General features: G+C 63.0%; 56 protein-coding genes (2 of these 56 only partly in view). 22 read left to right on the top strand and 34 right to left on the bottom strand.

Features of this window, described 5'->3' with window-relative positions:
* The 10 genes from ABLE86_RS19250 to ABLE86_RS19205 all read right to left on the bottom strand — a co-directional run.
* A protein-coding gene (locus ABLE86_RS19250; protein ID WP_348780594.1) for an ABC transporter ATP-binding protein crosses the window boundary here: on the bottom strand, positions 1–968 show its 5' portion. It extends 181 nt beyond the left edge of the window; only the first 968 of its 1,149 coding nucleotides appear in the window; its start codon is at positions 966–968; its stop codon lies beyond the left edge, outside the window.
* Between the two features lie 112 nt (positions 969–1,080).
* A complete protein-coding gene (locus tag ABLE86_RS19245; protein ID WP_348780593.1) occupies positions 1,081–2,124 on the bottom strand; it encodes an ABC transporter substrate-binding protein in 1,044 nt (347 codons plus the stop codon).
* Positions 2,125–2,463: 339 nt separating this feature from the next.
* Complete coding sequence (locus ABLE86_RS19240) at positions 2,464–3,225, bottom strand: hypothetical protein (protein ID WP_348780592.1); 762 nt, start codon at positions 3,223–3,225, stop codon at positions 2,464–2,466.
* 101 nt (positions 3,226–3,326) lie between these two features.
* Positions 3,327–4,409, bottom strand: coding sequence for an ABC transporter ATP-binding protein (locus ABLE86_RS19235; protein WP_348780591.1), 1,083 nt, complete (start codon positions 4,407–4,409; stop codon positions 3,327–3,329).
* 4 nt (positions 4,410–4,413) lie between these two features.
* Positions 4,414–4,953 carry an ureidoglycolate lyase gene (locus ABLE86_RS19230; RefSeq protein WP_348780590.1) on the bottom strand — a complete coding sequence of 180 codons (540 nt, stop codon included), beginning with the start codon at positions 4,951–4,953 and terminating at the stop codon, positions 4,414–4,416.
* Positions 4,953–5,396, bottom strand: coding sequence for a D-ribose pyranase (rbsD, locus tag ABLE86_RS19225; protein WP_348780589.1), 444 nt, complete (start codon positions 5,394–5,396; stop codon positions 4,953–4,955). Before rbsD ends, ABLE86_RS19230 begins: the two co-directional genes overlap by 1 nt.
* 33 nt (positions 5,397–5,429) lie before the next feature.
* Positions 5,430–6,239 (bottom strand): ABC transporter permease, encoded by an 810-nt coding sequence (locus ABLE86_RS19220; protein ID WP_348780588.1) that lies wholly within the window; start codon positions 6,237–6,239, stop codon positions 5,430–5,432.
* Between the two features lie 18 nt (positions 6,240–6,257).
* Positions 6,258–7,493, bottom strand: coding sequence for an ABC transporter permease (locus ABLE86_RS19215; protein WP_348780587.1), 1,236 nt, complete (start codon positions 7,491–7,493; stop codon positions 6,258–6,260).
* A gap of 76 nt (positions 7,494–7,569) precedes the next feature.
* Complete coding sequence (locus ABLE86_RS19210) at positions 7,570–8,685, bottom strand: extracellular solute-binding protein (RefSeq protein WP_348780586.1); 1,116 nt, start codon at positions 8,683–8,685, stop codon at positions 7,570–7,572.
* A gap of 44 nt (positions 8,686–8,729) precedes the next feature.
* Positions 8,730–9,704, bottom strand: coding sequence for a carbohydrate kinase family protein (locus ABLE86_RS19205; protein ID WP_348780585.1), 975 nt, complete (start codon positions 9,702–9,704; stop codon positions 8,730–8,732).
* A 368-nt stretch (positions 9,705–10,072) separates the two neighbouring features.
* On the opposite strand from ABLE86_RS19205, the gene ABLE86_RS19200 reads away from it, so the two are divergent.
* On the top strand, positions 10,073–10,981 hold the full coding sequence (locus ABLE86_RS19200) for a LysR substrate-binding domain-containing protein (RefSeq protein ID WP_348780584.1): 909 nt from the start codon (positions 10,073–10,075) through the stop codon (positions 10,979–10,981).
* Positions 10,982–11,385: 404 nt separating this feature from the next.
* Here ABLE86_RS19200 and ABLE86_RS19195 read toward each other — a convergent pair whose 3' ends face one another.
* From ABLE86_RS19195 to ABLE86_RS19175, 5 genes are all read right to left on the bottom strand, one after another.
* Entirely contained in the window at positions 11,386–11,712 is a 327-nt protein-coding gene (locus ABLE86_RS19195) for a hypothetical protein (protein WP_348780623.1), read from the bottom strand.
* Positions 11,713–12,406: 694 nt separating this feature from the next.
* On the bottom strand, positions 12,407–12,679 hold the full coding sequence (locus ABLE86_RS19190) for a hypothetical protein (RefSeq protein ID WP_348780583.1): 273 nt from the start codon (positions 12,677–12,679) through the stop codon (positions 12,407–12,409).
* Between the two features lie 155 nt (positions 12,680–12,834).
* A complete protein-coding gene (locus tag ABLE86_RS19185) occupies positions 12,835–13,158 on the bottom strand; it encodes a cupredoxin family copper-binding protein (RefSeq protein ID WP_348780582.1) in 324 nt (107 codons plus the stop codon).
* 8 nt (positions 13,159–13,166) lie between these two features.
* Complete coding sequence (locus ABLE86_RS19180) at positions 13,167–13,691, bottom strand: DUF4142 domain-containing protein (protein ID WP_348780581.1); 525 nt, start codon at positions 13,689–13,691, stop codon at positions 13,167–13,169.
* Positions 13,692–13,782: 91 nt separating this feature from the next.
* Complete coding sequence (locus tag ABLE86_RS19175) at positions 13,783–14,475, bottom strand: RNA polymerase sigma factor (protein WP_348780580.1); 693 nt, start codon at positions 14,473–14,475, stop codon at positions 13,783–13,785.
* 490 nt (positions 14,476–14,965) lie between these two features.
* Here ABLE86_RS19175 and ABLE86_RS19170 point away from each other — a divergent pair, with 490 nt between their 5' ends.
* The 7 genes from ABLE86_RS19170 to ABLE86_RS19140 all read left to right on the top strand — a co-directional run bounded on the left by ABLE86_RS19170 (position 14,966) and on the right by ABLE86_RS19140 (position 20,515).
* The gene (locus ABLE86_RS19170) at positions 14,966–15,814 is read left to right on the top strand and encodes a transporter (RefSeq protein WP_348780579.1); all 849 of its coding nucleotides are present in this window, start codon (positions 14,966–14,968) and stop codon (positions 15,812–15,814) included.
* Between the two features lie 683 nt (positions 15,815–16,497).
* A complete protein-coding gene (locus ABLE86_RS19165; protein WP_348780578.1) occupies positions 16,498–17,079 on the top strand; it encodes a L,D-transpeptidase in 582 nt (193 codons plus the stop codon).
* Between the two features lie 163 nt (positions 17,080–17,242).
* The gene (locus ABLE86_RS19160) at positions 17,243–17,377 is read left to right on the top strand and encodes an ABC transporter (RefSeq protein ID WP_348780577.1); all 135 of its coding nucleotides are present in this window, start codon (positions 17,243–17,245) and stop codon (positions 17,375–17,377) included.
* A 141-nt stretch (positions 17,378–17,518) separates the two neighbouring features.
* Positions 17,519–18,142: a hypothetical protein gene (locus ABLE86_RS19155; protein ID WP_348780576.1), complete on the top strand. Its 624-nt coding sequence runs from the start codon at positions 17,519–17,521 to the stop codon at positions 18,140–18,142.
* 88 nt (positions 18,143–18,230) lie between these two features.
* Entirely contained in the window at positions 18,231–18,818 is a 588-nt protein-coding gene (locus ABLE86_RS19150; RefSeq protein ID WP_348780621.1) for a protein-S-isoprenylcysteine O-methyltransferase, read from the top strand.
* A gap of 24 nt (positions 18,819–18,842) precedes the next feature.
* Positions 18,843–19,628, top strand: a complete 786-nt coding sequence (locus tag ABLE86_RS19145) for a hypothetical protein (protein WP_348780575.1) — start codon at positions 18,843–18,845, stop codon at positions 19,626–19,628.
* Positions 19,625–20,515 carry an SDR family NAD(P)-dependent oxidoreductase gene (locus ABLE86_RS19140; protein ID WP_348780574.1) on the top strand — a complete coding sequence of 297 codons (891 nt, stop codon included), beginning with the start codon at positions 19,625–19,627 and terminating at the stop codon, positions 20,513–20,515. The genes ABLE86_RS19145 and ABLE86_RS19140 overlap by 4 nt, the downstream gene beginning before the upstream one ends.
* 202 nt (positions 20,516–20,717) lie before the next feature.
* On the opposite strand, the gene glnA is transcribed toward ABLE86_RS19140, so the two are convergent.
* Positions 20,718–22,139, bottom strand: a complete 1,422-nt coding sequence (gene glnA, locus ABLE86_RS19135) for a type I glutamate--ammonia ligase (RefSeq protein WP_348780573.1) — start codon at positions 22,137–22,139, stop codon at positions 20,718–20,720.
* A 112-nt stretch (positions 22,140–22,251) separates the two neighbouring features.
* A complete protein-coding gene (locus ABLE86_RS19130; RefSeq protein ID WP_348780572.1) occupies positions 22,252–22,746 on the bottom strand; it encodes a YbaK/EbsC family protein in 495 nt (164 codons plus the stop codon).
* A 277-nt stretch (positions 22,747–23,023) separates the two neighbouring features.
* On the opposite strand from ABLE86_RS19130, the gene ABLE86_RS19125 reads away from it, so the two are divergent.
* Positions 23,024–24,385, top strand: a complete 1,362-nt coding sequence (locus ABLE86_RS19125; RefSeq protein WP_348780571.1) for a tlde1 domain-containing protein — start codon at positions 23,024–23,026, stop codon at positions 24,383–24,385.
* A gap of 34 nt (positions 24,386–24,419) precedes the next feature.
* Here the strand turns inward: ABLE86_RS19125 and ABLE86_RS19120 are convergent, their stop codons facing one another.
* The gene (locus tag ABLE86_RS19120) at positions 24,420–25,331 is read right to left on the bottom strand and encodes a LysR family transcriptional regulator (RefSeq protein ID WP_348780570.1); all 912 of its coding nucleotides are present in this window, start codon (positions 25,329–25,331) and stop codon (positions 24,420–24,422) included.
* 149 nt (positions 25,332–25,480) lie between these two features.
* On the opposite strand from ABLE86_RS19120, the gene ABLE86_RS19115 reads away from it, so the two are divergent.
* From ABLE86_RS19115 to ABLE86_RS19090, 6 genes are read left to right on the top strand one after another with little or no spacing between them, the layout of a single operon-like run.
* The gene (locus tag ABLE86_RS19115; protein ID WP_348780569.1) at positions 25,481–26,326 is read left to right on the top strand and encodes a D-amino-acid transaminase; all 846 of its coding nucleotides are present in this window, start codon (positions 25,481–25,483) and stop codon (positions 26,324–26,326) included.
* A gap of 53 nt (positions 26,327–26,379) precedes the next feature.
* On the top strand, positions 26,380–27,243 hold the full coding sequence (locus ABLE86_RS19110) for an ABC transporter substrate-binding protein (protein ID WP_348780568.1): 864 nt from the start codon (positions 26,380–26,382) through the stop codon (positions 27,241–27,243).
* 20 nt (positions 27,244–27,263) lie between these two features.
* On the top strand, positions 27,264–28,367 hold the full coding sequence (locus ABLE86_RS19105) for an amino acid ABC transporter permease (protein WP_348780567.1): 1,104 nt from the start codon (positions 27,264–27,266) through the stop codon (positions 28,365–28,367).
* A gap of 25 nt (positions 28,368–28,392) precedes the next feature.
* Positions 28,393–29,136 (top strand): amino acid ABC transporter ATP-binding protein, encoded by a 744-nt coding sequence (locus tag ABLE86_RS19100; protein ID WP_348780566.1) that lies wholly within the window; start codon positions 28,393–28,395, stop codon positions 29,134–29,136.
* Positions 29,137–29,171: 35 nt separating this feature from the next.
* Entirely contained in the window at positions 29,172–30,188 is a 1,017-nt protein-coding gene (locus tag ABLE86_RS19095) for a P1 family peptidase (protein ID WP_348780565.1), read from the top strand.
* Between the two features lie 4 nt (positions 30,189–30,192).
* Complete coding sequence (locus ABLE86_RS19090) at positions 30,193–30,474, top strand: arginase family protein (RefSeq protein WP_348780620.1); 282 nt, start codon at positions 30,193–30,195, stop codon at positions 30,472–30,474.
* Positions 30,475–30,541: 67 nt separating this feature from the next.
* On the opposite strand, the gene ugpC is transcribed toward ABLE86_RS19090, so the two are convergent.
* From ugpC to ABLE86_RS19070, 4 genes are all read right to left on the bottom strand, one after another.
* A complete protein-coding gene (ugpC, locus tag ABLE86_RS19085; protein ID WP_348780564.1) occupies positions 30,542–31,693 on the bottom strand; it encodes a sn-glycerol-3-phosphate ABC transporter ATP-binding protein UgpC in 1,152 nt (383 codons plus the stop codon).
* 9 nt (positions 31,694–31,702) lie between these two features.
* Positions 31,703–32,599, bottom strand: a complete 897-nt coding sequence (gene ugpE, locus ABLE86_RS19080) for a sn-glycerol-3-phosphate ABC transporter permease UgpE (protein ID WP_348780563.1) — start codon at positions 32,597–32,599, stop codon at positions 31,703–31,705.
* A 12-nt stretch (positions 32,600–32,611) separates the two neighbouring features.
* Positions 32,612–33,496: a sugar ABC transporter permease gene (locus tag ABLE86_RS19075; RefSeq protein WP_348780562.1), complete on the bottom strand. Its 885-nt coding sequence runs from the start codon at positions 33,494–33,496 to the stop codon at positions 32,612–32,614.
* 79 nt (positions 33,497–33,575) lie between these two features.
* On the bottom strand, positions 33,576–34,916 hold the full coding sequence (locus tag ABLE86_RS19070) for an extracellular solute-binding protein (protein ID WP_348780561.1): 1,341 nt from the start codon (positions 34,914–34,916) through the stop codon (positions 33,576–33,578).
* Between the two features lie 199 nt (positions 34,917–35,115).
* On the opposite strand from ABLE86_RS19070, the gene ABLE86_RS19065 reads away from it, so the two are divergent.
* Entirely contained in the window at positions 35,116–36,093 is a 978-nt protein-coding gene (locus ABLE86_RS19065; protein ID WP_348780560.1) for a sugar phosphate isomerase/epimerase, read from the top strand.
* Positions 36,094–36,169: 76 nt separating this feature from the next.
* Here the strand turns inward: ABLE86_RS19065 and ABLE86_RS19060 are convergent, their stop codons facing one another.
* The 10 genes from ABLE86_RS19060 to ABLE86_RS19015 form a co-directional block, all read right to left on the bottom strand.
* Positions 36,170–36,580, bottom strand: coding sequence for a RidA family protein (locus tag ABLE86_RS19060; RefSeq protein ID WP_348780559.1), 411 nt, complete (start codon positions 36,578–36,580; stop codon positions 36,170–36,172).
* A gap of 44 nt (positions 36,581–36,624) precedes the next feature.
* Positions 36,625–37,311 carry an ABC transporter ATP-binding protein gene (locus tag ABLE86_RS19055; protein ID WP_348780558.1) on the bottom strand — a complete coding sequence of 229 codons (687 nt, stop codon included), beginning with the start codon at positions 37,309–37,311 and terminating at the stop codon, positions 36,625–36,627.
* On the bottom strand, positions 37,308–38,057 hold the full coding sequence (locus ABLE86_RS19050; RefSeq protein WP_348780557.1) for an ABC transporter ATP-binding protein: 750 nt from the start codon (positions 38,055–38,057) through the stop codon (positions 37,308–37,310). The genes ABLE86_RS19055 and ABLE86_RS19050 overlap by 4 nt, the downstream gene beginning before the upstream one ends.
* Positions 38,050–39,030, bottom strand: a complete 981-nt coding sequence (locus ABLE86_RS19045) for a branched-chain amino acid ABC transporter permease (RefSeq protein WP_348780556.1) — start codon at positions 39,028–39,030, stop codon at positions 38,050–38,052. Before ABLE86_RS19045 ends, ABLE86_RS19050 begins: the two co-directional genes overlap by 8 nt.
* A gap of 10 nt (positions 39,031–39,040) precedes the next feature.
* Positions 39,041–39,961 carry a branched-chain amino acid ABC transporter permease gene (locus tag ABLE86_RS19040; protein WP_348780555.1) on the bottom strand — a complete coding sequence of 307 codons (921 nt, stop codon included), beginning with the start codon at positions 39,959–39,961 and terminating at the stop codon, positions 39,041–39,043.
* 242 nt (positions 39,962–40,203) lie between these two features.
* Positions 40,204–41,343 carry an ABC transporter substrate-binding protein gene (locus tag ABLE86_RS19035; RefSeq protein WP_348780554.1) on the bottom strand — a complete coding sequence of 380 codons (1,140 nt, stop codon included), beginning with the start codon at positions 41,341–41,343 and terminating at the stop codon, positions 40,204–40,206.
* A 65-nt stretch (positions 41,344–41,408) separates the two neighbouring features.
* Positions 41,409–42,242 (bottom strand): tryptophan 2,3-dioxygenase, encoded by an 834-nt coding sequence (gene kynA / locus ABLE86_RS19030; protein WP_348780553.1) that lies wholly within the window; start codon positions 42,240–42,242, stop codon positions 41,409–41,411.
* 122 nt (positions 42,243–42,364) lie between these two features.
* The gene (locus ABLE86_RS19025) at positions 42,365–43,120 is read right to left on the bottom strand and encodes an SDR family oxidoreductase (RefSeq protein ID WP_348780552.1); all 756 of its coding nucleotides are present in this window, start codon (positions 43,118–43,120) and stop codon (positions 42,365–42,367) included.
* 198 nt (positions 43,121–43,318) lie between these two features.
* Positions 43,319–44,050, bottom strand: coding sequence for a tellurite resistance TerB family protein (locus tag ABLE86_RS19020; RefSeq protein ID WP_348780551.1), 732 nt, complete (start codon positions 44,048–44,050; stop codon positions 43,319–43,321).
* 138 nt (positions 44,051–44,188) lie between these two features.
* Positions 44,189–45,115: a rhodanese-related sulfurtransferase gene (locus ABLE86_RS19015; RefSeq protein WP_348780550.1), complete on the bottom strand. Its 927-nt coding sequence runs from the start codon at positions 45,113–45,115 to the stop codon at positions 44,189–44,191.
* 196 nt (positions 45,116–45,311) lie between these two features.
* Between ABLE86_RS19015 and ABLE86_RS19010 the strand changes: the two genes are divergently transcribed.
* Positions 45,312–45,953, top strand: a complete 642-nt coding sequence (locus ABLE86_RS19010) for a 2-dehydro-3-deoxy-phosphogluconate aldolase (RefSeq protein WP_348780549.1) — start codon at positions 45,312–45,314, stop codon at positions 45,951–45,953.
* A 117-nt stretch (positions 45,954–46,070) separates the two neighbouring features.
* Here ABLE86_RS19010 and ABLE86_RS19005 read toward each other — a convergent pair whose 3' ends face one another.
* Positions 46,071–47,798 (bottom strand): DUF882 domain-containing protein, encoded by a 1,728-nt coding sequence (locus ABLE86_RS19005; RefSeq protein ID WP_348780548.1) that lies wholly within the window; start codon positions 47,796–47,798, stop codon positions 46,071–46,073.
* Between the two features lie 290 nt (positions 47,799–48,088).
* A complete protein-coding gene (locus tag ABLE86_RS19000) occupies positions 48,089–49,579 on the bottom strand; it encodes a sigma-54 dependent transcriptional regulator (RefSeq protein WP_348780547.1) in 1,491 nt (496 codons plus the stop codon).
* Positions 49,580–49,727: 148 nt separating this feature from the next.
* Between ABLE86_RS19000 and ABLE86_RS18995 the strand changes: the two genes are divergently transcribed.
* From ABLE86_RS18995 to ABLE86_RS18975, 5 genes are all read left to right on the top strand, one after another.
* Positions 49,728–51,563: a M3 family oligoendopeptidase gene (locus ABLE86_RS18995; protein WP_348780546.1), complete on the top strand. Its 1,836-nt coding sequence runs from the start codon at positions 49,728–49,730 to the stop codon at positions 51,561–51,563.
* 33 nt (positions 51,564–51,596) lie between these two features.
* Positions 51,597–52,748, top strand: coding sequence for an aminodeoxychorismate synthase component I (locus ABLE86_RS18990; RefSeq protein ID WP_348780545.1), 1,152 nt, complete (start codon positions 51,597–51,599; stop codon positions 52,746–52,748).
* On the top strand, positions 52,697–53,356 hold the full coding sequence (locus ABLE86_RS18985) for an aminotransferase class IV family protein (RefSeq protein ID WP_348780544.1): 660 nt from the start codon (positions 52,697–52,699) through the stop codon (positions 53,354–53,356). The genes ABLE86_RS18990 and ABLE86_RS18985 overlap by 52 nt, the downstream gene beginning before the upstream one ends.
* 81 nt (positions 53,357–53,437) lie before the next feature.
* Positions 53,438–54,355: a DUF3445 domain-containing protein gene (locus tag ABLE86_RS18980; protein ID WP_348780619.1), complete on the top strand. Its 918-nt coding sequence runs from the start codon at positions 53,438–53,440 to the stop codon at positions 54,353–54,355.
* Positions 54,356–54,461: 106 nt separating this feature from the next.
* On the top strand, positions 54,462–55,903 hold the 5' portion of the coding sequence (locus ABLE86_RS18975; RefSeq protein WP_348780543.1) for a homospermidine synthase. Its footprint extends 4 nt past the window's final position; 1,442 of the gene's 1,446 nt are visible here — the first part of the coding sequence; its start codon is at positions 54,462–54,464; the stop codon falls past the right edge of the window.

Genomic DNA, 55,903 nt, shown 5'->3' with positions numbered 1-55,903 from the left:
CTGTTGACGTCGGGCCCTGGGGTGGGCGTGGCAAGACCGAGGCTTTCGGGGCGGATCGAGAGGGTCAATTCGCCACTTGAGCGGGAAGCCGGCGCATTGCAGGTGCGCAGCATGGTTCCGTCGGCAACCCTGACCTGCGCGCCTTCCCGCTCCCGCCCAGCAAGAATGCAAGGGACGGTGTTGTTTTCGCCGATGAACTCGGCAACGAAGCGGTTCTGCGGCCTGTTGTAAAGCGTCTCCGGATCGGCGAGCTGCTGGATCCTGCCGTCATGGAAGACGGCGATCCGGTCCGACATGGTCAGCGCCTCGCCCTGGTCATGGGTTACATAGACCATGGTGATGCCCAGCGCCGTCTGGAGCTGCTTGATCTCGATCTGCATGCGTTCGCGCAACTGCTTGTCCAGCGCGCCCAGCGGTTCGTCCATCAGCACCAGCGACGGCTCGAACACCAGCGCGCGAGCCAGCGCCACGCGCTGCTGCTGGCCACCCGAAAGCTGCGAAGGACGCCTGTCTTCCAGTGCTTCCAGGCTGACGCGCCCCAGCGCCTGCCGGACCCGTTCGGCCGCCTGCCGGCCTTTGATGCCGCGATAGCGCAAGGGGAACGCAACGTTCTCGGCAACGGTCATGTGCGGGAACAGCGCGTAGTTCTGAAACACGAAGCCGATGTTGCGGCGTTCCGGCGGCAGCCGCTCGACGGGCTTGCCGTCCAGCAGGATGCGGCCGAGCGTTGGCCTCTCGAAGCCGCCCAGCATCATCAGCGTGGTCGTCTTGCCAGAGCCAGAGGGGCCAAGCATGGTCAAGAATTCACCGCGGCGGACGGCGAGGTTGAGATCCTTCACCACGAAGTTGATGCCGTCATAGGACTTCTTCACCTGTTCGAAGCGCACGAGTGCATCGTTCTCGTTCGCCGCCACGTCGGGGTTGGACCGCACCGCCTGCGCGGAAGTCCATGCTTGGCTGCCGTTCATCGCTCTTCTCTCGTCATGGAAGGCTCGGGCCGGAAATCACTCCCGCCCGAAAAGCACTCATGGACCTGGCATGCCCGGCCTGCGGGTGGACAAGCCGGGCGTTCCAGCTTGGCTATTGCGCCAGCCAGGTGGTGAAGCGCTTGCGGATTTCGTCGCCGTGGTCGGCCCAGAACCCGTTGTCGAGCGTGAGCGAGACCGTCATGTTCTGCGGGCTGGTGGGCAGGTTGGCCGCGTCTTCGGGCGCCACGAACTCGGCCGCCGTTTTGCGCACGGGGCCATAGGGAATGTATTTGGTCGTGCCCGCAAGAACCTTCGGCTCAACGGCAAACTTGATGAATTCAAGCGAGGCGTCGACGTGCTTGGCGCCCTTCGGGATCGTCCAGAAGTTGGAGTCGAGGATCTGGTTGTCCCAGACGATCCTGAAGTCCTTGCCTTCCTTGTTTGCGTTGTAGATGCGTCCGTTCCAGGCGGTCGTCAGCGCCACCTCGCCCGAGGCCAGCAGCTGCGGCGCCTGGGCGCCAGCCTCCCACCAGACGATGCTGTCCTTGATGGTGTCGAGCTTTGCAAAGGCGCGGTCGACACCTTCCGGTGTGGCAAGCGTTTCGTAGACGTCGGCCGGGGCGACGCCGTCCGCCAGCAGCGCGAATTCGAGGTTGGTGGCGGGGTTCTTCCACAAGCCGCGCTTGCCCGGGAATTTCTCGGTATCGAAGAGGTCGGCGATCGTCTTGGGGCCGTCCGCGATCTTGGCGCCGTCATAGGCAAGGATGGTGGCATAGACGATGGTCCCCACGCCGCAAGGCGAGGTCGTGCCCTCGATCCACTCGTCCTTCGGGCCGATCTTCGACCAGTCGATTTCCTCGAAGATGCCTTCGTCGCAGCCCTGCAGCAGCGTCGGCGCGTCCACATCGACCACGTCGAGCGTGGTGTTTCCGGATTCGATCATCGCCTTGATCTTGGCGATCTCGCCGCCATACTCCTGCTCGATGACCTTGACGCCCGACTGGGTGGCGTAGGGTTCGAACACCGCCTTGCGCTGGGCTTCCTGATAGGCGCCGCCAAAGCTCATGACCGAGAGCGCATCCTGCGCGAACGCCACCGACGATGACAGATATACGGCCAGCGCGGCGGCTGACGCTAGGGTACGACTGACTGACATTCTCTCCTCCATTGTGTTCCCGTCTCTGCCGCGGGTGGTGTTCTTGTTTCGCGGCTTGTGGAGGGAAGGCTATCCAGCCCCCTCTCGTGCAGCAAATAAGTAGCTGTCATGGCACCATGAGGGGCGCTTATCGGGGTCTGTCGGAGTTGTCCGGGAAAGTCGTAACGCAGGAAAATCAGCAGCGCCGTCGATCGACGCTCAACTATGAGGTGGCCCTTCTCGCTGGCAGGCAATTGGCGATGGGCATGAAGCACCCTCCCATCGCCACGCGGATGTAAAAACCCGGAGGCCGTCGGCGGAGCAAGGGGAACTCCCCCAACGCGCCGACAGCTCGGCCTTTCAGGCGGTCGCCTCGACCTCGCCCTGGCGCCGCGTGAAGGCCAGCAGTTGGGCAAGCCGCGCCGGGTCGAGGTTGTGGAAGTCGCCCTTGTAGTTGATGCCGGTGCCGACGATGAAGCAATCAACGAAGGGTGCGTAGAGGTGGGCGTTCTCGGGCGTGATGCCAGATGCCAGGGCAAGCGCCGCGTCCCCGACCCCGCGCCGGAAGGTTTCCACCTTGCCGAGGTCCGGCGCATGGCCGGTGGCCACGCCGGAAGTGGTCACCACGTCCATCCAAGATACGGCGATGTTGGCCGAAACCTCATAGTATTCCGGCGCGACCTCACGCTGCTTCTTGAAGCAGGTGCCGCCCATGTAGAGCCCGTCCCAGCCGGAGAACTTGCGCGCGGTCTCGATGAGCGCCGCTTCCTTCTGGTTTGCCGCGTCGTTCAACTCGTCCAGGCAGGCGTCATCGGCCCAGTAGGCATCGACCTTGACGCCTTCGTCCTGCAGCTGGCCGAGGATGGGGAACGCCGCCTTGCCGGTCACGGCCAGGAAGTTCACGCCCATCCACAGCGCCGGGAATTTCGCGCGGATGGCGCGGATGATGGGCAGGAACGCCTCGACCGTAATGTCGTGGTTGATCAGGAGCACGCCGGGCGCGCCCTCGTGCACCGCCGTGCGCACGTTGCGCTCCGTCTGCTCCACGTCGATGACATGGATGACCGGCAGCACCACGGTGCCGGGCGTCTTGAAGAGCTTGCGAAAATCGAGCCTGTTCATTGCGAGTTCCATTCCTGCGAAATTGATGTCTTAGGGACGCGCTCAGCCATGCCGCCGGATCGCTCCGGCAGCCCGTTCAGTCCCTCGATGTTGTTGTGCGGCTAGGCCGTGACGATCTGCAGCGCTTGGGCAGACCAGCCGAGCTGGACCTTGTCGCCGGCGGCCGGCGGCCCGGAGTCGGCGAAGAAGTTCTGCTTCACGGTGAAGTTCGGCTGGCCGGGAAGATCGAGCCTCAGCCGCGTGTGGTCGCCCAGGAAAATCGAGTCGACCACCCGCGCCTCGTAGCGGTTGTCGCAGGCAGCGGCAGCCGCTCCGACAAGAGCCCGCTCGGGTCGAATGTAGAGCAGAACCGCATCGCCTGCCCTAAGATCTAGCTGCGAACGGGCCGTGAGCAGCAGGCCTGCATCCGTGCGGATCTTGATCCACTGGGTGTCGGTGCCGACGACAGTGCCAGCCAGTCGATTGTTCTCGCCGACGAATTCGGCCACGAACGCGCTGCGGGGCTCGTCGTAGAGCGTCTTGGGCGCATCGCATTGGAGCAGTTCGCCCTCGTGGAAGACCGCGACCCGGTCGGACATGGTCATCGCCTCACCCTGATCATGGGTGACGTAGACCATGGTCACCGAGGTCTCGCGATGCAGTTGCTTGAGCTCCAGCTGCATGGTCTCGCGCAGCTGCCGGTCTAGCGCACCCAGCGGCTCGTCAAGCAGCACGACGCTGGGCTCGAACACCAGGGCGCGCGCCAGCGCCACTCGCTGCTGCTGGCCGCCGGAGAGTTCGGCAGGCCGGCGCTCGCCCAGCGCTTCAAGCTTCACCATCTCCAGCCCGCGGCGCACGCGGCGCCGGATCTCGTCCTTGGCCATGCGCCTTGCCTTCAGTGGATAGGCCAGGTTCTCGGAAATGGTCATGTGCGGAAACAGGGCATAGTTCTGGAAGACCACGCCGATGTTGCGCCGATGCGGCGGAATGCCCTCGATGGGAGTGCCCTCGAGCAGGATGCGGCCGCTGGTGGGCGATTGCAGGCCGGCGAGCATCATGAGCGTGGTGGTCTTGCCCGAACCCGAAGGGCCGAGCAGGGAAAGAAACTCGCCCCGCTTGATCTCCAGGTTCAGGTTCTTCACCACTGTCAGGCCGCCATAGGCCTTCATGACATTTTCGTAGCGGGTCACGACATCGCCGGCCATCGCATCACTCTCCACGCTTCGTCTGCAGGTTCTCGCCAGGCAGGCGGCACATCAGCCTGAACCGGTCGGCAAACTCGACCCAGCCGCCCCTGCCCTCGCTGTCCTCGGCCTTGCGCCGCTCGGCGACATAGAAATAGGAGGCTGGCCCGTTCAGCCCGAACGCAGCGGCGTGCCAGACGCCAGACGCCATGACCAGCGCCGTGCCCTGCCGCAGCACGAAGGCCCGCGCCTTGAGCGCGTCCGGCCGCTGCGTGCCGGCCTGGTCGCACGTACCCGGGGCCACGACCTGGACGATCTCGCCCGTCACCGGAATGACGATCTCCGTTCCCGGCTCCCGCTCCATCTCGATGATGTCCGGGTTGCCGGCTGCCGCCTGGACGAAGCCGACCCACTGCCTTCCGGCGCTGAGCTCGGCGCAGCCTTCCCAACATTTCCACCACTCGCCTTGGCTGGTCGCCGGCGCGTCGAACACCAGCGCGCGGCCGAACTCGGCGGCCGCTGCGGGCGAAAAGTGCTCGACCTCGATCTCGCGCAGAACGCTCATCACGCAAGGTTCCGGCGCGGCCCGGGCGTGAATGCAAGCCCCGCCACGAGCACCAGGTTGCAGTAGGGAATGCACTCGCCGGTCCGGATGATGCCCTTCACAGACTTGGCATGGTCCCGGAAGGTCACGTGCGGCTCGTCCTCGACAGCGATCTCCTCGCCCTGGGCCTCGGCTGCGGCAGCGATGATCCGCTTGACGTCGCGATAGACCTCGGGACCGTGGTTCTGCATTTCGGAATCGATGATGACCTTCTCAATGTTCAGTTCCTCGGCGATCACCGCGAACACGTCCGTCAGCCTCGGAACCCCATGGGTGAGGCAGATGTCGTAGCGAAGATCCTTCGGGATCGGCCAGCCGGCATCCACGATCATGATCTTGTCGGAATGGCCGAGGTCGCCGATCAGTCCGGTGATGGGGCCGTTCAACAGCGCGCCGTTACGCATGTCTTGTCTTTCTCTTGCTGGACGAGGGAATAATCAGTTGGTCTTCCGAGCATAGGCCTCGCTGCGCCGGCGCAGGAACTCGCTGAGGATCAGCACCAGGATCGCGAAACCGACGAGCATGGTGGCAACCGCGAGGATGGCCGGGCTGAGATGCTCGCGAAGGCCGATGAGCATCTGCCGCGGGATCGTCTTCTGGTCGTAGCCGCCGATGAACTGGATGACGACGACTTCGTCGAGCGAGGTTGCGAAGGCGAAGATCGCGCCGGCAAGAATGGCCGGCCGGATCAGCGGCAGCGTGACATGGCGGAAGGTGTAGAGCGGGCCTGCCCCCAGCGTTGCCGAGGCCGACACCAGCCCCCAGTCGAAGCGCTCGAGGCTTGCGCGGATGGTGATGACCGCCACCGGGGCGGCGAGCACCGTATGGGCGATGATAACCGCCGTGTAGGTGCCGACAAGCTTCAGGTCGGAGAATGCCGAGTAGAGCCCGCCCGCGATCACCACGATCGGCACGATCTGCGGCAGCAGGATAAGCGCGGTCCACACGCTCTTCAGCGGGGTACCGCCGCGCGACAGGCCGAGTGCGGCCAGCGTCCCGAGTACGGTCGAGAAGGCTGCTGCCGAGAGGCCGATGAGCAGACTGTTCTTCAGCGCCAGCATCCACTCCCGGTCGCCGAGAACCTCGCTGTACCAGCGCATCGAATAGGCGTGCGGGTCCAGCGCCAGCATTTCGGGCGTGTAGAACAGATACTGCCCGGCGGTGAACGAGAGCGGGACGAGGACCAGCAACGGCAGGGCCAGGAAGCCGAGGCCGAGGGCCACCCAGAACTTGACGAGGAGCTTCATTGTCTTTTCCCGCACCAGCTATCTTTTCGACGCCTGCTTGGGCGCAACCGCGCGCAGCAGCAGCGCGGCCGCCGCGATCACCAGCAGCAGCATCGTCGCCAAAGCACCCGCCAGCCCCCAGTTGAGCGACTTAGAGAAGTTGTAGGCGATGAGGTTGCCGATCAGGCTCCCGCTCGGACCGCCTACCAGTTCCGGCGTCAGGTAGAAGCCGAAGGACAATACGAAGATCAGGATGCCGCCTGCCAGCACGCCGGGCAGCGTCTGCGGAAGGTACACGGTCAGGAAGGCGCGCAGCGGCGTCGCGCCCAGCGTGAGAGCCGCGCTGAACAGCGTCGGCTGCACGCGGTCCATAACCGCATAGGTGGGCAGCACGGCGTAGGGCAGCAGCACATAAGACATGACCAACACGGTCGCGAACAGGTTGTGCAGAAGTTGCGGGCGGTTCGCGTCGGCGATCAGGCCGCTCGCCACGAGGATGCTGTTGATGACGCCACCGGTCTCCAGCAGGATCACCCAACTTGCAATTCGGGCCAACAGCGGCGTCCAGAAAGGCAACAGCACCATGCCCATCGCAAAGGCGAAGGCGATGCCGCGCGCCTTGGACAGATAGTAGGCGATCGGATAGCCGATGACCGTGCAGACGCAGACCACGAACAACGCGACGAAGATCGTCCGCAACCACAGCCGCAGATAGACCTGCTGCCCCTCCGGCTTGGCCTCGATCGAGAACGCCGTGGTCGGGTCCGCAGTCCTGAGGTCCAATGCGTTGAGATAATATTCGAGAATGATCGGCTTGGTTGCCAGGCCAACCGCGCGCCAGGTCTTCACGTCGGCCCAGCGCTTGTCCAGCGCCACGAAGGCCTCGCGGCCGGGTTCGATGCTGCCGATCTGGGAGGCCGTCTTGCGGACCAGGCTGTTCATGCCGCCCTGGAAGAAATTCAGCCGGGCGCCCAGCTTGGCGATGCCGCCGTTCGCCTCCTCGCGGGCGAGGTCGCGGCCGAAGGCGACGAAAGCCGCATCGTCCGGCAGGTCCGATCCCTGCCAGGTTTCCAGCGCCGCCGCCGTCTCCGACAGGGCCTGCGCCACTTCGCGGTTGTCGACACTGAGCAGCACGAAGCGGAAAAGCGGCACGATCAGGAACAGGATGATCAGCAGCGCAAGCGGGGCCATCAGCAGGAGGCCAACGACCGAGGTCCGCTGCAGCCGCCACGGCGTCGCGCGCAAGCTTGTCGATGGAAGTGCTGTGTCTGTCATGAGATCGTGTTCGCGCTTTCGCAGGGCATGTCGGGAGCCCCCGGAGATGTTCTCCGGGGGCTCGACGCGTAACGGGTCAGAGGCTGGCCTTCCAGGCGATCCAGCGTTCGTTGACCTCGTCCTGGTGGTTCTGCCAGTAGTCGGAGCCCATCTCCAGGTAGTTGGTCATGTTTGCCGGGGTGGTGGACAGGTGCGGACCCACATTGGTCTTGCCGTCCTCAGACCACGGCTCGTTGGCCAGGATCTTCTCGACAGCCGACTTGCGCCACGGCGCGTAGGGGATGTAGCGCGCACTCTCGGCGATCTGGTCGGTGGAGGTCGAGAAGCGCAGGAACTCCTTGGCCGCCTCCGTATGCGGGGCGCCCTTCAGGACCACGAAGTTCTGGAAGTCCATGATCTGGCCGTCCCAGACCTGCTGGATGGGGGCGTTTTCCTTGACGACGGCGTCATAGAAGCGGCCGCTCCAGCCGGTCGACATGACGACTTCGCCCTTGGCCAGCAGCTCCGGCGGCTCGGCACCGCCACTCCAGAACACCAGGCCACCGTTCGCGTCCTGGTGCAGAGCCTTCAGCTTGGCCAGCGCGCGGTCGATCGCTTCCTCGCCGGATTCCTCGAGATAGCTGTAGATGTCCTTGGACGCGACGCCGTCGGCCATCAGCGCAAGCTCGATCGCCTGCGTGGGGCTGCTCCAGATGCCGCGCTTGCCGGGGAACTTCTTTGTATCGAAATAGTCCGCGACGGTGGTCGGCTGGTTGCCCGAGAACGCCTTGTTGTTGTAGGCGAAGGTCCAGGAGTAGATCACCGTGCCGATGGCGCAGTCATTGGGGCGCTTGATCAGATAGTCGTCGACGGTCTCCCCGTTGGGGGCCTTTTCGGTCACATCGGCCAGGTCAATCTTCTCGAAGATGCCCTCGGCACAGCCAATGTTGGAGTCGGCGTTGTTCATGTCGACGACGTCCCAGATGACGTTGCCGGACTCGACCTGCGAACGCACCTCGCCCAGACCGCCCGAATAGACGTTCCAGTTGATCTTGTTGCCGAGCTTTTCATAGGCCTGGCCATAGCCAAGCTCCTGGCTGCGCTGGTAGGCGCCGCCAACCGAGGTGACGTTGACCTCGCTTGCCTGGGCCGCGCCGGCGGCAACCACCACCAGAGCGGCGGCGCTGCCCAGCAGCAATCGCTTCATGTTCATTATATTTCCCCTTTCTTGGTTTCTTCTCGTGAAGCTGCAGATGTTCAAATCGCGAGCGCAGGGGCAGCACCTGCGCCCTCCGCGTCGCGGATGAAGGCCTCGATTTCGGCGACTGACGCCCGGCCGCCACGCGGGCCGATCCGGGTCGTGGAACGGGCGGCTGCGGCATTTGCGAAGCGCGCGGCGCGCTCCACCGACCAGCCGGAGGCGCGACCGAACAGATAGGTCGAGTTGAACGTGTCGCCGGCACCCAGCGGGTCGACCGCGTCGACCTTGTGGCCCGCGAGCCGGACCTTGCCCTCGGGCGTGATCACCTCGCAGCCATCCTTGCCCAGCGTGGTGATGACCTCGCCGGAGGTGGCGGCCAGAAGCTCGGCGATTGCCGCCTCGCTGGAGGCGCTGCCTCGGAATTTGGCCAGACTCTCGTCGTTGAGCGAGACGAAGTGGGCAGCTGAGAAGGCCCACCAGTCCTCCTGCGCCGAGCGGAAGGATTCAGCCTCCACGTCGATGAAGAGCTTGGCGCCGTTGGCGCGAGCCTCGGCAAGAACCTCCTTGATCGAGGCGATCCGCCGAAGATGGGCGATGGTGGAGTAGATGAACCGCGCCCCGGTGAAGACCGCGCGCTCCTCTGCGTTCAGGTCGAAATCGTATCCGGGATCGACGATGACCAGCGTCTTCTCGTTCGGATTGGCGTCGCTCAGGAAATTGTAGGCATAGGAGTTCTTGAAGCCGGCAGAGCGACGGAGCAGCCGCGTGTCGATGCCGGCCTCTGCCATCTCCGTCAGGATGGGGTCAGCATCCTCATTGTCTTCAAGCGGCCCCATCAGTGTCGGCGGGCGGCCGTAGCCGGCGAAGATCGAGGCGGCGTTCGGAATCATGCCGCCGTAGACGCGGCCTTCGGGAATCGCATTGATCTTCTGCCCTTCCGTCGGCCAGCAAGGGCAGCGGAGGTAGTGGTCGACGGCGTGGCTACCGAAGAAGACAACGGTGTCGTCGCTGATGACCTTGTCGGACATCATGCCCTCTCTGTCTGGTTTTTAGCGGAGGCCTTTTCCTGCGGGGCAGGCTGCAAGGAGCGCTAGGTTGGATGAGATGTTTGGCTGCCCCAGCGTGATCGAGCAAGCGCAAAGACCTAACGGGTGGAGTAACCGAGGCTTACGGCAGCGCCGTGCCCCCTGCAATGGAAGGCCTGTGCCTTCCATGGCCGGATGCAAGCCACGTAACCCGGCCTGTCTTCTTTGGAGGGCTGCCGGAATTCTGCCTTGTCGATGCATAGGCTCGTTGTGCTAGACAGGGGTCGGTTTGCCGACCATGGCATCCAACCTTGCCCCCCGCATGCGGCAGCCGTGAGGCACGTCGAAGGGCGAGGAACAGCATAACGGAACACATGGCGCTCACGCATTTTTCCCTCACCGCGCTTCGCTCCTTCGAGGTCGCGTCAAGGCACCTCAGCTTCACGAAGGCTGCGGAAGAACTGTTCCTGACGCGCAGCGCCGTAAGCCAGCAGATCAGCCAGCTCGAGAACCAGATCGGCGTAAAGCTCTTCCACCGCATCAACAGCCGACTGGTGCTGTCACGGGAAGGCAGCCTGCTTGCGGCGACGGTGCGAAAGTCGCTGCTCAACATCGAGAGCGTGCTGGACAGCATCCGCTCCAGCGACATTTCTGGGAAACTGGTGATCGGGTCCCTACCCTCGTTCGGCGCGAAATGGCTGGCCCCGCGACTAAAGCACTTCGTGGACCTTCATCCCAATGTCGAGATCAAGCTCCTGTCCTATGTCAGCCTGGACGACGTGATCTCGAACGGCGTCGACATCGCGATCAGCTTCGCGAAGGAAAAGCAGCCTGGCATCTGTCAGGAAATCCTGCTGCAGGACGAAATCTGGCCGATCTGCTCGCCCTCCATCCTGCGGGACGATGGCGGCATCGCGACCGCCGGCGACCTAGCCTCCTATCCGATGCTGCACACCACGCTCGAGGGGCTGGATTTCGGCGCCAGCTGGGACGAGTGGCTGGCGGCGCTCAACCTGCCGCCATTCTCATCGCAGCGGTCGCTGTCATTTTCCCGCGCCTACATGATGATCGAGGCGTCGTCGCTTGGCCAGGGCGTCGGCATCGCCATGCGCTCTCTCGTCGAGCAGGATGTGCGCAGTGGCCAGTTGATGCGGTTGTTTGATTTTCACGTCGAGGCGAGCAAGCTGATCGCCCTGTTCTACCCGGAGGCGGCCGAGCACCGGCCGGCCGTGCGCGCCTTCAGCGACTGGATTCACGAGCGGATAGCCATAGAGCGCGCCTAATCTCATTCGGCGCCTAATTTCAGCCGATGCGAGAGCGCCTGAAGCTCACGCGGGTTCTTGCCGGTGTTGTCTGCAAAGAGCCTGTTGAAATTCGACGGCTCTTCGAAGCCGAGTAGGCGATCTCGGCGATCCTATTGTGCGAGTACAGAAGCTGCCCTTGCGCTCGAGGACGGTTTCAGCACCGTCAACAGACCGCCGCATGATGGCGATTAAGCAGCCGATCAGCATTGTCTGCACGATCACCCCATGGATCGGAGGGCTACGCCTCGTTACTGGGCGAGCTGAAGGGCGCATCCGAACGCTCGCCTCAGAGCTGTTTCGCGGACTTGCGGACCGTTTGCCTACTAGGCGTTGAACGGAACCAATGGGACACCATGAGCCGTGGACGTCCGCCCTCAAGCGGCTTATGTGTGCTGGAACGACCGCAGGCTGGCGGCATCAGCCGCAGCGCATGGCCAAGCTTCGTCAATTCGCGTGCCCAATGACGAGCAACACCGGTCGAGAAACCCACGGCGGCGAAGACAGGTGACAGCTTCTGCCGTTTCGTTACCGACAATCTTGGCGAGATCGAGCACCAGGCGACCGTTTCCGTCGCCCACTTTCCAGCCCCGCTCGACAGCTATGTGGAGAATCGCATCTGCGACATTCTGCAGGAACCATAGCTTGACCGCTTCGAAGCCCGTGTCACGATCGACCTCTGCACCCACCTCGGGCGCTTCATAAAACGTCACTGCCCTGCCCTCTCAATTGTCCCGCCCGATCTGCGCTCTGCGTCATCCCGCGAGATTGAGTTCTTCCTCGCCCGGCAAGGGGAGGCAAATATCCGCAGCACGGTCGCCTCGATCATTGAGAGGGAGCGCCCAAGAGGACAGGGGAAGTTTCTGTTCGGTCCCCTCGGCCGCTGGCTCCGAAGCAACTCGGAGTAACCAGCGTTCGCCGAGCTCATCGAGCTATTTCAGGACATCGCGGAACACAACCTGCCGTACGGCCCGGGAGAGATGTTCTTCGTCCCCGTGCTATGCAGATATCTGCATAGCGTGAAATCAGCGTGCATCGAATACGGCCTGTTCACTGACAGGATCGTGGCTCTGGTAAAGCGAGCCGGACTAGTCGAAGACGATACCCTGTCGTACGGTCGCATCCACTTCGATGCAGATAAGGCTCATGACGTATCGGTGTGCATCCAATCTACGATAATTGCGGCAACGTCAGATCCGACATCAACCACGCTCCGATCGTGATCCCAAGATTCAAGAAAAGATAATACTGATCCGCCGATCAGAGATGTTCGGCGGGTCATCGAGACCAGCCTGCGCAATAGATGCGAAAGCGACAAAGCAGATAGATGCAACAAGCGCCCTGAATTTCATTCACAAGTCCCCATCTTTTCCTCCGACTGAACTGATCGGCTATATATGCAAACAATCATATATTAATGCGACGAGCAAGCTTGTCCATCGCCAATTCATTAACTTCGGCGAGAACTGACGCGCCTTTGATGGCACCGATAGCGCGGGCTTCTTCAAGAACAATTGAGACGCAGCGTTTGCGTCTAATCTCCCATTCCTCTTCAAAAAGGTCACGGTGCGGGATCGTACGCACGTAAGTCCGTTCTGGATAGCGCTTCGCGAGGTCCTTCACGGGCGGCGGCCACGTGGGGATGAACACCCAGTCTCGTGACGGGTCCAGCGAGGTCATCGGCCAGACCTCCCGAAGGCCTGGCCCGGATATCGTCGCCCACGCCGAAAATGATCGGCACGCGAATATTTGAGAAGCGCAGGACCTCGATTTCCTCCTCGCTCGCTCCGACCGGGTCGGTCGGGTGATGTCGGAGCTGCGTTCCAGCTTGGCGACTACGGCGCCGTCACGATGACGCGGCCTTTCATGTTGGGGTGAAAGCGGCAGTAATAGTCGGTCGACCCCGCCGCCTCCACGACCAGGCTTGCCGACTTCTTGGGCGGGATCATCACGTCCCAGCCGCCGTCCACCGTGGCGGTGTGGGCCAGTATGTCCTTGTTGATCCATTCAATCGTGTCACCAACCTTCGCATCGATCTGCACGGGCGAAAACTCCAAGTTCTCGATCGTGACCTGGAAGGTTTCCGCCCGGAGCGGAGCGGCGCCCAGGCCCAGCGCCAGGGCGGCGCTGGCAGCCCGGACAAGTGGTTTGCGCAACATGGCCTGCCTCACTTGAGCTCGGCGGCGACGTGCTCGGCGTGCTGCTCGTGGCCCTGGAATATCTTCAGCCCGGTTTCGAGCAGGCTCTTCAGCTGGGCGTTGCTTGCCGAAGGAATGAGCACCGTCTGGAGAGCGCCGTTCACCTGCTTGTGGAAAGCCACCTCGTTTTGCACATAGGCCTTGTCGAAGGCTGCTCCGTCGAGCTTGGCGAGCTTGTCGCGTTCGGCGGCGGCGGCCTTGCTCAGCGCCTCGCTGGTGGCATTGTCTTGCGGCGTGACATTGAGCTTCTTGAGCAGGTCGAGCGCCTGCGTGTTCACGGCTTCATGGTCGCGCACCATGTCCTTCGCAAAGGCCACAACGTCCTTGTTCTTGGATTTGGCCAGCGCCTGCTTGGCCGCGTCGATGTCGATCACCCCGGCCGTGTAGGCGATGTGGGCGATCTGGGGGTCGCTGGGTTTGTCGGCAGCCTGGGCCAGAGGTGCTGCCCCGAGCAGGCAGAGCGTGGTCAATATCGCGATCGGACGAATGTGCATGAAAACCTCCTTCACCCGGCACGATGGCGCCGGCGTTGTCTCGAAGTGACGATGCTTGGATGCGGCGGAGCGTAAAAGGTTCCCGGAAAGTTCAACCCTCGAAACCGAGCCGCTTCATCACCGCCGTGGCCAGGCGTTCGCAGCGCCGGCCGGCAAAGGGAAAGGCGTCCAGCAGCACGGGGCCGATCTGCGCATCCAGTTCCTTGCGCACCAGCGCGCGGGCGCGATGCAGCCGCGTCTTGACCGTCTCGGGGCGTATGTTCAGCAAGTCCGCCGTCTCATCGACGCTCAGCCCCTCGATCACCCTGGCCATGAAGACGGCCCGGTAGAGGTCGGGGAGGTTGTCGGTAGCACGTTCGACAAGCTGCAGGATCTGCCGTTGCGCCATCGTCCGCTCCGGATCAACGAGGCCTCCACCAAGCGGGAACTGAATGATTTCGGCTTCCGCCGCGCGATCGCCGGAGACGGGCACTTCCGCGGCGCGCTGTTTCTTGCGCAGGCGTCCGAGCGCCTCGTTGATGACGATCCGGGAAAGCCACGTCGCCAGCGTGGACTCGCCGCGAAAGCTCCCCAGGTTGGCAAAGGCGCGGACATAGGCTTCCTGAACGATATCCTCGGCTTCGCTATTGTTGGGAAACACGCCTCGGGCGATGCGATAGAGCCGCTGGTTGTATTTCCGCATGATGGTGCGGAATGCGTGCCCGTCGCGGGCAAGCGCCCGGCGCGTCAAATCCAAATCATCGGCGGCCACGATCCTGACCGCGTCTCCTGGAACCTGCGGCATGAGCTTTCTCCTGACCGTCAATAGATGCCGGCCGGCCAAAAAGGTTCCCGGAACTCGGACCCGGCAACGTCAGCGAGCCAAAAAGCTGAGCGGGGTTTACCCAGGCCACGGCGGAAGCGGTTGCGGCGGCGTCCCCCCCCCCCCCGCGTTTTCGCGGGCGAAATCCGCTGTGACACAATTTTGCAACAGTTCGAGCAAGAATCTGCCTCATTGCAGTCGGTCAGTAGCGGCATCCGAAAATAAGGTATAGATTCGCCGTGTACTTGGCAGAGGCATCGTCATGCCCCTAGAATCTGCCAGGTGGACATGCGGTATTTATGTGTAAGCGCATATCGCCTTTCTTGGCTACATAGAAGTAACAGCGTTTCTCAGTGCATCTAGATCCGGGCGTGGCTCCGATATTCGTGAGTGGGCGGGATCCATAGAATTTCTGAACTTAACGCGGGTGGCCGACCGCACCCGATACTATGTTCGCAGAGGGGAAGAACAAATGCAAACAAGGCTGTTGGCACGCGTCGCGATCGCAACTCTTGCCGTCTGCGGGACAAGCGACGCCGTCCTCGCCGGATCGGTGACCCAACCGGGTGAAACCGTCGGCATCGCAACGGGCGCACCGCTTCCGGAAGGTTTTTACTTCGTCGATACAGCCGATTGGGGCCAAAGAAATACATCGCCCGAGTCAACGAGCGTGGGCGTCAACATCCCCGTGCTTGCCTGGTCCACGCCTTGGACGCTGCTAGGCGGCAGGCTGCAGTTCCTGGCAGCCGCACCCCAGGTCGCAGTGGGCGTCGCCGATACGGATTTTGCCTCCGGGATGTACAATCCATACTTCGCCGGGCAACTGGCATGGGATCTCGGCAACAACTTCGGGTTCAGCTACGCACTTGGTGCCTATATCCGCGTTGATAACGAGGTTGCCTTCAACACATCGTCGCTCAACCAGCGATTTGCTCTCAGCTATACAGGGAACGACTGGAACCTGACAGCCAATGCAATCTGGGGCATTCAGCAACACAGCGTTACAGACGGCGTAGACAACCCTGATTTTCTTAACATCGACCTGACTGCCACCAAGAAATTCGACAAATGGGAGATCGGGCCTGTCGGGTTCTATTCAACCGACCTCAACCGGCCGACTGCTGGCTACCAAAAGGAGAGCCAGTTCGCCCTCGGCGGACTTGTCGGATATAATTTTGGACCGGTCACGCTGCAGGCCTATCTGACCACCGATGTGTGGGAGAGGAATTACGGCGGACGTGATACGCGTGGCTGGGTCCGTGTCATCATACCGCTGGGGAATCCGTTCGCGGCTCCAGCACCAGAAATGGTCAGCAAGTAACGCTAGGCCCGACCGAGATCGGCCGAAACGGCTGTTTCTTGATCGCGCCAGTTTGACGAATGCTGGTCGGGAGGCATCTCGCCTCCCGACCAGGCTCTGTCCGCGGCCCAACTCGGCTATTTCACCGGGTAGAGCTTGGCCGGCGAGGAAGAGCCACCGCGCTGAGCGGCTATTACCGTGGCCGAGCTGGTGCCGACATCAGGTATGTTCGGCTCCCCTGCAATTTATCCATGCGCCGTCGACAACAGTCCCTCGGCGGTTCGGCTCAACCCAATCCATCAAATCCCAGGCATGAAGACGAAACGGACTGCGTAGGCTCCGTCAATGAGATGATGGGTGCCAAGTTGCCTGCAGACGATTGCAGTGTGACTGAGGGCGGTCACGACGACTGCTTTCCTGATGAACATCGCACATCCAGGACCCTGCGATTGCAATCAACTGCACCCAATCAGAACAGTGACAGGATACACGGAAGGCGGCACGCCCAGACACACCGCCCACAAGTCCTCTCCGCATTCATCCAAGTTCCTGCATAGCGATCCACCTGAAAGTGTATCAAGGCCTACAACGTCTTCGCCTATGATCGGCGTCAACTCACCGAATCATAGTTACGTTGCTGAACTAGACACAGCTTCTCGACAGTATAAAATGGGCGCAATGTCCGGTCTTTAGAGGGCTCGCGCATGAACGACCTGTCACGACGTGGCGTGATGTTGGGCAGTTTGGCATTCCTGGCTGCCGGCTGCACGCCATTGGGAACGCAGACGTCCGTAATGGCGACCAATACGCAGTTCGTCGTTGATCCGCGCTACAAGCGAACGCGCGTGAAGTACGACGGCAATCAGCCCGTCGGAACCATCGTGGTCAATACATCCGAACGTTTTCTTTACGCCATCGAAGATGGCGGGTGGGCGATGCGCTACGGCGTCGGTATCGGCGAAGAGGGGCGCACGGTCAAAGGCAAGGCGATCATCGGCCGAAAGGCGAACTGGCCGGCGTGGACACCCACCGTAAGCATGATGCAACGAAAGCCGCGCCTCCTCAAATATGCAGGTGGAGTACCCGGCGGACCCAATAATCCACTCGGCGCACGCGCCCTTTATCTGTACCGTGACGGAAAAGATACTATGCTTCGCCTGCATGGTACAAATGAGCCATGGACTATCGGCACTGCGGTTTCGAGTGGATGCATCCGACTAACCAATGAAGATATCATTGACCTGTACGAACGTACGAATGTTGGAACAGAGGTCCTGGTGCTTTGATGATGACGCACTGGAATACTCCGATAACACCGCGTAAACTGCTTTACAAAATGTGTCATTGCTGCACTATGCCTTGGCGTATTTGACAGTTATGTTGTAATTGCCCACACTTGTTGTGGGGGCTGCATGGAAATAATTCCACCATAAGCGGGAAGGATAGCTTATGAGCAGATTTCTGATCGCATTAGTCGCAGTACTCGCCGTCGCCAGCCTGAGCGGCTGCACCACCATCGGCAAAGGCAAGGGCAAAGCCCCGCCGCCCGCGCCAGTGGTCGAACCAGAACCCGTCTACAAGTAACAGAAATTGGTGGGAGGGCCGTAGTCGTCCCTCCCACCATAGTCCGCAGTACCGACTGCGGCAGGCTTTCGACCCGGCAGGCCAAAGTCGTCGGAACGAACTGGGCCGATATCGTTCAAACTCAGGAGTGGAGCCACGGGAATGACGCTTCTATCAGGCGTCCGCGTATCTGTTGTGGCTTTTTTGGCGCTTGCGACAGCAGCATGCCAGGACACCAGTCCCGCACCGAGATTCGTCTCGAGTGCCAATGGCACGAAGCCGGTTGTGGCGGCGCCCACGGCCGCACGCGAACTCAAGGAAGATACATCCAAAAACAAGACATACGGATATTTCATCGAATTCCGCTCGCGCTACGCGCTCAGCTATGGCCACACCTATGTTGTATTTGGCCGTTCCACCAAAAACGGGGAAATGATCAATCCGGAGGTTGCGGGCCTGCATCCGCGCTCCGAAAGCGCGGTCCCCTATGTTCTGGGCCATTTCCTCCCCGTGGAAGCGGAGACCGGATGGAGCGACGGAGACCTGGAAGAACAATACAGGTCCGCGAGTTGGCGCGTGATGCTGACGGAAGCCGAGTACAATAAGGTTGTCGCCAATATTCGCAAGCTGCAGGCCAGTTCACCTGTCTGGCATGCGGCATTGTATAATTGTAACGCGTTTGTTGCGGACATTGCCCGCTCGATGGGTTACAAGACGCCAAGCATCCAGCTTCGGCCGCAGCAATTCGTCACCAAGCTTCGGGAGCTGAATGCGAGACAATCGTAAGCTTCCATCGCCAATACCGGGCGCGAAAACTGCGCATTGATGGGGTCGCTTACGAGCCGTTCAGTGGCGCGGGGAGCGTAAATTGACGATATCGATAGCTTCGATCGGCCAGATTGCTTGGGTGCTTGGCATCATTGCCTGGTACGTCATTCGCTATCCTTTCGAACGCCGCGCCAAGCGCGTTCGGGTGGTGAGCGATCGCCGTTCTCCCGCCGACATCTTTGGGCTTGCCTGTGCCTTGCTCGGTCTTGCCATCGTGCCCGCAATCTATGTCGCCACCGGCATGCCCGCAGGGGCCGACTACCCGGCGCAGGCGTGGGCCGTCGTCGTTGGAGCGGCCATCTTTTTTAAGGCGCTGTGGGTTTTTCGCAGGTCCCACAAGGAACTGGGCCGCAACTGGTCGATCACCCTGGAGATTCGCCAGCAACACGAGCTGGTAAGCGGTGGGCCGTACGCCTTCATCCGCCACCCCATGTACACCTCCTTTTTGCTGATGGGAGTGGGGCAGGCCTTCCTGCTGTCGAACTGGTTCGCAGGGGCGGCAGGATTGGTCGGGTTTGCGGTTCTTTTCTTTCTTCGGGTGGACAAGGAAGAGCGCATGATGCTCGAAATATTCGGCCCGCGTTATAAAGCCTATATGGAAAGGACAAAACGGCTTATTCCTTATTTCTATTGATTGTTATCATAGCGGAGCTGCCTGATGCGAGGCCGAGCCCTCAAGCTTTCGGAACCGCGACGTCTCGTCGGAGACCTGATGAGGTTTTCGATGGGGGTGCCACGGGTCACCGTGCAGCGCCAGATGCGCCTTGAGGCGCTCCAGAAAGCCAGGACCTCGCAGAAGCACAGATCGTCTTGGACTGTGCTTTTCCTGAAGGGATATGCCCTTCTGGCGCGCGAAGTTCCGGAGCTGCGGCGTGCTTACGTCAAATTGCCCCGGCCGCATCTTTACGAATTCCCGATGAGCGTAGCCTCGGTGGCGCATGAGCGCGAGCTTGACGGCGAACGTGTTGTCCTGCTGAGCACCATCAAGGGCCCCGAGCGCAGCTCCATCGCCCAGCTCGAAGCGCTGGTCCAGGCAGCGCGGTCACGTCCAGTCTCGGAAATCAAGGAATTCCGGCGCGCCCTCAAAATGGCCCGCGCGCCGGCTCCCGTCCGATGGCTGCTCATGTGGCTGGGGCTGAATATTGGTCGACAGCGGGCACGCTATTTCGGCACTTTCCAGCTTTCGGTCTATTCCGGCCTTGGGGCGGAATCCCTCAACCCTCTTACGCCTATATCCACCCTGCTCAATTACGGCCCCATCGGCGAAGACGGCTCGGTAAATGTCCGCATCCACTATGACCACAGGGTCATGGACGGGGCGAATGTCGCGCGTGCGCTGGTGAGATTCGAAGAAATCCTGAACAGCATCGTGGCTGGCGAAGTGGAAGAGCTGGCCAAAGCACAGTCCTTGCCGGTTCGGCAACTTTCAGAGACAGATGCATGAGCATGAGCAAAGAGCCTCGCCCGGCGGTGGTCGTCGTCGGCGCCTCCCGCGGGATCGGCAGAGCCATCGCCAGGGTCGTCGCCCGCGAGCGGCGCGTGGTCGTGCTCGTTGCGCGTTCGGCTGAAGAATTGGCCGCCGCCGCCGCCGAGGTGCGAGAAGCCGGCGGGGAGCCGTTCACTCTTGCACTGGATCTTGTGGCGCATGATGCGGCGGCGCGGCTGGAGGCCTTCCTCACCGCGCAAGGCCTGACCTGCGATGTCCTGGTCAACAGCGCGGCCTACGGCCTGCGCGGCGCGGCAACGGCACTTCCTGCCGATGACCAGCTCGGCATCATCGACCTCAACATCCGTGCCCTTTGCGACCTCACGCTGCGCTTCTTGCCGGGAATGGTGACGCGGCGGCGCGGCGGGATACTCAATATCGGTTCGGTCGCTGCCTTCACTCCAGGCCCATACATGGCCTTCTACTATTCAAGCAAAGCCTTCGTGCGCAGCTTTTCGGAAGCGCTGCATCAGGAAACGCGCCGAAGCGGCGTAACCGTAACCTGCGTAGCGCCCGGGCCCGTCGAGACGGCGTTCCTCCAGAGTTCGGGTGCCGATCTGACCGTGCTATTCAAGGTCTTGCCAAGGCTGACTTCGGATGAGGTAGCCAAACGCGCGTGGCAAGGGTTCAAGTCACGCCGTCGGCTGGTCATACCGGGCACTTCGGCCAAGCTTGCCGCTCTTTTCGCAGCATTGGTGCCCTCGGCTTTGCTGTCGCCCCTGATCGGCAGGCTGCAACGCAACGGCAACGACCCCTGCCCGTGTGGCTCGGGCAAGAAGTACAAGAAATGCTGCAGCAGCCGCGCGCACCAGCGCCGCCGCGACGAGTCACGCCTGGTCACCTGACGATTTCAGCCACGCCATCAACGTGTAGAGCCGTGTCGCCGGTCCTCCCGCGCGACCAAGGTGCTGACCCGAAGCATCGACCATCGAGGGCCCGCAAGGCGGCGTCGCAACTGTCGAAGCTATCGAACGTTTCCGCGCGAACAACTCACGTCGCTGCTAGAGCGATGCCGGACGATCGCGGCAGGAGCCCAACGCCCCAGGCCTAGATGTCGTAGTACAGCACGAACTCGTAGGGATGCGGCCTTATGCGTATCTCTTCGATCTCATGCGTGCGCTTGTAGCTCAGGTAGGTTTCGATGACATCGGTGGTGAAGACATCCTGTGCCAGCAGGAACTTGCCGTCGGCCTGAAGCGCGTTGAGAGCCTCGTCCAGCGAGCCCGGTGTCGACGGGATCTGGGCGCGTTCGACCGGCGGCAGGTCATAGAGATTCTTGTCGATCGGTTCACCCGGGTCCAGGCGGCTGCGAATGCCGTCGAGCCCGGCCATCAGCATGGCCGCGAAGGCCAGGTACGGGTTGCAGGAGGGGTCCGGGCAGCGGAACTCCACGCGCCTCGCCTTCGGGTCGGGCGAGTACATCGGAATCCGGCACGCTGCCGAGCGGTTGCGGCGCGAGTAGCCCAGATTGACCGGCGCCTCGAAGCCCGGAACCAGCCGCCGGTAGGAGTTGACGGTCGGTGCGCAGATGCCGAGCAGCGCCGGCGCGTGCTTGAGAAGCCCGCCGATGTAATAGCGCATCACCTCACTGGAACCGGCATAGCCGTCGCCGGCAAAGATCGGGCGATCCTTCTGCCAGATGCTCTGGTGAACATGCATGCCCGAGCCGTTGTCGCCAAACAGCGGCTTTGGCATGAAAGTGGCGGTCAGGCCTCGCCGGCGGGCAACGTTCTTCACCACGTATTTATAGATCATCACATTATCGGCCATCCGCGTCAGCGATGCGAAACGCATGTCGATCTCGCCCTGGCCGCCAGTTGCAACTTCGTGGTGATGCGCCTCAACCGGAATGCCGATCTCTTCCAGCAGCCTCACCATTTCGGTGCGGGCGTCCTGAAGCGTGTCCGCCGGCGGAACCGGGAAATAGCCTTCCTTGGGGCGCAGCTTGTGCCCAAGCCCCAGGCCGGCTCGCCCGGTCCAGTTCGCCTCGACCGCGTCGATGTCGTAGTAGCCGTAATTGGTGCCCTGATCGTAATGGACCTCGTTGAACACGAAGAATTCGAGTTCGGGCCCGAAATAGGCGACGTCACCGATACCGGTGGCCTTGAGGTGCGTCTCGGCCTTCTGGGCGATAAAGCGGGCATCGCGGCTGTAAGGCAGGGTGTTGGTCGGGTCCATGATATTGCAGATCAGGACCAGCGTCGGCACCTCCGTGAACGGGTCCAGGAATGCCGTGGTCGGATCAGGCACGACGAGCATGTCGCTTTCCTGGATTTCCTGGAAGCCGCGGATGGAGGAACCGTCGAAGCCGACGCCCTCGGTGAAGCTGTCCGGCCCGATGGTCTTCGGCGGCACGGAGAAGTGCTGCCACAAACCGGGAAGGTCCACGAAACGCAGATCGACCATCTCGATGTTTTCATCCTTGATGACCCGGAGAACGTCGTCCGGACTGGCGCAGTTGCAAGGCATTGGCGTTTCCTTTCCCTGTCTAGATCGCCCGGTCCCAGGCCGAGTGCCGCTGGCAATGCGCGCGTCTGCGCGCCTTCTGTCGCCGCTCCGTCCGATCCTTCGGCACGTCTGTTCAGCCGTTCGCCGGCAATGAACCTCCATGGCCGGCGCTGAACCGCCCGTGGCGCACCTTCCCGGTCAGCCGCGCGAACTGGGCCTGCCTCATGTGGACGAGCGTGGCGTGGTCGCCCCCCTCGAAATACACTTCCGGCTGCTGAAGAACCTTGTCCTCGATGATGACGTCGAGCCCGTAGCATTCGCCGACCGCAGGAACGGCGCCGCGCGTGCAATCCGTGATCAATTGGTCCAGCTCAAGCTCGGTGGCGAGGGTGAGCCCCTCTCCGAACAGCGCCTTGAGGCCATCGAACTGGAGGCGCCTGGAGGCCGGCAGGATCGCGAGAAAGTAGCCGTCGCGACCGCGCAGCACGACGGCTTTGGCCAGGGCACCGGCCGGAATGCGGCAAGCCCGCGCAGTCGAGATCGAAGAGCTGGTCGGCCTATGCTCGACCAGATCGTACTCGATGCATTTGCGCTCGAGAAATGCCTGGAGCGTCAAGGCAAGGGTCATTCTCCCACCCTCCAGGTGAGCAGACCGAACCTTAAAAACCTACGCCATGATACATCCTGGACGCCGTCCTTGCCAGTTCGATGCCGAGCACCGGATCGCGCCTCAGGAGCTCCCTGATCATCCACGCCGATAGCCGCTTGCGCCGCTTTCTTGCCGCCTCACGGCGACACATAGGGATGGTTTGCGGCTGCAAAGCAAAATTTAACCATATTTGTTCATCTTTGCTCGATCACTGGTTCAAGATGGGGACAGTCCGGAAGTCTCGCAATTGAGGTCGTTGGTCGGCCTCGAGCCCTTTGCGGGGTTGCCGGTAGAGTACGCGTTGGTGAGTAAGATCGTTCGTGCACAGCCTTTGCGCCGCCTGGTGCGCCCGCTGCTAATCACTTGCTTTGGGACCGCTTTTGCCGGTGCTGCCGCCTGGTCGGTGGCCGGGATGATCGCTATGGGCAGCACCTTTGCCCTGAGCAGCGGCCAATACATGCCGAAGCCCCAGATCTACCCGGCCAAGAGGATGCAGGCGCGGCTCTCGGGCGGGCAAGCCTTGCCGGTCAAGTCGCCAAGGCTGGCTGCCGCATCAGTGCAGCCCTTTGTGACCGGAAGCATCGCCGCCACCCGTGACAAAGCCGCCGACCAAAACGATGTTGCGAAAGCCGCTGACGCGAGCAGCAATGCCGCGCGCTTCGAAGACGTCGTGAAGAAGGCCGGGTTGACGCCCGAGAAACTCGCCAGCCTGTTCGCCACCGGTTCCGCCAAGCCGACGCGCACAGCAAAGATTGCTGCGCCCGCGCCGCAGCATGCGACGCCGCAGCCCGTCGCGCCGGCCAGCCCGTCCCAGACCGTGCTGGCCTATGCCGATCCTTCACCAAGTGGCGCAGCCGGGGCCGCCTTGTCCGCCTTGCTGGCAGCACCTTCGGAGGAGGACCTCGCCGCACAGGATCTGGACCTCGACGACGCAACCGCGATGCTCCCGGGCTTTGAAGACACGCCGCTCGACAGTCCCCTGCCGCAGCCTCGTCCGGTTGGAAACCAGGCCGGCAAGGCTGCCTCGGATACGCAGCAGCCAGGTGCATCGAAGGCAGACGAACCAAAGAAGGCTGACGGCAGCGAGGCACAAAAGTCGCAACAACTCGCCTATGCGCGGCCGGACGATCCGTCAGAGAAGAGAAGCCGCGGCCTGGGCCAGACGCTGCAAAACCTGTTCGGCGGCCGCCCCAAGACCGGGGGCGTGGCGGTCTACGACATCAGCGCCGCGAAGGTCTATATGCCCGACGGCAGCGTGCTCGAGGCCCATTCAGGCATCGGCAAGATGGCCGACGATCCTCGCTACGTGCACGTGAAGATGAACGGGCCGACGCCGCCGCACACCTACAACCTCAAGATGCGCGAATCCCGCTTCCATGGCGTCGAGGCGATCCGCATGCTGCCGATCGACGGCAAGAACAAGCATGGCCGCGACGGCTTTCTCACCCACAGTTACCTGCTGCGAGGCAAGCAGGCGCAATCGCATGGCTGCGTAGCGTTCAAGGACTATGACCGGTTCCTCACCGCCTTCAAGCAGGGCAAGGTCAAGCAGATGATCGTGGTGCCGAGCGGCGGGCAGGAAACGATGCGCATCGCCTCCAACGGCAACAGGGTTTGAGGGGGCGGCGACGTCCCCTCCATCGCCGCAAAGGCTAACGCGGCAAGCTCTCGCCCACCGCGCGCCAGAACTCGTCGACGATCGGGCGCGTCGCGGTCGCATGGCGATAGATGCGTATCTCGACCTCGATGTCCCAGGACGGATCGTCGGTCGCCCGCACCAACGTGCCCTCGTCCAGTTCCTGCCTGATCAGGCCTTCGGGCAGCCAGGCGACGCCCCAGCCAGCGAGCGCCATGGTCTTGAGGCCGATCGATATCGTGTTCTCGTGGACGACACGGCGCCGGAAGCGCGGCTTGCTGGCGAACAGCTTTGAGAGCGCGACACCGAAGAACGAAAAGTCGCCATAGCTGAGATAGGGCAGTGGAACTCCACTGCTGATGGCGTGGTCCAGTTGGGCGCCTTCGGTTGCCGGGCTGCTGACCGGCAGCAGGCGTTCGGTCCCGAGAACCAGATGGGGGAAGCGCGAGCTGTCCATGAGGAACGGCACGGAGGCATGCGCATAGGTCAGGAAAAAATCCGCCTCGCCCTCGACCAGCGTGCCGATGTTCTCTTCGATCCCGCCCTTGTCCGGGCTCATGCGCGTGCGCAATTCGCCAAACCGGGAGCGCATCTGCTGCAACCATTGCGGAAAGAAAACCACCGTCAGCGTGTTGAGGCCAGAAAAGATGAGCGTCTGGTCGCTCTGCGCCCTTGGCGGCTGCAGGGCATCGCGGGTGGCGTAAAAATTCCTGATGGCTTCCTGCGCCACCGGCAGGAATGCCTTGCCTTCCTTCGTCAGCTCGGCAGGAAACGTCACCCGGCTGACGAGGGTCACGCCAAGCCAGGCTTCGAGCTGCTTGATGCGGCGGCTGAAGGCCGACTGCGTGATGCGCCTTTCCTCTGCCGCGCGGGAAAAGCTCAGCGTATTCGCCAGGCACGCGAAATCCTCGAGCCATTTCAGTTCCATGGAATCCTCCGCTGCCGCAGCTTGGCCAGACGCGGTTTACACCGCCGGTGGGTGTTATGCAAAAATTGCATAAGGATGGGAAAACAATGCATTGGACGTAGCAAAATGGATTCCCTAGCGTCCGGCGTCTTGAGTTTTCGGGGTCCGAATTGAACAGAACCATTTATCTCAACGGAGACTTTGTCGCCGAAAACGAAGCGAAAATTTCGATTTTCGACCGCGGTTTCCTGTTTGGCGATGGCATCTACGAAGTAACCGCCGTGATCGACGGAAAGCTGGTCGACAATGATCTTCACCTCAGCCGGCTGGAACGCTCGCTGAAGGAAATTTCAATTCCGCTTCCGCTTTCAATGGAAGAAATCGTGGACGTGCAGCGCGAACTGATCGCGCGCAATTCTCTGGATGAAGGCGTCGTTTATCTTCAGGTCACCCGCGGCGCCGCAGACCGCGACTTCGGCTTTGCCGACGACATGAAGCCTTCCTTCGTCGCGTTCACCCAGGCAAAGAACCTGGTCAACGCCAATTCGGTCAGGAACGGCGTCGCGGTCGACATCGCGCCAGACACGCGCTGGGCCCGCCGCGACATCAAGACGGTGATGCTGCTGGCGCAGGTGCTGGCCAAGAAGGCCGCCAAGGCAAAAGGCTTCCACGAAACCTGGCTGGTTGAAGACGGCTTCGTCACCGAGGGCGCCTCGTCCACCGCTTTCATCCTGACCAAGGACGACGTGATCGTCACCCGTCCAAATTCGCATTCGGTGCTGCCGGGCTGCACCCGGCGCGCGGTCATGAAGATTGCCGAGGAGCAGAATACCCGCGTCGAGGAGCGGCTGTTCACGGTCGAGGAAGCGCAGCAGGCCAAGGAGGCCTTCCTCACCAGCGCATCGAGCCTCATCACGCCCGTCATCCGGATCGGCGACCATGTCATCGGCGACGGCACGCCCGGCCCGATCACCAAGCGCCTTCAAACCATCTATCTGGAGTTGGCCCGCAACTAAGCCTGCTTCGGTGGAAAACAGAAGCCACCCAACATTTTTGAGGAGGGGAAACTATGACGATCTTCAACACCACGGCAAAGCTCGCGCGGCGTGCTTTGCTCGCAACGGCTCTGACCTTCGTTGCCGGAGGAGCAGCGATGGCGACGGAAGGCTATGGCGACTGCCCGCTGACCGGCGAGAAGGGCTCTGCCTCGATCACCCCGGCCGTTCCGGGCCAGTTCACCGTCATCATCAACCTGCCGGCCGTCGGCCAGTTCAACGGCGACACGCCCGAGACGATCAAGGACGGGTATGAATTCTGCATGGCAGTCAACATTGCCCACCGCCTTGGCCTCGACAAGGTCAAGCTGGTCAACGCCTCCTTCGATTCCATCGTCGCCGGCCAGAACAAGGACTTCGACATCGCGCTGGCGCTGATCTCGGTCACCGAGCCGCGCAAGAAGGTCGTCGACTTCTCGGCCCCGTACCTTGCCTCCGCCCACGGCGTTGCCGCCAAGGCCGGCTCGACCCTGAATGAAGAGACGATCAAGCAGGCACACGTCGGCACGCAGGCCGGCACGACGCTGGTTCCCTTCGTGCAGGACACTCTGGGCGTTTCTCAGCTGGACGTGTTCGATGACACCGCCTCCATGTTCACGGCCGCTGTAGCCGGCAAGGTCGACGCGGTGATGACCGACCTGGGCATCGTGCTCGGCCAGGTCGCCAATTCCGGCGGCAAGCTCCAGGCCATCGGCAAATACGCCAGCGACGAACTGACCGCCGGCATCTACCAGAAGGGCTCGCAGAACGCCGAGACGATCGACAAGATCATCGAGGATCTGAAGGCCGACGGCACGCTCAAGAAGCTCGAGGCAGCATATCTGCTCGAGTCCTTCGGCGGCGTTTCGCCCGACGACGTCCCGACCTGGAAGCCCTGAGCCAAGGCTAGAGAAACCACATGTCCACATCGGCTCTCGAAGCCAAGGACGAGCGCGCCAGGAGATGGCGCGCTCGCAACCAGGTCCGAACCTTTGGCAAGCGCTCCTTCGGCGTTCTGCTCTGCGCGCTCGCCACCCTCGCGGCGCTGGCCTATACGGCGCAATACATCCGTTCTTTCGTGATCGAGGAAGGCTGGGCGTCAATGCCGGTGACGGTAGTCGCCGCTCTCGCGTGCCTGCTACCGCTGTTCGTCGTGGCGCTCGCAGCCCGCGCCCTGTCGTGGTCGTCGCAGGCCGCCAAATCTGCAGACATCTATCTCGGGCGTGAGCTCGGGGCCAAAGCATCCGATGCATCGTGGAAGGCGCTCGCCTATTCGGCGGCCCTGCTCATCCTCTGCTCGCTGTCGTGGTTCCTTGTCGTCAACGACGCGGCCGTCAGCCGGACCTTCTTCGACCTCGCGCTGATCGTGAAATCAGCCGGCGCCGTGCTCAATGCCTTCGGCACCAACATCTTCATCTTCACCGTTTCCGCCGTGCTGATCCTCATCTGGGCGCTTGTGGTCGCCGTGGCGCGCACGTTGCCCGGCGAAGCCGGCAAGCCGATCCGCGCACTGGCCATCATCTATAGCGACCTGTTCCGCGGCCTTCCGGCGATCATCACCATCTACCTGATCGGTTTCGGCCTGCCACTGACCGGCCTGCCGATCCTGAAGGATCTGTCTTCCAACGCCTACGCCATCATCGCGCTGACGCTGACCTATGGCGCCTATACTTCCGAAGTCTACCGCGCCGGTATCGAAAGCGTGCATCCGAGCCAGATCGCGGCGGCGCGCTCGCTCGGCCTCTCCTATTTCAAGACCATGCGCTACGTGGTCATTCCGCAGGCCGTGCGCGGCATAGTTCCGCCGCTGATGAACAACTGCATCAGCCTGCAGAAGGACACGGCACTCGTCGCGATCATCGGCACGATCGACGCCTTCAACCAGTCGAAGATCATCGCCAGCAACAATTTCAACCTCTCCGCCGTCACCACCGTCGCCATCCTCTTCATCGTGCTCACGATCCCGCAGGCTCGTTTCGTCGACAAGCTGATCGAACGCGACCGCAAGAAGATGCGCTCCTGACCCCTCGAACGGATGGACTGAAAAGATGGCACTGGTCGAAATCGACAAGGCATACAAGCGCTACGGCGCGGTCGAGGTCCTTTCCGGCATCTCGCTCGACATCGAGGAACATCAGGTGGTTTGCCTGATCGGCCCATCGGGCTGCGGAAAGTCGACGCTGCTGCGCTGCATCAACAGGCTGGAGACGATCAACGAAGGTGAAATTCGCCTTCACGGCGACCGCGTCACCGGCCCCGGCGTCGACCTCGACGCCCTGCGCCGTGAGATCGGCATCGTCTTCCAGGGCTACAACCTGTTCCCGCATATGAGCGTGATCGAAAACGTCACGCTGGCGCCCACCAAGGTGCTGAACATGTCCAAGGCGGAGGCCGTGGAAAAGGGCAAGGCGCTGCTTGCCCGCATTGGGCTGCAGCACAAGGCGGATGAATATCCGGACCGCCTGTCGGGCGGCCAGCAGCAACGCGTGGCAATCGTGCGCGCGCTGATGATGGACCCGACGCTGCTTCTCCTCGACGAGATCACCTCGGCGCTCGACCCGGAGCTGGTTTCGGAAGTTCTGGACATCGTCCGCGATCTAGCCAAGAACGGCATGACCATGGTGCTCGCCACGCATGAGATGGGCTTTGCCCGCGAAGTCGCGGACAAGGTCTGCTTCCTGCAGGCCGGCAAGGTATATGAGGAAGGCCCGCCGGAACAGATCTTCGGCAAGCCACAGGGCGAGCGCACGCAAGCCTTCCTGAAGCGCATCGTGGAAGCCGGCCGGCTCTGAGATCCGGGCAGTCAAGATAGGTTGAGGTAAGATCGGTGAACGCACGGGATTTTGGCATCGTCTGCGGAATTCTTCCCACGGGCGAGAAGAACGCGATCACCGATGTGCCCGGCGTGCGCGTCGGCCACCACACGATCCGCGACGGCGACATCAATACCGGCGTCACCGCCGTGCTGCCGCATGCCGGCAATCTCTACCGGAAGAAGGTGCTGGCGGCGAGCGACGTCATCAACGGCTTCGGCAAAAGCACGGGGCTGGTGCAGATCGACGAACTCGGCACGCTGGAAACGCCGATCCTGCTCACCAACACGTTTGGGGTCGGCACCTGCGCCAACGCGCTGATCCGCGAGGCGATCGCCGCCAACCCGGACATCGGCCGCCAGACCGCGACGGTAAACCCCGTGGTCTGCGAGTGCAACGACGGGCCGCTGAACGACATACAGGCAATGGCCGTCACCGAGGAACATGCTCGGCTGGCGCTGGCGAATGCGCACGAAGGCGCGGTCGAACAGGGCAATGTCGGCGCCGGCACCGGCATGACCTGCTTCGGCTTCAAGGGCGGCATCGGCACCTCTTCGCGCCGGCTGGAGCTGGACGGCCAGACCTTCCATCTCGGCACGCTGGTGCTTTCCAATTTCGGCCGCGCCGGCGACCTCGTGCTGCCGGACGGCCGCCGACCCTCCCCTAACGCCGCAAAGGAGGCGGAGAAGGGCTCGGTCATCATCATCCTCGCCACCGACGTTCCGCTGGAACATCGCCAGCTTCGGCGCGTGACCCGTCGCTGCGGCGCGGGGCTTGCCCGGCTCGGCGCCTTCTGGGGCCACGGCAGCGGCGACATCGCCATCGGCTTTACCACGGCGACCACCATCGATCACGACGAGAAGAGCGATCTCATCTCGATGCGCGCGCTCAACGAGAACCGCATCGACAAGCTCTTCCGCGCCGCCACTGAGGCCACGCAGGAAGCGGTGCTGAACTCCATGTGCGCGGCTGAAGCCATGACCGGCCGCGCCGGCAATTTTCGTCCCTCGCTAGCCGACTGGCTGCGCTGAGCGCATCGGCGACGCGCCCGTCTACATCACCTTCGATATGGATTCGCTCGACCCGGCTGATGCGCCCGGGGTCTCCAATCTGGAGCCCGGCTATCCCGGCATCAGGATCGGCGAGGCGGTTCGCATGCTGCAGGGCTTGCGCGGCCTGAACGTGGTCGGCGGTGACGTCGTCTGCCTCATGCCCACCAAGGACAGCCCCAACCAGATCACCGCCATGAACGCCATGGTCGTGATGTTCGAAATGGTCTCGCTGATGGCGGACTTCATCGCCACAAACAAGAAGTAGAATTGCGGCGGGGCGGAGCACCTGCGCTCCGCCCCGCCGCAACAATCGGCTGCTTTTCTGATCGCGATCAGGACCGGCCTGTCGCCAGCACACGCGCATCGGCTTCCGCGACAGCGCCTTCCGGCGTTTCGCCGCCGGTCTCTTCCAAGACGCGTTCTTCCAGCCTGCGGCCGTTGTCGGCATCAAAGAGATGAATGTCGGAGGGGTTGACCGCAAAAGTGAGCAGGTCGCCCGGCATGCGCACGCGCCCGTCCGTCACATGCGCAATCAGCGACTTGCCCGCAAACGTACCATGTACGAGCCTGGCGGAGCCGAGTTCCTCGGCGAAGTCGAACTTGCCCGAAATGCCGCCCGGTGCAAGCCGCACCGCTTCAGCGCGAAAGCCCAACGTCACGGGCCCGTAGCCCACATTCGGCCACCGGCCGCGGTCGTAGGCCATACGCTGCCCATCCGACAGCACCAGGGAGCCGCTGTCCGGATCGGCCGTGGCATCGATAAGGTTGAGCCCCGGCGTGCCGATGAAATTAGCGACATAGGTGGTCTGTGGACGCTGGTAGACCTCGGCCGGCGTAGCCACCTGTTCGATCACTCCCTTGTTCATGACCACGATGCGATCGGCGAGGGTCATCGCCTCCACCTGGTCGTGCGTCACGAAAAGGGTCGTCGTCCCGAGCCGCTGGTGCAGCTTGCGGATCTCGATCCGCATGGCGACACGCAACTTGGCGTCCAGGTTCGAAAGCGGCTCGTCATAAAGGAAGATTTTGGGCTCGCGGATCATGGCGCGCCCCATGGCCACACGCTGTCTCTGGCCGCCCGAAAGCTCGGCCGGCCGCCGCGCCAGAAACTCCTCCAGCCCCAGCGAACGCGCCACTTCGCGCACCCGCTCCTCGCGTCGGGCCTTCGGTGTGCGGGCGATCTTCAGCGAATAGCCGATATTCTGCGCCACCGTCATGTGCGGATAGAGCGCATAATTCTGGAACACCATGGCGCAGCCGCGCTCGCGCGGCTCCAGCTTGTTGGCGACGCGTCCGCCCAGGACGATCTCGCCGTCGGTCACGCCTTCAAGGCCGGCGACCATGCGCAGCAAGGTCGACTTGCCGCAACCGGACGGCCCCAGGATGACGACGAACTCGCCCGCCGAGATATCGAGATCGACGCCGTGGACGACCTCGTTCTTGCCGTATGACTTGCGGACGTTGCGCAGGGTGATTTCGGCCATGGCTGAACCCTATTTTTCCGTTGAGATGAGGCCGCGCACGAACCAGCGCTGCAGAAGGATGGTGACGAGCACGGGCGGAGCGAGGACGATGAGGTTGGCCGCCATGGCGATGTTCCATATCGGCGGGGCGCCAAATAGCGGGCCGGGCACCACCTTCTGCAACTGCATTGTTGCGGTGGCGTAGTTGGCATGGTCGGTGACAATGAGCAGCGGCCACAGATACTGGTTCCATGACCAGACGAACATGATCGTGGCCAGCGCTGCCATGTTCGTCTTCGACAGTGGCAGCAGAACCTCGATGAAGAAGCGCATCGGCCCTGCCCCGTCCATCTTGGCGGCTTCCGTCAGTTCGTCGGGAACGGTCAGGAAGAACTGGCGATAAAGGAAGGTGCCGGTGGCGGTCGCGATCAGCGGCAGGATCAGGCCCGAGTAGGAATTCAGCAGGTTCCATTCCGGCAGCTGGATGCTCAGGCCGAGCAGGTTCAGCATGGCCTGGAACGGGCCGAGCGCATTGGCCGCCACCGCGTAGGTCGGCACGATGCGCACCTCGAGCGGCAGCATCAGCGTGATGAAGATGAGCCAGAACATCAGCATCCGCAGCCGGTAGCTGAAATAGACGATGGAGAAGGCCGACAGCGCGGCAATGCCGATCTTGCCCGCAGTGACGCCCAGCGCGACGATGAGCGAATTGATCATCACCCGGTCGAAATTGCCCTGCTTCCAGGCCACCGACAGGTTCTCCAGCAGGTGATTTCCGGGCCAAAGCGGCATCGGCACCTGGTTGACCGTGTGGAAATCATGGCTGGCGGCGACGAAGACCACCCAAAGGGGCATCAGCAACGCTATCAGGCTGAGCACCAGAATGGCCTGGGTAACGAAATCCAGAATTGGCGTGCGTTCGATCATGACGTTTTCCGCTCAATTGTAGTGAACGCGCCGCTCGATGTAGCGGAACTGGACGAAGGTAAGAGCGACGATCAGCACCATCAGGACGATCGACTGCGCAGCGGCCAGCGAGTAGTCCTTGCCCTGGAAGCCGTCGGTGTAGATCTTGTAGACCATGAGATCCGTCGCGCGGGCCGGACCGCCACCCGTCGTGATGTCGACGATGCCGAACGAGTTGACGAAGCTGTCGGTTATGTTGATGACGATGAGGAAGAACAGCGTCGGCGTGATCAGCGGAAGCTGGAGGTCCCACATGCGGCGCAGCACGCCGGCACCGTCCATGGCCCCGGCCTCGCCCATCGTGCGCGGAATGGATTGCAGGCCAGCCAGGAAGAAGATGAAGTTGTAGCCGACGAGGCTCCATGCCTGGGCCAGCACGATCAGCAACATTGCATCGAAGCCGTCGAGCGCCGGGTTCCACAGGCCAGGGAAAAAGCGGTTGATCGCCGACACGAAGCCCGCGTCAGGCGAGAAGATGAAGCGGAAGGCAAGCCCGACAGCCGGCGCGGCAAGCGCATAGGGAAGGAAGAAGGTGAACTTGTAGACCTTGTGCCCCGGAAGCCGCCGGTCGACGAACAGGGCGAGCAGCATGGCGATGACCAGCGAGAGCGTGGTGGCAGCAACCGCAAACAGCAGCGAAATGCGCACCGAGCTCCAGTATTTCGGATCGTTGAAGACGTTTTCGAAATTGTAGAGGCCGACCCATTCATTGCCGCCGCCGAAGGCGCGTTCCAATGTGAAGGCCCAATAAAGCGCTTCGCCCGAAGGCCAGTAAAAGAACACGAAAACCAGCAGCATCTGCGGCGCGATCAAGGCCGCCGCCAGCCAACGGTTGGAAAATGTGGCGCGTTTCTCCAAGGCACAGGCTCCCTGCGGTGAACCGAAAGGGAGGCGCCGCTATTAGCGGCGCCTCATTCTGCGTGTCTGACCCCCGACCTCAGGGCAGGTCGGTGCCACGATAGGTCTGCTCGTAGCGACGCAGAATCTGGTTGCTGCGGTCGGCAGCGTCGTCCAGTGCGGTCTGGATGTCCTTCTGGCCGGTGAAGGCCGCCTCGAGTTCGGAGCGAACTTCAGCGCGGATCGAGGTGAAGTTGCCGAGACGGATGCCGCGAGAGAGCGGGGTGACACCCGATGCGGTGAGCGACTCGATCGCCACTTCACGGCCGGCATAGCGCGGATCGGCATAGAAGCCATCCGACTTCAGAAGCTCGAAGCCCTTCATGGTGACCGGAATGTAGCCGGTGTTCTCGGCGATGAACTTTTCGCCGGTGTCCGCGGCAGTGACGTATTTGAGGAAGGCAGCAGCGGCCTCGTACTCTTCCTTCGACTTGCCTTCCATCACCCACAGCGAGGCACCGCCCACGATGGAGTTGGTGCGCTTGCCGTCCTCAAGCGTAGGCAGCATGGCGACGTCCCAGTTTAGGCCGTCCACCTGCGTCTTCTTGATCGTGCCGTGATTGGCGATCGAGGTGGTGGTCGATGCGCAGGAACCATCGGCGAAGGACTGGACGAGAGTCTTGCCGACCTGTGCGGTCTGGATGCGCGCATAGCCGGCGTCCAGCCAATCCTTGAACAGCTTCATGTGGTCGACAAAAGCGGTCTTGTTGAACGCCACTTCGGCGCCGAGGCCGCCATAGCCATTTTCGTTCGTGGCCAGCGGCAGGCCGTTGATGGCCGAGAACTGCTCGAGGTTCATCCAGGTGTCGAAGTCGAACGCGAAGCCGCATTCAACGCCGGCCGCCTTCATCGCCTTCAGGTCTTCGCCCAGCGCAGCCCAGGTCTTCGGCGCTTCGGACTTGCCGATCTTGGCCCAGGCGTCCTTGTTCCAGTAGAACACTGCCGTCGAGGAGTTGTAGGGGAACGACCACATCTCGCCCTTCGAGGTGGCATAGTAGTTGGCGATGCCCGGGATATAGGCGCTCCAGTCGATGTCCAGCTTGTAGTCTTCGGCGAACTTGTTGGCCGGGTAGATGGCGCCCGACAGCATGAAGTTCACGGTGCCGGCGTCGTAGATCTGGACGATGGTCGGGTGCTGCTTGGCGCGATAGGCCGCGATCGTGTTCTGTTCGGCCTTGTCGTATCCGCCCTGGCCGGAACAGACCGCCTCGTACTTGTCCTGCGACTGGTTGAAGAGCGCGCAATGCTTTTCCATCACCTCGCCGAGGTCGCCGGTCAGGCCGTACCAATAATTGAACTTGATACGCTCCTGCGCCTGGGCGGCGCCGGATGCGATTGCCATGACCGAAGCGGCCAGTGCGAGAAGGGAAGTCCGTTTCATTACAGTCTCCAAGGAAAGAATGTCGCGGGTCCGTCCCCCGCCGTGTGTCTCCCTAGAGCCGTTGCATGACAGTTCTGTTCGCGTCCGATTACAATCCCGTGACGGCGAGATGAAGTTTTGGTCAAAAACGCGATTTCATGGAACCGTCACGATAAGTCAGACGCCTGTCACGAAACCCGAAGATTGTCCCGAGATGTCAATGGCCGCACGAGCGGCCTTCATCCGTGAAATCAAGGGAAAATCGAACATGCTGGCCAATGGTGCTACAGGCACGGGCATTTCCGCACACAAGCGGGCAAACGACCTGAGCGACTTCGCTGACGAACTCGACATGATCGAAGGGCTCGGCGTCGAAGCAATCGAACTGCCGACCTATGACATGGATATCGTGATCGGCGGCAAGATCCGCCGTCAGCAACTGGAAGCGCTGAAGCGCGCCTGCGCTGGCCGCGACGTCGTCTATTCCGTCCATGGTCCGCTCTCGATCAACTTCATGGACGAGGCCTGGCGCCTGCCACGCCACATGGAAGTGCTTGAAGCCTCGCTGGAGGTCGCCGCGGAAGTTGGCGCGGAGCACTATGTCATCCATTCCGGGCTGGTACCGCAGCAGCAGGCGCAGGGCATCGAGGCCGCTTATGAGCGCCAGCGCGAATGGCTCGCGCGCGCCGGCGACGTTGCCGCCAGGCTCGACCTTGTTCTATGCGTGGAAACCTTGTTTGCCGGCTATGAAGGGCGCGCGCGCTCGGCTTCGCCTGCCCGCCTGGCGGCCGAGCTTGCAGCGATCGACCACCCGAACGTCCTTGCCACGCTCGACTTCAGCCATGCCTATCTGAAGCTCGACTATGACGGCCAGCGCGATAGCTTCGTCGAAGAGGTCAAGGCGATCGCCCCCTGGGCACGCCACCTCCACATCCACGACAGCTTCGGGCGCCAGGACGATATCTGGATGTTCACGGAAGGCGAACGGATGGCATACGGCCATGGCGATCTGCATCTGCCGGTGGGCTGGGGCGACATTCCTTGGGACCGGATCGTCGCGGAGTGCGAGTTCCCCGAAGGCGTTCTCTTCAATATCGAACTGAAGGAGCGCTACTGGTACGCCGCGCAGGAAACCGTCGACGCCACCAAGCGTCTGGCCGAAACGGCGCGCGTCATCGGCCGGGCGGTCGCAGCCTGAGCCACCGAGCGTGGGAAACGCAGAAGGGGTGGCCTCGGCCACCCCTTCCACTTGAGTTCCAGATCGAGTGCCGTAATCAGCGCGGCAGCACCGCCGTCGCCTCGATCTCGACCCTGGCTTCGTCTTCCATCAGGGCCACCACCTGCACCATGGCCATGGACGGGAAATGCTTGCCCAGCACGTCGCGATAGGCGGCGCCGATCTCGCGCACATTGGCGATATATTCCTGCTTGTCGGTGATGTACCAGGTCAACTTGACGATGTGCTCCGGCCGCCCGCCGGCTTCTTTCAGCACGTCGACGATGTTCTGAAGGGTCTGGCGCGTCTGGCCCACCAGATCCTTGGCCTCGAAGACCTGATCGGCATTCCAGCCGACCTGCCCGCCGAGGTAGACAACGCGACCGTCCGCGACGATGCCATTCGAATAGCCCTTCGCCGCCTTCCAGTTGGCCGGGTGAAGCACTTCGTGAACGGTTTCGGTGGTCATGGATAGTCTCCAGTTCTGGTAGTTCGTGGATTTTGCGCGGCGTCTCAGACGCCGAGATAGCGGTCCTGCAGCTCTGCCGTCAGGGCTGCGGGCGCACCGGAAAAAACCGTGCGGCCCTTTTCCAGCACAAAGCAGCGGTCGGCGACTGGCAGCAGTTCGGAAAGGGTCTTGTCGACAACCAGGATCGACTGGCCTTCGGCCTTGAGGCGGCGGATGGCGGCCCAGATGTCGTGCCGGATCACCGGCGCCAGGCCCTCGGTGGCTTCATCAAGAATGAGCAGCTTGGGGTTGGTCATCAACGCCCGGCCGATGGCCAGCATTTGCTGCTCGCCGCCCGAAAGCGTGTTTGCATACTGGTCGCGCCGTTCGGCAAGGCGCGGGAACAACTCGTTGACGCGGGCGAGCGTCCACACGCCGGGGCGCGCCGCGGCGACGAGGTTTTCCTGCACGGTGAGATTGGGGAAGCAGCGCCGCCCCTCCGGCACCAGCCCGACGCCGAGCCGGGCGATGCGGTGCGGGCTCAGCCCGCCGACCTCCCTGCCAGCAACACGGATGCTGCCGCCGCGCGGCCTGACCAGGCCGAGCACCGAGCGGATGGTGGTGGTCTTGCCCATGCCGTTGCGCCCCATCAGCGCCACGACCTCGCCCTCCGCCACGGCAAGATCGACGCCGAACAGCGCCTGCGAGGCGCCGTAGAAGCTCTCGAGTCCGGCGATCTCCAGAAGCGTCATGCCGCCTCCCCCAGATAGGCGCGGCGCACTTCAGGGTGGCTGCGGATTTCGTCCACCGTGCCGCTGGCGATGATACGGCCATAGACGAGCACGGAGATGCGGTCAGCCAGCGCGAAGACGGCGTCCATATCGTGCTCCACCAGCAGGATCGGCGCCTCGTGGCGCAGGCCATCGAGGAATGCGGTGAGGCTGCGCGAGCCTTCAGGGCCCATGCCCGCCATCGGCTCATCGAGCAGGAAGGCCTTCGGCCCCAAGGCCAGCGCAATCGCGATCTCGAGCTGGCGGCGCTCGCCATGCGAAAGCTCGGCCGCCGGCACGCGGGCACGGTCGGCGAGGCCAGCGCGCTCCAGCGCCGCCATGGCCGGCTCGACCAATGACTTGTCGCTCATCACGGGCTTGAGGAAGCGGAAGCTCGAACCCTGCCGCGATTGCACCGCGAGCATCACATTGCGTAGCGCGGAAAACTCGGGCGCAAGCGAAGAGATCTGGAAGCTGCGGCCGAGACCGCGCCGCGCCCGCTCGGCCATGCCGAGCGCGCCGACATCCTGCCCGAAGAAATGGATGCTGCCGCTGTCATGCCGGATCGAGCCGGCGATCTGGTGGATCAGCGTCGACTTGCCAGCACCGTTCGGCCCGATCAAGGCGTGGATCTCGCCGGGGCGCAAGTCGAGGCTGACGCCATCGGTCGCCTTCAGCGCGCCAAAAGTCTTGCGCAGGTCGCGGATGCAGAGAACCGCCTCAGCCATGACGCGCCTTTCCGGCAACGATGCCCATCAGGCCGCCGCGCGCGAACAGCACAACGCCGAGCAGGATCAGCCCAAGGAAAAACTGCCAGCGCTCCGTCAGGCCGCCAAGCACCGATTCGAACAGCACGAACAGCATGGCGCCCGCCAGCGGCCCGAACAGCCGTCCGGTGCCGCCGAGGATGACGAGCACGATGAGTTCGCCCGACATCTGCCATGACAGCATGGAGGGGCTGACGAAGCGGTTGAGATCGGCATAAAGCGCGCCGGCCACACCGGTGATGGCCGCGGAAATGGCGAAGGCGACGAGGCGCACCGGGAAGGGCGCGATACCCACTGCGGCAAGCCGCGTCTCGTTCTGCCGGCCGGCCTGGAGCGCCGCGCCGAAGCGCGAGCTGCGGAGGGTGGCGAACACCAGCAGCGCGACCAGCAGCAGGCCGTAGCAGACCAGGAACAGGCTGAGCGGGCTGGCCGTGTTGAGGCCCGGGAAGGCGTTGCGCGCCAGGATCGACAAGCCGTCCTCGCCGCCATAGGCGGGCCAGGACATGGCGAAATAGTAGATCATCTGGGCGAAGGCCAAGGTGATCATGATGAAATAGACGCCGGAAGTGCGCAGGCTGATCGCGCCGATGGGAAGCGCCACCAGCGCACTCACCAACATGGCGAAGATCCAGATGACGGGCATCTGGTCGCTGCCCGTGAATTCGAACGGCGTCGAGAGCAGCGGCTCCTGGTTGAAGGCGTGGGTCGCGAAGATGCCGGCGACATAGCCGCCGATGCCGAAAAAGGCGGCGTGGCCGAAGGAGATCAGCCCGCCGAGGCCAAGCGCAAGGTTGAGCCCCACTGCAGCCAGCGCCAGGACGGCCATGCGTGTGGCGAGCGTTATGTAGAAGGGCTCGTCAATAGCCAATGCCACCAGCGGAAACGCCAGCAACAGCACGGCCAGGATGAAACCGACGAGAGTTTCGCGCGTCATACCCACCCCGTCACGCATTGGCCGCGAACAGGCCGCGAGGCCGGAAGGCGAGGATAAAAGCCATGACAATGTAAATCAGCATGGAGGCGATCGCGGCGCCCATGGTCGTGCCCTGCGCCGGGCCCATGAAGGCTGAAAACAGTTTCGGCAGCAGGAAACGGCCGAGCGTGTCGACCAGGCCGACCAGCACGGCGCCGAACAGCGCCCCCTTGATCGAGCCGATGCCGCCGATGACGATGACCACGAAGGCGAGGATGAGCACCGGCTCGCCCATGCCGACCTGCACCGATTGCAGCGCGCCCACCAGCGCACCGGCGAGGCCGGCAAGGGCCGCGCCGAGTGCAAATACGACGGTGTAGAGGGTGCGGATGTCGACGCCGAGCGCACCGATCATCTCGCGGTCGGACTCGCCGGCGCGGATGCGCATGCCGAGGCGCGTCTTGGAGATGAGCAGGTAAAGGCCGGCCGCCACGACGATTCCTACGCCGATGATCGCCAGCCGGTAAAGAGGATAGCGCCCGCCGCCGGGAAGCTGGATCGCGCCGGACAGCGTCGCCGGAATGTCGAGATAGAGCGGGAAGGAACCGAACAGCCAGCGCGTGCCTTCCGAGAAGATCAGGATCAGCGCGAAGGTGGCGAGCACCTGGTCGAGATGGTCGCGGTCGTAGAGCCGGCGAATGATGGCCAGTTCCACCAGCGCACCGGCGGCTGCCGCCGCTGCCAGGCTGGCGACAAGGCCGAGCCAGAAGGAGCCGGTCGCTGCCGCGACTGCAGCGCAGGCGAAGGCGCCGACCATATAGAGCGAGCCATGCGCAAGATTGATGAGACCCATGACGCCGAAGATCAGCGTCAGCCCGGCCGCCATCAGGAACAGCATGACGCCGAACTGCAATCCGTTCAGTAATTGCTCGATCAGGAGCGCGGTGGACAAGGATCGGGTTCCATCAGTTTAGAGGAAGCGAAACTGCTTCGTTCCTTCAATTCATGCCCCTTCTCCGTCTCTCGGCTTCGCTCGGCACCTCTCCCCCGCAAGCGAGGGAGAGGATAGCCGCGGCGAGCTGGACGCCCATCCTCTCCCCTCACGAAGTGGGGGAGAGGTGTCGAGCGAAGCACGGGCGAGACGGAGAGGGGGAATTTCAAGCCCGGCCACAGGTGAGGTGACCGGGATTTTCGTCACATCTTGCAGTCTTTGGCGTAGGCGTCCTCGTGGTCGGTGAAGCTGGTGGCCACGATCTTGTTGGTCAGCACGTCGCCTTCCTTGATCACCTCGCGAACGTAGATGTCCTGGATCGGATGGTTGTTGGAGTTGAACTTGAACTTGCCGCGCACGGAATCGAAGTTTGCTTCCTTCAGCGCCGCGCGGAATGCGTCGGCATCCTTCACGCTGGCCTTGGCGGCGGCGGAAAGGATCAGGTTGGCCGTGTCGTAGCCCTGCACCGCATAAAGCGACGGCAGCCGGCCATATTCAGCCTGGAAGCCCTCGACGAACTTCTTGTTCGCTGCGTTGTCGAGGTCCTTGGACCAGTGCGAGGAGTTCTTCACGCCGAGCGCAGCATCGCCGATCGCGCCAAGCACGTCCTGGTCGAAGGAGAAGCCCGGCCCCATCACCGGCGTCTCGACGCCCGACTGCGCATACTGCTTCATGAAGGCGATGCCCATGCCGCCCGGCAGGAAAAAGAATACGGCATCGGCGCCCGAATCGCGGATCTGGGCGATCTCGGCGGCGTAGTCGGTCTGGCCGACTTTGGTGTAGACCTCTCCGGCCAGTTCGCCCTTGTAGTAGCGCTTGAAGCCGGTCAGGGAGTCGGTGCCGGCGGGGTAATTCGGCGCCAGGATGAACATCTTCTTGTAGCCGGCGGTGTTGGCGTAGTTGCCCATCGCCTCGTGCAGATTGTCGTTCTGGTAGGAGACGTTGAAGTAGTTCTTGTCGCACTTGGTGCCCGCCAGCGCCGAAGGGCCGGCATTCGTCGACAGGTAGAACTTGCCCTGCGCCACCGCATTGGGAACCACGGCCATGGCCAGGTTCGACCAGATGATGCCGGTGAGCAGGTCGACCTTGTCGCTCTGGATCATCTTGTCGGCGATCTGAACCGCCAGTTCGGGCTTCTGGGCGTCATCTTCGGTCACGACCTCGATGTCCTTGGCATCGGCCTGCTTCAAGGCAAGCATGAAGCCGTCGCGAACGTCGACGCCGAGACCAGCACCGCCGCCGGAAAGGGTGGTGATCATGCCGATCTTCAGCGGGTCAGCAAATGCCGATCCCGACACACCCACAGACAGCGCCAGCAGGCTGGCAGCAAGAATTTTCCTCATCGTTTATCCCTCTCCCGTTGTATCCATGATTTCCCGCGCCCTCCTCCGGGCCCGGAATGGCTTTGCTAAAGCTCGGTGCGAACTTTCCAGAGTTCCGGAAACAGTTCAACCTCCAGCATCTTTCGCAGGTAAGAAACACCGGAGGTACCGCCGGTGCCGCGCTTCAGGCCGATGATGCGCTCGACCGTGGTGACGTGATTGAAGCGCCAGCGCCGGAAATAATCCTCGAAGTCGACCAGCTTTTCCGCCAGCTCGTAAAGCATCCAGTGGCGCTCCGGGTCGCGGTAAATGTCGCGCCAGGCCGTCAGCACCTGCTCGCTTTCCGACCGCTGCTCGCGCCAGTCTGTGCGCACAGCATCGGCACCTATGTCAAAACCCTGCCGGGCCAGCAGTCGAAGCGCTTCGTCGTAAAGGCTGGGGCCGGAAAGAATGTCCTCCAGCGCCTCGACGACATCATCCCTGTGCGCATGCGGCTTCAGCATCGCCAGGTTGCGGTTGCCGGCCAAAAATTCGATCGCGCGATACTGGTAGGACTGGAAGCCGGAGGATTGGCCGAGCGAGCCGCGAAACTGAGTGTATTCGCTGGGCGTCATGGTGCGCAGCACGTCCCATGCGCTGTTCAACTGCTCGAAGATGCGCGCCACGCGGGTCAGCATCTTGAAGGCAGGCTGCAGCCGGTCCTCCCGGATCGCCACGATCGCCGAGCGGATCTCGTGGATGGCGAGCTTCATCCACAGTTCGGAGGTCTGGTGCTGGATGATGAACAGCAGTTCGTCATGCGCGCTGGAAAGCGGCTCCTGCGCGTCGAGCACCTTTTCCAGATGGAGATAGTCGCCGTAGGACATGCGTCCGCGAAACTCCATCTGGGCTCCCTCGGCGGGATTGTCAGCTTTCGTCATGCGAGCCCTTCCCGGCGGAACCAGCCGCCGCCTCCTCTACGAAGAGGATTGCACTCCGCCAGCTACATTTCAAGCATGAAATTTTATGATTAAAATATCTCTTGGCGAAGAGCGCTCAAGCCTCATCCCCTCCCAATATAGGGCATCTTGGTCGCCATCACGGTCATGAACAGCACATTGGCGTCCAGCGGCAGGCCTGCCATGTAGAGAACGGCCTCGGCCACGCGCTCGACATCCATCACCGCCTCCGGCGCAATGGTTCCGTTGGCCTGCGGCACGCCTCGCGTCATCGGCATGGCCATCTCGGTTAGCGCATTGCCGATATCGATCTGGCCGCAGGCGATGTCGAACGGCCTGCCGTCCAGCGCCAGCGTCTTGGTGAGGCCGGTGATGGCGTGCTTGGTGGCGGTGTAGGGCACGGAACCCGGCCGCGGCGCATAGGCCGAAACCGAGCCGTTGTTGATGATACGCCCGCCCTGCGGGTTCTGCCGGCGCATGGCGCCGAAGGCAGCACGCGCGCACAGGAACGAGCCGGTGAGGTTGACGCCGACCACGTCGTTCCAAACCTCGACCGGGATTTCGTCGATCAGCGTCGACTTGTAGCCCATGCCGGCATTGTTGAAGAGCAGGTCGACGCGCCCGAATGTTTCGGCAGCGCCGGCAAACAGGGCATCGACCTCGTCGGCTTTGGAAATGTCGCAGGCAATTGCCAGCGCGCGGGCTTCGGTCGGACCGGCCTGGGCGATCGCGTCATCAAGCAAGGGTTTGCGCCTTCCCACGAAAACCGTGTTCCAGCCCGCCCTCAGCAGTGCGGTAGCGACCGCCTTGCCTATGCCGGTGCCCGCGCCGGTTACGATTGCGGTCTTGCCATTCGTCATCGCGATTACCTCCCCGAACGTTTCGGCATCGCAGAAGTTGGGGCGGGAGGCAAGCCGGTTGAACCCGGCGCAAAAAAGGGGCGGCCATTGGCGACCGCCCTCAGGATCAGGAACGCTTGGGAGGAGGAACCGCGCCCCCGTATGGCGAAATGATGCGCCTGACCGGTTAACAAAACCTTGCCGGCGAATATCGCGCCGTCAGAGCCCGGCGTCCTCCGCTTCGCGCGTGGCCGTGACCTTGGCCTCTGCCACAGTGGCTTCGATGTGATCGACCAGCGCGTCCGGCAAGGCAAGTCGTCCGGCCAGCATGTCGAGGAAGCCGCGCTCGGCGCGGGTGTCCGGATCGATCGTCAGGCGAGCCGCGGTATAGAGTTCGATCTTCTGGGCGTCGGTCTGTGCGGCCGCGACCAGGGCGTCAATGTCGAGCGGCCGAGAAAGTTCGCCGAGCAGGAAGCTCTCGGCCTCGCTGTCGATCCCGGCGCCAGCCAGCTTCTCGGCGATCTTGCGGCGCTCTTCTTCGTCGACATGACCATCAGCCTTGGCTGCCGCGACCATGGTTCGGACCAGCGCCAGGGCAAATTCGCGCTCGCCTTGCGGCGCCTGGGCAGGGTGGAAGCTCGTGTCGGCCGGCGGCGGCAGCAGTTCCGGCTCGCCCTCGCCGACTGGCGCCGGCTTGGCGCCGTTCTGATAGTTCTGGTAGGCCTTGTAGGCCAGCCCCGCGATGGCAGCCAGGCCGCCGAGCCGTACCGCCGATGCCGTCACCTTGCGCCCGGCGCCCGTGCCGAGCAGCACCGCCACCAGCGCACCTGCGGCCAAAGGATTGTCCCTGGCGAGTTGCGCCGCCTGACCGGCCTTGTCGCCGACCGTCGCATCGGTCCCCGGAACTTTGGAGCCGAGCAGGTCATCAAGCAGCTTCTTGGGATCCAGCATAATGCCTCCGGAAATTGGGTCCGCAGCCGCGGACGGTTTCGGATGCCGCTGAATTAGGCAGCCCACCACGACATTGCAATGACGGTAGGGATGATTTCCGGACGCGCCCGAAGGGCCCCGCCTCCCCCTGCCGCCTCGTCAGCTGCCGATATGGCGATTGCCGCGACGGGCCGCGAGTTCGACCTGCCGATGCCGTTCGGCGTAGCGGGCGCGATCCTCTTCGCTGCGGGCCTCGACACAGTGGGGGCAGGAAACACCCTCCTGGAAATGCGGCGAGGCCTGCTCCTCGGGCGTGAGCGGATGGCGGCAGGCCCGGCACAGCACGGCACTGCCCTGCTCCAGACCATGCGAGACGGCCACGCGCTCGTCAAAGACGAAGCATTCACCCTCCCAGAGGCTCTGCTCGGCCGGCACCTCTTCCAGATATTTCAGGATGCCGCCCTTGAGGTGGAACACTTCGTCGATGCCGAGCGACTTCACATAGGCCGTGGCCTTTTCGCAGCGGATGCCGCCGGTGCAGAACATGGCAACCTTGCGGCCCTCGAGTTCGTCCCGGTGCTGCTCCACCCAGGCGGGAAACTCGCGGAAACTGCTGGTCCTGGGGTCGACCGCGCCGCGAAACGTGCCGATCGAAACCTCATAGTCGTTGCGGGTGTCGACGACGATGGTGTCGGGATCGGCAATCAGCGCGTTCCAGTCCTGCGGCGCTACATAGGCCCCCGTCCCTTCAAGGGGATCGATGCCCTCCACGCCCATGGTCACGATCTCGCGCTTCAGCCGCACTTTCATGCGGTGGAACGGCATTTCGGCCGCCCGGCTGTATTTGAGCTCAAGTCCGGCAAGTTCGGGGATGGCCTCCAGCCACGCCACGAGTTCAAGGATCGCCTCGTCCGTTCCGGCCACCGTGCCGTTGATGCCCTCGTGGGCCAGCAGCAGCGTGCCCTTGATCCCGCGCGCGCAGCAAAAGTCCGCCAACGGCGCGCGCAAGGTTTCGAACGCCTCGAACCGGCAGAACCGGTAGAGGGCGGCGACGCGGAAATCGTTCTGTGGCGTAGGCTGGTTCATTGCCAAGGGCAGTAACGCCAGCGGCGTGCGGATTCAAGACAAGATGGCGAGCGAAGGCACCTGCATTGCGAATGGACCCGCCATGCCCCCGCGCTAACTTCTCCATAATCGCCGGCGGCGATAAACATCCGTCAGGTGACTTGCAGGCGATGCTCTGCTAAATCGTTTGAAATTGCTTTCCAGCCCAGAGAATCCGATGTCCAGCAAGACCGAAAAGCTCATTTCACTTCTCGACGGCCAGCCCGTCATCCCCGTGCTGAAGATCGATGACGTCGCTTCGGCCGTACCCCTGGCGCGCGCGCTGGCGCGCGGAGGATTGCCGGCCATCGAGATCACGCTGCGGACGGCTACGGCACTGGACGCAATTCGACGCGTGATCGGCGAGGTCGAGGAGGCGATCGTCGGCGCGGGCACCATTCTCGACCCGCGCCAGTTCGAGCAGGCCGCGGAAGCGGGCTCGAAGTTCATCGTAAGCCCCGGCGTCACCCGCGACCTGCTTGATGCAGCGAGCGACAGCCCTGTTCCGCTGCTGCCCGGGGCGATCACGCCCGGCGAAATGATGATGGCACGCAATGCCGGGCTCGATTTCCTGAAATTCTTTCCCGCCGAGCAGGCGGGCGGCGCGGCCTTCCTGAAGGCTCTGGCCTCGCCCCTGGCGGAGATCCGCTTTTGCCCGACCGGCGGCATCACCGCCGCCAATGCGCTCAGCTATCTCTCCCTTCCCAACGTGGCCTGTGTCGGCGGGTCGTGGGTTGCGCCCGATAATCTCGTGAAGTCGGGCGACTGGGCTGCAATCGAAGCGCTGGCGCGCGAGGCAGCCGGTCTGCGCAAGGGCTGAGGAGGCTCGGTGCGCTCCTGAAGGCTGCGCCTGTCCTCCTACGGCGCTGTTAAGAAAACAAGAAAGCGCCGGGCAGAACCGGCGCTTTTTTCGTTTGGAGCATCTGAGGCAGCTAGATCAGTTGAAGCGGGCCACCGACAGGAACTGAACCGCTTTGCCGCTGAACCGGCTCGCATCCGCGACCTGGTTCCCCTGCTGGAAGCCGGCCGTGTAGACCTCGCGCGGCGCAGTGCGCACGATGTTGTAGGCAAAGGACGGAGCCTTCGTCCCTGTTGTCGCCTGAGCCACATGGGTGCCGTGCAGCACCCAGTGGGCAGCCTGCGGTACAGCCGCAAGCGTCACCGGCTTGGGGTCGGGCTTGGCATCCTGGCTGCTGGCGCGAGCGGCCTTCGGCGTGGTCTTGGCCCCGGCGACTGCGGCAGCCGCATCGGCCTCCGTGGCACGCTGGACCATGGCTTCAGCCGGAGCGGTCGCGCTGGTCAGTGCCGCCATGCGCGCATTGTTGGCCTTGATCTCTGCCTCCACGACGGAGGCACTCTCGGCCGCAGCGAGCTCGGCAATGGGATCAGGCTTGACCGTTTCGGGCAGCGCAGGGCGCGCTTCCGGCAGTGCGGCAACCACCATCTCGGCCTGCGCCAATTCCGGCCGGCTGGAGGGCAGCGGAATTGCAACATCGCCGATGGCCTGGCTCTCAGCCGGTTCCGCAAGGGCGAGAAGCGTGGCCGCCTGCTGCGCCGACGGCGTGTAGTCCGGCCGATGCGTCGGCAACGGAACGTTGAGCGCAATCTCATGCGCCGCGCCAGCCGGCGTTGCCGGCAGCGGGTCCTGCGCCATGCCGAATGGGACATTGGCGGGCGTTGCCGCGGCCGCAAGCGCCAGGGCGCCTACGTCGTCCTGTGGCCGTGGTGCCAGTGCCGGCAGAGGCACGCTGCGCGCAGGCAGCGCAGCAATGATGGTTTCCGGCGTTTCCGAGGACTGCTGCTCAGCTTCGTTGAACGGCGGAACCTCGGCGCGCTGCGCCTCGTTCGGCGACAGGATCTGGATGCCGCTGGCGGCAGACGCGGCTACCGCAGGCGCAGGCTTCACGCTCGCCTTCGGCGCAGGTGCCGGGGCAGCAGCCGCCATGACCGGTGCGCTATCCTCCTCGTCATCGGCGCCACCGCCGCCTCCGAAAAGCGTAGCCAAAAGGCTACGGGAGCGCTTGGGGCTGCTCTTGCCGGTCGCCAGCGCAATGGCGATTTCGCCGCTATTCTTGCGGGCCTCGTAAGAGGCCAGCGCCTGGTCGAAGCCCGGCAGCGGCTTGCCGTCGCTCGGCACATGCAGGGTATTGCCCTTCGGGAACACCGCCACCAGCTCCTGACGGCTCATTCGCGGCCAGTGCCGCACATTGCCGACATCGAAATGCACGAAGGGCGAGCCGGAAGTCGGATAATAGCCAACGCCGCCGGCCTCCAGCTTCAGGCCGATTTCGCGCATCTTTTTCAGCGGCACGTCGGGAAGATAGAAGTCCATCGCCTTGCCGAGCATGTGCTGGCTCTTTTCGGCAACGCCCTTGCTGCGGCTGCGCAGCATGCTGTTGGTCGCCGGCGAGCGATAGGCTGAGACGACGTGGACATATTCGCGAGAACCGGACGCGCGATACGCTTCCCAGACCAAATCGAGAAGCCGCGGGTCCATCTTCGTCGGCTCGTTGCGGCGCCAATCGCGCAGGAGGCGGTTGATCTGCTCCAGGCCGGCCGGATCGTAGCGGCCGTTGCGCTTGAAGGTGATCTCGCCCTTCTCTCTGGTATGGACGAAGTAAAGCTTCAGGGACCGCGTTTCGGCGCTTGCCGACGATACGCCCATGGTCAAGGAACCTAGTGCGATCAGCGAAGCGGCCAGCATACGCCAGCGATCACGCCTGTTTTTGGGTCGCTCGGTGTCAGTCAAATCAAAGGCCCTGTAGAGTGCCGTTTGTCCCCGGATTTGAATCCCGGACGTTAAAAACCACGCCCGAATATCGATCCTAATGGTTAATCAGAGCTTATTGAAGGGGGAATGCGGTAAGACCGTGGCGATTTCCGGGCAAAAACCTTACGCTGGCGTCGTGGTTAACAGACGATTGCCGCGGCCTTGCCCGGCAAGACACGCGGCTCCTAGCGGTCCGCCACCGGGTCGAGGCCGTATTCCTTGAGCTTGCGATAGAGCGTGGAGCGCCCGATTCCGAGGCGGCGCGCAACCTCGCTCATGCGGCCATTGTAGTGTTCGATCGCGAGCTTGATCATCTCTAGCTCGACCTCCGCCAGCGTCCGCACCTCGCCCTGCTCGTCGACGCCCTTCAGCAAGCCGATGCCGGCCTTTGCAACGGGTGATTCGGCGACAGCGGATTCGGCTGGCCGCACACGGACCGGCTCGGCCGCGTCAGCCGGCGCGGCCGATCGCTCGGCAAGCACCACCGCACCTTCCACCTGCGCCCTGATCTGCGGAAACTCCTCCTCTGTCAGAACGTTGCCCTCGCACAACACGGTGGCGCGGAAAACGGCATTCTCCAGCTGGCGGATGTTTCCCGGCCAGTCATAGGCCTGCAGCATGGACAGGGCCTTGGCCGAGATATCCATTATGCGGCCGCGCGGCTGCGTGTGCCCGACATTGGCCATGAAATGGCGCACGAGCAGCGGAATGTCTTCGCGGCGTTCGCGCAGAGGCGGAACGAAAATCGGGTACACGTTCAGCCGGTAAAACAGGTCCTCGCGGAACTTTCCGTCCTTCACCTGCTGCAGCAGGTTGCGGTGGGTGGCAGAGATCAGGCGAATGTCCACCTTGACCGTCGAACGTCCGCCGACCGGATCGACCTCGCCCTCCTGCACCGCGCGCAACAGCTTCACCTGCACGTCCATGGGCAGGTCGCCGATCTCGTCCAGGAACAGCGTGCCTGTGTGGGCCTCGACGAACTTGCCGGTATGCCGCTCCGTGGCGCCGGTGAACGAACCCTTCTCATGGCCAAACAGGATGCTCTCGACCAGATTGTCGGGGATCGCACCGCAGTTCACGGTCACAAACGGCTTCGACCTGCGGGCGCCGGACCCCTGGATCGCGCGGGCGACCAGTCCCTTGCCGACGCCGGATTCGCCTTCGATCAGGATCGGGATATCGGACGCGACCGCCTTCTGCGCCACGCGCAGCACCCGTTCCATCGCCGGGCTGCTGGTCACCAGGTCCTTGATGGTCAGCACGCCGCCGCTTCTTTTCGGCCGCGAAGCCTCGCCGCTAAGTGCACCGACCTTGAGCGCATTGGCGATCGCCGTCTTCAGCCGCTCAGGCGAGGCCGGCTTGACGACGAAGTCGAAGGCACCGTTGCGCATGGCCGAGACCACCGTCTCGATGCCGCCTTGCGCCGTCTGGACGATGACCGGCAGTTCGATGCCGCGTTCGCGCATGGTCTTCAAGACGCCGATGCCGTCCACGCCGGGCATGGAAAGATCGAGGATCATGCTGGCGATGTCGCCGCCGTCGGCTCTATCGAGCGCCTTCAGCCCGGCGGCTCCATCGTCGGCCAGGATGGCTCTATAGCCGAATTTCGTGACAGCCGCCTCCAGCAGGCGCCGCTGCACCGGATCGTCGTCGACTATGAGGATGCTGGTTGGCATGAAATGTTCGAAGAATCGCTTTAGAGAGCATGGTGCCGTATGGATCATGCTGGCACAGGGTTCTAAATAAGGTTTCAAAAAAGCCGGTGAACGAAGTCCTTAGATTTACCGGCTCTTTATTCTTGTCTTGAAGTCGGAAGGAAATGCGATGCGCATAGTTCCGGAGCGGAACGCCGCTCCTCTGGGCTCCAGCCAGAGCGCGGTCGACCTCGGCAACCTGCCGGAATGGGATCTGAGCGATCTCTATGCGAGCATGGATGCGCCGGAGCTGAAGCGCGACCTCGCCAAGGCCGCCGAGGATGCGGTCGCCTTCGAGACGCGCTGGAAGGGCACGCTGGCGGCGGAAGCGCAGAAGGGAAGCGAAGGCAAGCTGGGCGAGGCATTGCGCAGCTATGAGGCGATCGAAGAACTGATCGGCCGCATCGCCTCCTTCGCCGGGCTCGTCTATGCCGGCGACACCTCCGATCCGCAGCGCGCCAAGCTCTATGGCGACGTCCAGGAAAAGATGACCGACGCCAGCGCGCACCTGCTGTTCTTCGCGCTGGAGCTCAACCTGATCGACGACGCGCAGCTTCTCGCCGCGCTCGACTCCGACCCCGCCTTCGGCCATTACCGGCCATGGGTGCTCGACCTCCGCAAGGACAAGCCCTACCAGCTCGAGGACCGCATCGAGCAGCTGTTCCATGAAAAGTCGATCACCGGGCGCGGCGCCTGGAACCGCCTCTTCGACGAGACGATGACCGATCTTCGTTTCGACATCGACGGCGAGCAGATGACGCTGGAGCCCACCCTCAACCGGCTGCAGGACGCCGATGGCGAAGTGCGGCGCAAGGCGTCCGAAGCGCTGGCCAAGACGTTTAAGGAAAACCTGCGCACTTTCACGCTGATCACCAACACGCTGGCCAAGGACAAGGAGATTTCCGACCGCTGGCGCGGCTTCCAGGACATTGCCGATTCCCGCCATCTCGCCAACCGCGTCGAACGCAGCGTCGTGGATGCGCTGGCATCCGCCGTTCGCGAAGCCTATCCGCGCCTGTCGCACCGCTACTATTCCATGAAGGCGCGCTGGCTCGGCATGGAGACGATGAACCACTGGGACCGCAACGCTCCGCTGCCCGAGACACCGCAGGCGACGATCGGATGGGACCAGGCGAAGGATACCGTGCTGTCGGCCTATGGCCGCTTCTCTCCGCAGATGGCCGACATTGCCCGCACCTTCTTCGACCGCCGCTGGATCGATGCGCCGGTGCGCCCCGGCAAGGCGCCGGGCGCCTTCGCGCATCCGACGGTGCCGTCGGCACACCCTTACGTGCTGCTCAACTATCTGGGCAAGCCGCGCGATGTGATGACGCTGGCGCACGAACTCGGCCACGGCGTGCACCAGGTGCTGGCCGCCGGCCAGGGCGCGCTGATGGCCGCCACGCCGCTGACGCTTGCCGAAACGGCTTCCGTCTTCGGCGAGATGCTGACCTTCCGCTCCCTGCTCGACCAGACCACCGACAAGCGCGAGCGCAAGGCCATGCTCGCCCAGAAGGTCGAGGACATGATCAATACGGTCGTGCGCCAGATCGCCTTCTACGAGTTCGAGCGCAAGGTGCACACCGAGCGCCGCAACGGCGAACTGACCGCCGACCGCATCGGCCAGTTCTGGCTGGAGGTGCAGGCCGAAAGCCTCGGGCCGGCGATCAAGCTGCGCGACGGCTACGAGACCTTCTGGACCTACATTCCGCACTTTATCCACTCGCCATTCTACGTATATGCCTATGCCTTCGGCGACTGCCTCGTGAACTCGCTCTACGCGGTTTACCAGAACGCCGAGCAGGGATTTCAGGAGAAGTATTTCGACATGCTGCGCGCCGGCGGCACCAAGCACCACTCCGAGCTGCTGAAACCCTTCGGTCTCGATGCGTCCGATCCGGCCTTCTGGCAGATCGGCCTCGCCGTCATCAGCCAGCTGATCGACGAGCTGGAAACGCTGGATTGAGGCGCCCCGCCTTCGCTGCTGCAGGTTAGAAGAATGCCAGCCTCCCCGTTCGTTCTCTTCCGGGACGATCCTGCCGGCCACGAACTCCTGTTCGATCGCCCAAGCGAGATCATCGTTGCCGACACGCCGGACAATTTCTTTCCGGCGCTGGATGCAATCCAGGCCGCGCATGACGCGGGCAAATGGCTGGCCGGCTATTTTTCCTACGAGGCCGGCTATCTGCTCGAGCCCAAGCTGCGGCCGATCCTGCCGGAGGGGCGGCGCGCGCCGATGATCTGTCTGGGCGTCTTCGACGCCCCATCGGAGACCGAGCTTCCCTCCTTCCGCAAGTCGGCCACCAACGGGCCGATCTTCGATGCAAGGGCGACATGGTCCTTCGCCGATTATGAGAGCCGGTTTGACCGGCTGCACCAGCACCTGCGCCAGGGCGACTGCTACCAGGGCAACCTGACCTTCCCGATCCGTGCGCAGTGGTCGGGCGACCCGCTCGCCGCCTTCGACGCTCTGACCGAGCGACAGCCGGTGAAATATGGCGCGCTGGTTTCTCTGGACTGCGGACCGATCGTGCTGTCGCGCTCGCCCGAACTGTTCTTCCAGGTGGATTCGGATGGCTGGATCGAGACCCACCCAATGAAGGGCACCGCCCCGCGCGGCAAGACCCAGGCCGAGGACGATGCGCAGCGCGAGTTCCTGCGAAACGATCCGAAGAACCAGGCCGAAAACCGCATGATCGTCGACCTGCTTCGCAACGACATCTCGCTGGTCAGCGAGGTGGGCTCGCTCGACGTGCCGGAGCTGTTCCGCGTGGAAAGCTATCCGACCGTGCACCAGATGGTGAGCCGCGTGCGGGCGAAGCTGCTGCCCGACGTCACGATTGCGCGCATCTTTGCCGCGCTCTTCCCCTGCGGCTCGATCACCGGCGCGCCGAAAATCCGTGCCATGGAGATCCTACGCGAGCTGGAGGGTACGCCGCGCGATGCCTATTGCGGCGCCATCGGCTGGATCGCTCCGGGCGGCACGATGCGCTTCTCGGTTGCGATCCGCACCATCTCGCTCTTCCCCGAGGGCGAGGCGATCTACAATGTGGGCGGCGGCGTGGTGTTCGATTCCACCGCACGAGAGGAATATGACGAATGCCTTCTGAAAGCGCGCTTCGCGACGGGAGCCCCGCCGGCTTCGAGCTGATCGAGACGCTGCGCTGGGAGCCTGCCGAAGGCTTTTTGCGGTTCGACCGGCACATGGCTCGGCTCGAGGCATCAGCGCGTGCACTTGGCTTCGCCTTCGACAGGCCGTCCGTCGAAGAGACGTTGGTGCACGCGGTCGGCGGCGACACTCCGCTGCGGGTTCGGTTGACGCTTGACAGCGACGGGCAGCCGAACGTCACCATGCAGTCCTTCGTGCCTCTGCCCGCCGGCACAGTCTGGACCCTGGCGATAGCTGCCACCCGGCTGGACGCCAAAAACCCGCTGCTGCGCCACAAGACGACGCTGCGCAACGCATACGATGCCGCGCGGGCAGAGTTTTCGCGCGAGGCGGCCGACGAGGTGGTCCTGCTGAATGACGCCGGCAATGTCTGCGAAGGCACCATCACCACCATCTTCGCCGACATGGGCGATGGCGCGTTGAAGACACCGCCGCTGGGCAGCGGACTGCTTGCCGGCGTGCTTCGCGCCGAAATGCTGGACGCCGGCAAGGCCGTGGAAGCGGTGTTGACCGTCGACGATCTGAGGAACTCGCGCGCCCTTTATGTCGGCAATTCGTTGCGAGGCCTGATCCCCGCCCATCTGGCCTAGTCATCTCCGGCTTGCACGCTTTTTACGAGGCTGCTTATCTCGCCCCAACAGACAAGAGGGGAATAAACAGCCTTGAACACCATGCCTGCCCATACGCCGTACGATGGCTCGACGAAGCCGTTCACAATCGCGCTGAAGCCTCTCGACCCACAAGAATGGATCGAGATCGACGCCGACCTTCAGGCCTATCTCGCGGAAAAGGACAGGCTCTATGGCTCGATTGCCGACAAGGTGTTCGTCGAGCAGGCCGACACAAGCGCCGCCCAGCGCGAAGTGCTGGACATGCTGGTGCCTTATCTGCTCGAGCATCACCCCGACATCTACAAACAGGACGGCCAAGAAATCGTGGTGGGCGGCACGCACCGCATCGACATAAGCGAGGCATCAGAGCAGCCGCTGCGAGCCGCCTCGCGGCTGGTGCCGGAAGACCTTATCCTGATGCGCAGGGGCGATATTGGCTGGCGCCTCGCCGCCGGCTCGCTTTGCTTCCCATCGTCGTGGTCGCTCCGGGAAAAGTTCGGCCTGGCGCTGCAGGAAATTCATGAACCGGTGCCGGCCTTCGGTCGCGGCACACGCACTGCCGACATCATCGAACGCATTTTCGACCACCTCGCGGTAGAACAGCCGGTCCAGCGGTTCAACTGGTCGCTGCAGGCCGGCAATGCCCTCTACATGCCGTTCTCGCACCAGCAACGCATCGACCGCGCCACCAACCGCCCATCGAAATTCAGCACTGACGAGATTGCCGCGCAGGCCTTCATTCGCATCGAGCGCCAGACGCTGCGCAAGCTTCCCATTTCGGGCGACATCCTGTTCACGATCCGCATCTATCTCGACCCGCTGACCATGCTGGCCAGGCATCCGGAGAAGGCTCAGTTGGCTTCTTCGTTCGCCGCCCAGCTTGCCGCCCTCAACCTGGACCAGCTCGACTACAAGGGGCTTACCGCCGACCGTGACCGGCTGGTCGCTGTGCTGGAAAAAATGGCGGCGGGTGCCTGAAGCGGACTTCGATTTTTCTTTATTGTGAGGCCATTCTGTGATTGGCAGTTCGCGACCGACCGGGCCGATGGCAGCGGCGGCGCGAACCCCAAGGAGTTTTCATAGAATGGCGAATGACGAATGGCCCGTACACGGTGAGATCAGCGGCCCGGTGGTGATGATCGGCTTCGGCTCGATCGGCCGGGGAACACTTCCTCTCATCGAACGCCATTTCAAGTTCGACAAATCGCGCATGACGGTCATCGACCCGCGCGACGACAACCGCCACATTCTCGATGAGCGCGGCATCGACTTTCTCCAGGAGGCGGTGACCAGGGAGAACTACCGTGAGCTGCTGACACCCCTGCTCACCAAGGGCGGCGGCCAGGGCTTTTGCGTCAACCTCTCCGTCGACACCTCGTCACTGGAGCTGATGCGGCTGTGCCGCGAGCTCGGCGTGCTCTACATCGACACGGTGGTTGAGCCATGGCTGGGCTTCTATTTCGATACCGAAGCCGACAACGCCTCGCGCACCAACTACGCGCTGCGTGAAACCGTTCTCCAGGAAATCCGCGACCGGCCGGGCGGCACCACCGCCGTATCCTGCTGCGGCGCCAACCCCGGCATGGTGTCGTGGTTCGTCAAGCAGGCGTTGGTCAACCTCGCCACCGATCTCGGCCTGGAATTCACCGAACCTGCGGCCGGCGATCGCGACGGTTGGGCCAGGCTGATGCAGCAGGCCGGCGTCAAGGGCATCCACATCGCCGAGCGTGACACCCAGCTCACCAGGAACCCGAAACCGCTCAACGTGTTCTGGAACACCTGGTCGGTGGAGGGCTTCATTTCCGAAGGCCTGCAGCCCTCCGAACTCGGCTGGGGCACGCATGAGAAATGGCTGCCCGAAAACGCAAAGGGGCACCAGACCGGCTGCGGGGCGGGCATCTATCTGGAGCAGCCCGGCGCCAACACCCGCGTGCGCAGCTGGTGCCCGACGCCGGGCGCGCAATATGGCTTCCTGGTCACCCACAACGAGGCGATCTCGATCGCGGACTTCTTCACCGTGCGCGACGGGAATGGCGAAGCCATCTACCGGCCGACCTGCAACTACGCCTACCATCCCTGCAACGACGCCGTGCTTTCCATGCACGAGATGTTCGGCGCGGCCGGCCGGCCGCAGCCCGTGCAGCACGTGCTTGACGAGGACGAGCTGGTCGACGGCAAGGACGAGCTGGGAGTGCTGCTCTATGGCCACGGCAAGAACGCCTACTGGTACGGCTCGCAGCTCACGCTCGAGGAAACGCGCGAGCTCGCCCCCTACCAGAACGCCACCGGCCTTCAGGTGACTTCAGCCGTGCTGGCCGGCATGGTGTGGGCGCTTGAGAACCCGCAGGCCGGCATCGTCGACACCGACGCCATGGACTACCGCCGTTGCCTCAAAGTGCAGCGTCCCTATCTTGGTCCGGTGACGGGCCATTATACGGACTGGACACCGCTGGAAGGTCGGCCGGGATTGTTCCCGGAGGATATCGACACGCGGGATCCGTGGCAGTTCCGTAACATACTGGTTCG

Origin of the sequence: Mesorhizobium sp. KR2-14 (assembly GCF_040049255.1) — a bacterium.
Taxonomy (GTDB): domain Bacteria; phylum Pseudomonadota; class Alphaproteobacteria; order Rhizobiales; family Rhizobiaceae; genus Pseudaminobacter.
Note: the sequence above shows the minus strand (reverse complement) of the source record. Positions and strands in the feature narration are given on the sequence as shown.

Bases quoted from the DNA above. Each gene is read 5' to 3' on its own strand.
- ABLE86_RS19245 (WP_348780593.1), bottom strand. From the start codon at position 2,124: ATGTCAGTCAGTCGTACCCTAGCGTCAGCCGCCGCGCTGGCCGTATAT.
- ABLE86_RS19240 (WP_348780592.1), bottom strand. From the start codon at position 3,225: ATGAACAGGCTCGATTTTCGCAAGCTCTTCAAGACGCCCGGCACCGTG.
- ABLE86_RS19235 (WP_348780591.1), bottom strand. From the start codon at position 4,409: ATGGCCGGCGATGTCGTGACCCGCTACGAAAATGTCATGAAGGCCTAT.
- ABLE86_RS19230 (WP_348780590.1), bottom strand. From the start codon at position 4,953: ATGAGCGTTCTGCGCGAGATCGAGGTCGAGCACTTTTCGCCCGCAGCG.
- rbsD (WP_348780589.1), bottom strand. From the start codon at position 5,396: ATGCGTAACGGCGCGCTGTTGAACGGCCCCATCACCGGACTGATCGGC.
- ABLE86_RS19220 (WP_348780588.1), bottom strand. From the start codon at position 6,239: ATGAAGCTCCTCGTCAAGTTCTGGGTGGCCCTCGGCCTCGGCTTCCTG.
- ABLE86_RS19215 (WP_348780587.1), bottom strand. From the start codon at position 7,493: ATGACAGACACAGCACTTCCATCGACAAGCTTGCGCGCGACGCCGTGG.
- ABLE86_RS19210 (WP_348780586.1), bottom strand. From the start codon at position 8,685: ATGAACATGAAGCGATTGCTGCTGGGCAGCGCCGCCGCTCTGGTGGTG.
- ABLE86_RS19205 (WP_348780585.1), bottom strand. From the start codon at position 9,704: ATGATGTCCGACAAGGTCATCAGCGACGACACCGTTGTCTTCTTCGGT.
- ABLE86_RS19200 (WP_348780584.1), top strand. From the start codon at position 10,073: ATGGCGCTCACGCATTTTTCCCTCACCGCGCTTCGCTCCTTCGAGGTC.
- ABLE86_RS19190 (WP_348780583.1), bottom strand. From the start codon at position 12,679: ATGACCTCGCTGGACCCGTCACGAGACTGGGTGTTCATCCCCACGTGG.
- ABLE86_RS19185 (WP_348780582.1), bottom strand. From the start codon at position 13,158: ATGTTGCGCAAACCACTTGTCCGGGCTGCCAGCGCCGCCCTGGCGCTG.
- ABLE86_RS19180 (WP_348780581.1), bottom strand. From the start codon at position 13,691: ATGCACATTCGTCCGATCGCGATATTGACCACGCTCTGCCTGCTCGGG.
- ABLE86_RS19175 (WP_348780580.1), bottom strand. From the start codon at position 14,475: ATGCCGCAGGTTCCAGGAGACGCGGTCAGGATCGTGGCCGCCGATGAT.
- ABLE86_RS19170 (WP_348780579.1), top strand. From the start codon at position 14,966: ATGCAAACAAGGCTGTTGGCACGCGTCGCGATCGCAACTCTTGCCGTC.
- ABLE86_RS19165 (WP_348780578.1), top strand. From the start codon at position 16,498: ATGAACGACCTGTCACGACGTGGCGTGATGTTGGGCAGTTTGGCATTC.
- ABLE86_RS19160 (WP_348780577.1), top strand. From the start codon at position 17,243: ATGAGCAGATTTCTGATCGCATTAGTCGCAGTACTCGCCGTCGCCAGC.
- ABLE86_RS19155 (WP_348780576.1), top strand. From the start codon at position 17,519: ATGACGCTTCTATCAGGCGTCCGCGTATCTGTTGTGGCTTTTTTGGCG.
- ABLE86_RS19145 (WP_348780575.1), top strand. From the start codon at position 18,843: ATGCGAGGCCGAGCCCTCAAGCTTTCGGAACCGCGACGTCTCGTCGGA.
- ABLE86_RS19140 (WP_348780574.1), top strand. From the start codon at position 19,625: ATGAGCATGAGCAAAGAGCCTCGCCCGGCGGTGGTCGTCGTCGGCGCC.
- glnA (WP_348780573.1), bottom strand. From the start codon at position 22,139: ATGCCTTGCAACTGCGCCAGTCCGGACGACGTTCTCCGGGTCATCAAG.
- ABLE86_RS19130 (WP_348780572.1), bottom strand. From the start codon at position 22,746: ATGACCCTTGCCTTGACGCTCCAGGCATTTCTCGAGCGCAAATGCATC.
- ABLE86_RS19120 (WP_348780570.1), bottom strand. From the start codon at position 25,331: ATGGAACTGAAATGGCTCGAGGATTTCGCGTGCCTGGCGAATACGCTG.
- ABLE86_RS19110 (WP_348780568.1), top strand. From the start codon at position 26,380: ATGACGATCTTCAACACCACGGCAAAGCTCGCGCGGCGTGCTTTGCTC.
- ABLE86_RS19105 (WP_348780567.1), top strand. From the start codon at position 27,264: ATGTCCACATCGGCTCTCGAAGCCAAGGACGAGCGCGCCAGGAGATGG.
- ABLE86_RS19100 (WP_348780566.1), top strand. From the start codon at position 28,393: ATGGCACTGGTCGAAATCGACAAGGCATACAAGCGCTACGGCGCGGTC.
- ugpC (WP_348780564.1), bottom strand. From the start codon at position 31,693: ATGGCCGAAATCACCCTGCGCAACGTCCGCAAGTCATACGGCAAGAAC.
- ugpE (WP_348780563.1), bottom strand. From the start codon at position 32,599: ATGATCGAACGCACGCCAATTCTGGATTTCGTTACCCAGGCCATTCTG.
- ABLE86_RS19070 (WP_348780561.1), bottom strand. From the start codon at position 34,916: ATGAAACGGACTTCCCTTCTCGCACTGGCCGCTTCGGTCATGGCAATC.
- ABLE86_RS19065 (WP_348780560.1), top strand. From the start codon at position 35,116: ATGGCCGCACGAGCGGCCTTCATCCGTGAAATCAAGGGAAAATCGAAC.
- ABLE86_RS19060 (WP_348780559.1), bottom strand. From the start codon at position 36,580: ATGACCACCGAAACCGTTCACGAAGTGCTTCACCCGGCCAACTGGAAG.
- ABLE86_RS19055 (WP_348780558.1), bottom strand. From the start codon at position 37,311: ATGACGCTTCTGGAGATCGCCGGACTCGAGAGCTTCTACGGCGCCTCG.
- ABLE86_RS19050 (WP_348780557.1), bottom strand. From the start codon at position 38,057: ATGGCTGAGGCGGTTCTCTGCATCCGCGACCTGCGCAAGACTTTTGGC.
- ABLE86_RS19045 (WP_348780556.1), bottom strand. From the start codon at position 39,030: ATGACGCGCGAAACTCTCGTCGGTTTCATCCTGGCCGTGCTGTTGCTG.
- ABLE86_RS19035 (WP_348780554.1), bottom strand. From the start codon at position 41,343: ATGAGGAAAATTCTTGCTGCCAGCCTGCTGGCGCTGTCTGTGGGTGTG.
- kynA (WP_348780553.1), bottom strand. From the start codon at position 42,242: ATGACGAAAGCTGACAATCCCGCCGAGGGAGCCCAGATGGAGTTTCGC.
- ABLE86_RS19025 (WP_348780552.1), bottom strand. From the start codon at position 43,120: ATGACGAATGGCAAGACCGCAATCGTAACCGGCGCGGGCACCGGCATA.
- ABLE86_RS19020 (WP_348780551.1), bottom strand. From the start codon at position 44,050: ATGCTGGATCCCAAGAAGCTGCTTGATGACCTGCTCGGCTCCAAAGTT.
- ABLE86_RS19015 (WP_348780550.1), bottom strand. From the start codon at position 45,115: ATGAACCAGCCTACGCCACAGAACGATTTCCGCGTCGCCGCCCTCTAC.
- ABLE86_RS19010 (WP_348780549.1), top strand. From the start codon at position 45,312: ATGTCCAGCAAGACCGAAAAGCTCATTTCACTTCTCGACGGCCAGCCC.
- ABLE86_RS19005 (WP_348780548.1), bottom strand. From the start codon at position 47,798: ATGGGCGTATCGTCGGCAAGCGCCGAAACGCGGTCCCTGAAGCTTTAC.
- ABLE86_RS19000 (WP_348780547.1), bottom strand. From the start codon at position 49,579: ATGCCAACCAGCATCCTCATAGTCGACGACGATCCGGTGCAGCGGCGC.
- ABLE86_RS18995 (WP_348780546.1), top strand. From the start codon at position 49,728: ATGCGCATAGTTCCGGAGCGGAACGCCGCTCCTCTGGGCTCCAGCCAG.
- ABLE86_RS18990 (WP_348780545.1), top strand. From the start codon at position 51,597: ATGCCAGCCTCCCCGTTCGTTCTCTTCCGGGACGATCCTGCCGGCCAC.
- ABLE86_RS18985 (WP_348780544.1), top strand. From the start codon at position 52,697: ATGCCTTCTGAAAGCGCGCTTCGCGACGGGAGCCCCGCCGGCTTCGAG.
- ABLE86_RS18980 (WP_348780619.1), top strand. From the start codon at position 53,438: ATGCCTGCCCATACGCCGTACGATGGCTCGACGAAGCCGTTCACAATC.